This window comes from Sphingomonas sp. Leaf32 (genome assembly GCF_001421765.1).
GTDB lineage: Bacteria > Pseudomonadota > Alphaproteobacteria > Sphingomonadales > Sphingomonadaceae > Sphingomonas.
In genome coordinates, this window is sequence record NZ_LMLA01000007.1 from 171,759 (window position 1) to 227,417 (window position 55,659).

General features: G+C 68.3%; 55 protein-coding genes and 1 pseudogene (2 of these 56 running past the window's edge). 27 read left to right on the top strand and 29 right to left on the bottom strand.

Features of this window, described 5'->3' with window-relative positions:
* The 5 genes in view from fucP to ASE83_RS08570 are tightly spaced (at most 59 nt apart) and all read right to left on the bottom strand, a layout consistent with a single transcriptional unit that may run on beyond the window.
* On the bottom strand, positions 1-132 hold the start of the coding sequence (gene fucP, locus ASE83_RS08550; protein ID WP_082443378.1) for an L-fucose:H+ symporter permease. The gene continues 1,167 nt to the left of window position 1, outside the view; only the first 132 of its 1,299 coding nucleotides appear in the window; its start codon is at positions 130-132; the stop codon falls past the left edge of the window.
* Positions 129-473, bottom strand: a complete 345-nt coding sequence (locus tag ASE83_RS08555; RefSeq protein WP_055788223.1) for an L-rhamnose mutarotase — start codon at positions 471-473, stop codon at positions 129-131. The genes fucP and ASE83_RS08555 overlap by 4 nt, the downstream gene beginning before the upstream one ends.
* Entirely contained in the window at positions 470-1,201 is a 732-nt protein-coding gene (locus ASE83_RS08560; RefSeq protein WP_055788227.1) for an SDR family oxidoreductase, read from the bottom strand. The genes ASE83_RS08555 and ASE83_RS08560 overlap by 4 nt, the downstream gene beginning before the upstream one ends.
* Positions 1,198-2,205, bottom strand: a complete 1,008-nt coding sequence (locus ASE83_RS08565; protein WP_082443377.1) for an aldo/keto reductase — start codon at positions 2,203-2,205, stop codon at positions 1,198-1,200. Before ASE83_RS08565 ends, ASE83_RS08560 begins: the two co-directional genes overlap by 4 nt.
* A 59-nt stretch (positions 2,206-2,264) precedes the next feature.
* On the bottom strand, positions 2,265-3,374 hold the full coding sequence (locus ASE83_RS08570; protein WP_055788230.1) for an S-(hydroxymethyl)glutathione dehydrogenase/class III alcohol dehydrogenase: 1,110 nt from the start codon (positions 3,372-3,374) through the stop codon (positions 2,265-2,267).
* A gap of 116 nt (positions 3,375-3,490) precedes the next feature.
* Between ASE83_RS08570 and ASE83_RS08575 the strand changes: the two genes are divergently transcribed.
* Together ASE83_RS08575 and ASE83_RS08580 are read left to right on the top strand one after the other, a co-directional pair.
* Positions 3,491-3,982: a hypothetical protein gene (locus ASE83_RS08575; protein WP_156352931.1), complete on the top strand. Its 492-nt coding sequence runs from the start codon at positions 3,491-3,493 to the stop codon at positions 3,980-3,982.
* The gene (locus ASE83_RS08580; RefSeq protein ID WP_055788234.1) at positions 3,979-4,527 is read left to right on the top strand and encodes a septal ring lytic transglycosylase RlpA family protein; all 549 of its coding nucleotides are present in this window, start codon (positions 3,979-3,981) and stop codon (positions 4,525-4,527) included. Before ASE83_RS08575 ends, ASE83_RS08580 begins: the two co-directional genes overlap by 4 nt.
* A gap of 165 nt (positions 4,528-4,692) precedes the next feature.
* Here ASE83_RS08580 and ASE83_RS08585 read toward each other — a convergent pair whose 3' ends face one another.
* The 3 genes from ASE83_RS08585 to ASE83_RS08595 form a co-directional block, all read right to left on the bottom strand.
* Positions 4,693-5,247: a hypothetical protein gene (locus ASE83_RS08585; RefSeq protein WP_055788237.1), complete on the bottom strand. Its 555-nt coding sequence runs from the start codon at positions 5,245-5,247 to the stop codon at positions 4,693-4,695.
* A gap of 389 nt (positions 5,248-5,636) precedes the next feature.
* Positions 5,637-6,248, bottom strand: a complete 612-nt coding sequence (rpsD, locus tag ASE83_RS08590) for a 30S ribosomal protein S4 (RefSeq protein ID WP_055788240.1) — start codon at positions 6,246-6,248, stop codon at positions 5,637-5,639.
* A 170-nt stretch (positions 6,249-6,418) separates the two neighbouring features.
* Complete coding sequence (locus ASE83_RS08595) at positions 6,419-6,646, bottom strand: hypothetical protein (protein WP_055788243.1); 228 nt, start codon at positions 6,644-6,646, stop codon at positions 6,419-6,421.
* A gap of 102 nt (positions 6,647-6,748) precedes the next feature.
* Here ASE83_RS08595 and ASE83_RS08600 point away from each other — a divergent pair, with 102 nt between their 5' ends.
* Positions 6,749-7,054: a chorismate mutase gene (locus ASE83_RS08600; protein ID WP_055788246.1), complete on the top strand. Its 306-nt coding sequence runs from the start codon at positions 6,749-6,751 to the stop codon at positions 7,052-7,054.
* Between the two features lie 147 nt (positions 7,055-7,201).
* On the opposite strand, the gene ASE83_RS08605 is transcribed toward ASE83_RS08600, so the two are convergent.
* From ASE83_RS08605 to rpiB, 5 genes are all read right to left on the bottom strand, one after another.
* On the bottom strand, positions 7,202-8,260 hold the full coding sequence (locus ASE83_RS08605) for a TrmH family RNA methyltransferase (RefSeq protein WP_082443376.1): 1,059 nt from the start codon (positions 8,258-8,260) through the stop codon (positions 7,202-7,204).
* A 286-nt stretch (positions 8,261-8,546) separates the two neighbouring features.
* On the bottom strand, positions 8,547-9,008 hold the full coding sequence (gene nrdR / locus ASE83_RS08610) for a transcriptional regulator NrdR (RefSeq protein ID WP_055788249.1): 462 nt from the start codon (positions 9,006-9,008) through the stop codon (positions 8,547-8,549).
* A 61-nt stretch (positions 9,009-9,069) separates the two neighbouring features.
* Positions 9,070-9,222 (bottom strand): hypothetical protein, encoded by a 153-nt coding sequence (locus ASE83_RS18805; protein WP_200921870.1) that lies wholly within the window; start codon positions 9,220-9,222, stop codon positions 9,070-9,072.
* Positions 9,223-9,234: 12 nt separating this feature from the next.
* Positions 9,235-10,530, bottom strand: a complete 1,296-nt coding sequence (gene glyA, locus ASE83_RS08615) for a serine hydroxymethyltransferase (protein WP_055788252.1) — start codon at positions 10,528-10,530, stop codon at positions 9,235-9,237.
* Positions 10,531-10,804: 274 nt separating this feature from the next.
* Complete coding sequence (rpiB, locus tag ASE83_RS08620; protein WP_055788255.1) at positions 10,805-11,245, bottom strand: ribose 5-phosphate isomerase B; 441 nt, start codon at positions 11,243-11,245, stop codon at positions 10,805-10,807.
* A gap of 71 nt (positions 11,246-11,316) precedes the next feature.
* Here rpiB and ASE83_RS08625 point away from each other — a divergent pair, with 71 nt between their 5' ends.
* The 3 genes from ASE83_RS08625 (at position 11,317) to ASE83_RS08635 (ending at position 13,185) form a co-directional block, all read left to right on the top strand.
* Positions 11,317-11,793, top strand: coding sequence for a hypothetical protein (locus ASE83_RS08625; protein ID WP_055788257.1), 477 nt, complete (start codon positions 11,317-11,319; stop codon positions 11,791-11,793).
* On the top strand, positions 11,786-12,265 hold the full coding sequence (locus ASE83_RS08630) for a DUF3429 domain-containing protein (RefSeq protein ID WP_235513265.1): 480 nt from the start codon (positions 11,786-11,788) through the stop codon (positions 12,263-12,265). Before ASE83_RS08625 ends, ASE83_RS08630 begins: the two co-directional genes overlap by 8 nt.
* A 122-nt stretch (positions 12,266-12,387) precedes the next feature.
* Entirely contained in the window at positions 12,388-13,185 is a 798-nt protein-coding gene (locus tag ASE83_RS08635; RefSeq protein WP_055788260.1) for a GGDEF domain-containing protein, read from the top strand.
* 36 nt (positions 13,186-13,221) lie between these two features.
* On the opposite strand, the gene hemA is transcribed toward ASE83_RS08635, so the two are convergent.
* Positions 13,222-14,466, bottom strand: a complete 1,245-nt coding sequence (gene hemA / locus ASE83_RS08640) for a 5-aminolevulinate synthase (protein WP_055788263.1) — start codon at positions 14,464-14,466, stop codon at positions 13,222-13,224.
* Between the two features lie 97 nt (positions 14,467-14,563).
* On the bottom strand, positions 14,564-15,361 hold the full coding sequence (gene murI / locus ASE83_RS08645; protein WP_055788265.1) for a glutamate racemase: 798 nt from the start codon (positions 15,359-15,361) through the stop codon (positions 14,564-14,566).
* Between the two features lie 99 nt (positions 15,362-15,460).
* Between murI and plsY the strand changes: the two genes are divergently transcribed.
* From plsY to topA, 3 genes are all read left to right on the top strand, one after another.
* Complete coding sequence (gene plsY / locus ASE83_RS08650) at positions 15,461-16,066, top strand: glycerol-3-phosphate 1-O-acyltransferase PlsY (RefSeq protein ID WP_082443375.1); 606 nt, start codon at positions 15,461-15,463, stop codon at positions 16,064-16,066.
* On the top strand, positions 16,059-17,150 hold the full coding sequence (dprA, locus tag ASE83_RS08655) for a DNA-processing protein DprA (protein WP_055788272.1): 1,092 nt from the start codon (positions 16,059-16,061) through the stop codon (positions 17,148-17,150). The genes plsY and dprA overlap by 8 nt, the downstream gene beginning before the upstream one ends.
* 108 nt (positions 17,151-17,258) lie before the next feature.
* A complete protein-coding gene (topA, locus tag ASE83_RS08660; RefSeq protein ID WP_055788275.1) occupies positions 17,259-19,838 on the top strand; it encodes a type I DNA topoisomerase in 2,580 nt (859 codons plus the stop codon).
* Positions 19,839-20,196: 358 nt separating this feature from the next.
* Here the strand turns inward: topA and ASE83_RS08665 are convergent, their stop codons facing one another.
* From ASE83_RS08665 to ASE83_RS08690, 6 genes are all read right to left on the bottom strand, one after another.
* Positions 20,197-20,490: an SEL1-like repeat protein gene (locus tag ASE83_RS08665; protein WP_055788278.1), complete on the bottom strand. Its 294-nt coding sequence runs from the start codon at positions 20,488-20,490 to the stop codon at positions 20,197-20,199.
* 224 nt (positions 20,491-20,714) lie between these two features.
* Positions 20,715-21,143: a TIGR01244 family sulfur transferase gene (locus ASE83_RS08670; RefSeq protein WP_055788281.1), complete on the bottom strand. Its 429-nt coding sequence runs from the start codon at positions 21,141-21,143 to the stop codon at positions 20,715-20,717.
* 58 nt (positions 21,144-21,201) lie between these two features.
* Complete coding sequence (recQ, locus tag ASE83_RS08675; RefSeq protein ID WP_055788284.1) at positions 21,202-22,971, bottom strand: DNA helicase RecQ; 1,770 nt, start codon at positions 22,969-22,971, stop codon at positions 21,202-21,204.
* A gap of 244 nt (positions 22,972-23,215) precedes the next feature.
* Positions 23,216-23,998 carry a class I SAM-dependent methyltransferase gene (locus tag ASE83_RS08680; protein ID WP_055788286.1) on the bottom strand — a complete coding sequence of 261 codons (783 nt, stop codon included), beginning with the start codon at positions 23,996-23,998 and terminating at the stop codon, positions 23,216-23,218.
* The gene (locus ASE83_RS08685; RefSeq protein ID WP_235513263.1) at positions 23,995-24,927 is read right to left on the bottom strand and encodes an alpha/beta fold hydrolase; all 933 of its coding nucleotides are present in this window, start codon (positions 24,925-24,927) and stop codon (positions 23,995-23,997) included. Before ASE83_RS08685 ends, ASE83_RS08680 begins: the two co-directional genes overlap by 4 nt.
* A gap of 73 nt (positions 24,928-25,000) precedes the next feature.
* Positions 25,001-26,818, bottom strand: a complete 1,818-nt coding sequence (locus ASE83_RS08690) for an ABCB family ABC transporter ATP-binding protein/permease (protein WP_200921871.1) — start codon at positions 26,816-26,818, stop codon at positions 25,001-25,003.
* A 94-nt stretch (positions 26,819-26,912) separates the two neighbouring features.
* Here ASE83_RS08690 and ASE83_RS08695 point away from each other — a divergent pair, with 94 nt between their 5' ends.
* On the top strand, positions 26,913-27,149 hold the full coding sequence (locus ASE83_RS08695; protein WP_055788289.1) for a hypothetical protein: 237 nt from the start codon (positions 26,913-26,915) through the stop codon (positions 27,147-27,149).
* Between the two features lie 66 nt (positions 27,150-27,215).
* A complete protein-coding gene (locus tag ASE83_RS08700; RefSeq protein ID WP_055788293.1) occupies positions 27,216-27,965 on the top strand; it encodes a Coq4 family protein in 750 nt (249 codons plus the stop codon).
* A 278-nt stretch (positions 27,966-28,243) separates the two neighbouring features.
* Here ASE83_RS08700 and ASE83_RS08705 read toward each other — a convergent pair whose 3' ends face one another.
* On the bottom strand, positions 28,244-28,585 hold the full coding sequence (locus ASE83_RS08705) for a hypothetical protein (protein ID WP_055788296.1): 342 nt from the start codon (positions 28,583-28,585) through the stop codon (positions 28,244-28,246).
* 127 nt (positions 28,586-28,712) lie between these two features.
* Between ASE83_RS08705 and recF the strand changes: the two genes are divergently transcribed.
* A complete protein-coding gene (gene recF / locus ASE83_RS08710) occupies positions 28,713-29,786 on the top strand; it encodes a DNA replication/repair protein RecF (RefSeq protein WP_055788300.1) in 1,074 nt (357 codons plus the stop codon).
* On the opposite strand, the gene ASE83_RS08715 is transcribed toward recF, so the two are convergent.
* On the bottom strand, positions 29,772-30,176 hold the full coding sequence (locus tag ASE83_RS08715) for a response regulator (RefSeq protein ID WP_055788302.1): 405 nt from the start codon (positions 30,174-30,176) through the stop codon (positions 29,772-29,774). The two genes, recF and ASE83_RS08715, sit on opposite strands and share 15 nt — an antisense overlap.
* Positions 30,169-31,290 (bottom strand): histidine kinase dimerization/phosphoacceptor domain -containing protein, encoded by a 1,122-nt coding sequence (locus ASE83_RS08720; protein WP_162236628.1) that lies wholly within the window; start codon positions 31,288-31,290, stop codon positions 30,169-30,171. Before ASE83_RS08720 ends, ASE83_RS08715 begins: the two co-directional genes overlap by 8 nt.
* Positions 31,291-31,553: 263 nt before the next feature.
* On the opposite strand from ASE83_RS08720, the gene ASE83_RS08725 reads away from it, so the two are divergent.
* Positions 31,554-33,029, top strand: coding sequence for a DEAD/DEAH box helicase (locus tag ASE83_RS08725; protein ID WP_055788308.1), 1,476 nt, complete (start codon positions 31,554-31,556; stop codon positions 33,027-33,029).
* A gap of 174 nt (positions 33,030-33,203) precedes the next feature.
* On the opposite strand, the gene ASE83_RS08730 is transcribed toward ASE83_RS08725, so the two are convergent.
* Together ASE83_RS08730 and ASE83_RS08735 are read right to left on the bottom strand one after the other, a co-directional pair.
* The gene (locus ASE83_RS08730; RefSeq protein WP_055788310.1) at positions 33,204-35,696 is read right to left on the bottom strand and encodes an ABC transporter permease; all 2,493 of its coding nucleotides are present in this window, start codon (positions 35,694-35,696) and stop codon (positions 33,204-33,206) included.
* A gap of 151 nt (positions 35,697-35,847) precedes the next feature.
* Entirely contained in the window at positions 35,848-36,522 is a 675-nt protein-coding gene (locus ASE83_RS08735) for an ABC transporter ATP-binding protein (protein WP_055789209.1), read from the bottom strand.
* 35 nt (positions 36,523-36,557) lie between these two features.
* Between ASE83_RS08735 and ASE83_RS08740 the strand changes: the two genes are divergently transcribed.
* The gene (locus ASE83_RS08740; protein ID WP_055788313.1) at positions 36,558-37,289 is read left to right on the top strand and encodes an arylesterase; all 732 of its coding nucleotides are present in this window, start codon (positions 36,558-36,560) and stop codon (positions 37,287-37,289) included.
* Between the two features lie 268 nt (positions 37,290-37,557).
* The gene (locus ASE83_RS08745) at positions 37,558-37,986 is read left to right on the top strand and encodes a hypothetical protein (RefSeq protein WP_156352934.1); all 429 of its coding nucleotides are present in this window, start codon (positions 37,558-37,560) and stop codon (positions 37,984-37,986) included.
* Positions 37,987-38,102: 116 nt separating this feature from the next.
* Here ASE83_RS08745 and ASE83_RS08750 read toward each other — a convergent pair whose 3' ends face one another.
* Entirely contained in the window at positions 38,103-39,284 is a 1,182-nt protein-coding gene (locus ASE83_RS08750) for a M24 family metallopeptidase (RefSeq protein ID WP_055788319.1), read from the bottom strand.
* Positions 39,285-39,781: 497 nt separating this feature from the next.
* Here ASE83_RS08750 and ASE83_RS19105 point away from each other — a divergent pair.
* Positions 39,782-39,889: pseudogene (locus ASE83_RS19105) on the top strand (glycoside hydrolase family 125 protein); the annotation flags it as partial.
* Between the two features lie 196 nt (positions 39,890-40,085).
* Positions 40,086-41,240, top strand: coding sequence for a glycoside hydrolase family 125 protein (locus ASE83_RS08755; protein ID WP_443024312.1), 1,155 nt, complete (start codon positions 40,086-40,088; stop codon positions 41,238-41,240).
* Positions 41,241-41,253: 13 nt separating this feature from the next.
* Here ASE83_RS08755 and tagH read toward each other — a convergent pair whose 3' ends face one another.
* Both tagH and ASE83_RS08765 read right to left on the bottom strand, forming a co-directional pair.
* Positions 41,254-42,627: a type VI secretion system-associated FHA domain protein TagH gene (gene tagH / locus ASE83_RS08760; RefSeq protein WP_055788322.1), complete on the bottom strand. Its 1,374-nt coding sequence runs from the start codon at positions 42,625-42,627 to the stop codon at positions 41,254-41,256.
* On the bottom strand, positions 42,624-44,684 hold the full coding sequence (locus ASE83_RS08765; RefSeq protein WP_055788325.1) for a type VI secretion system Vgr family protein: 2,061 nt from the start codon (positions 44,682-44,684) through the stop codon (positions 42,624-42,626). The genes tagH and ASE83_RS08765 overlap by 4 nt, the downstream gene beginning before the upstream one ends.
* A gap of 204 nt (positions 44,685-44,888) precedes the next feature.
* On the opposite strand from ASE83_RS08765, the gene ASE83_RS08770 reads away from it, so the two are divergent.
* The 10 genes from ASE83_RS08770 to tssH form a co-directional block, all read left to right on the top strand.
* Positions 44,889-45,599 (top strand): OmpA family protein, encoded by a 711-nt coding sequence (locus ASE83_RS08770; RefSeq protein WP_156352937.1) that lies wholly within the window; start codon positions 44,889-44,891, stop codon positions 45,597-45,599.
* 23 nt (positions 45,600-45,622) lie between these two features.
* The gene (locus ASE83_RS08775) at positions 45,623-46,615 is read left to right on the top strand and encodes a type VI secretion system protein TssA (protein ID WP_235513213.1); all 993 of its coding nucleotides are present in this window, start codon (positions 45,623-45,625) and stop codon (positions 46,613-46,615) included.
* Positions 46,616-46,686: 71 nt separating this feature from the next.
* Positions 46,687-47,223: a type VI secretion system contractile sheath small subunit gene (gene tssB, locus ASE83_RS08780; RefSeq protein ID WP_055788336.1), complete on the top strand. Its 537-nt coding sequence runs from the start codon at positions 46,687-46,689 to the stop codon at positions 47,221-47,223.
* A 26-nt stretch (positions 47,224-47,249) separates the two neighbouring features.
* Positions 47,250-48,737 (top strand): type VI secretion system contractile sheath large subunit, encoded by a 1,488-nt coding sequence (gene tssC / locus ASE83_RS08785; RefSeq protein ID WP_055788339.1) that lies wholly within the window; start codon positions 47,250-47,252, stop codon positions 48,735-48,737.
* 50 nt (positions 48,738-48,787) lie between these two features.
* On the top strand, positions 48,788-49,282 hold the full coding sequence (locus ASE83_RS08790; protein WP_055788342.1) for an Hcp family type VI secretion system effector: 495 nt from the start codon (positions 48,788-48,790) through the stop codon (positions 49,280-49,282).
* Between the two features lie 4 nt (positions 49,283-49,286).
* A complete protein-coding gene (locus tag ASE83_RS08795; protein ID WP_055788345.1) occupies positions 49,287-50,078 on the top strand; it encodes a type VI secretion system accessory protein TagJ in 792 nt (263 codons plus the stop codon).
* Between the two features lie 4 nt (positions 50,079-50,082).
* Entirely contained in the window at positions 50,083-50,616 is a 534-nt protein-coding gene (gene tssE / locus ASE83_RS08800; protein WP_055788348.1) for a type VI secretion system baseplate subunit TssE, read from the top strand.
* Entirely contained in the window at positions 50,613-52,490 is a 1,878-nt protein-coding gene (gene tssF / locus ASE83_RS08805; RefSeq protein WP_082443249.1) for a type VI secretion system baseplate subunit TssF, read from the top strand. The genes tssE and tssF overlap by 4 nt, the downstream gene beginning before the upstream one ends.
* Positions 52,454-53,494 (top strand): type VI secretion system baseplate subunit TssG, encoded by a 1,041-nt coding sequence (gene tssG, locus ASE83_RS08810; protein ID WP_082443273.1) that lies wholly within the window; start codon positions 52,454-52,456, stop codon positions 53,492-53,494. Before tssF ends, tssG begins: the two co-directional genes overlap by 37 nt.
* A gap of 256 nt (positions 53,495-53,750) precedes the next feature.
* On the top strand, positions 53,751-55,659 hold the 5' portion of the coding sequence (tssH, locus tag ASE83_RS08820; protein ID WP_055788357.1) for a type VI secretion system ATPase TssH. Its footprint extends 713 nt past the window's final position; 1,909 of the gene's 2,622 nt are visible here — the first part of the coding sequence; the start codon lies at positions 53,751-53,753; its stop codon lies off the right edge, out of view.

Below are 55,659 nucleotides of genomic sequence, written 5' to 3' on the forward strand. Positions count from 1 at the left end.
GAAATTGTTGGCGACCGCCCAGAGGAAGAACAGGCTGACGACCACCGCGAACCCGGCGGCATAGCCCGGCGTGACGAAGCGCCGCCCGGTCCCGGTGCTGGCGGAGGCGGGCGGGGCGACGGGGGCGATCATGAATGGTCGCGCAAGGCAAAGATCGGGGTCATCGGCGTCCAGCGGCTCCCATCGGGTGCATCGGGCAGCGCGCGCTGGAATTGCCCCATGCGCGCTTCCCATTCCGCGACCTGCGGATCGGCGGCGTCGGCATCGGCCTTGGCCAGCGGGTCGAAATCCGGCGCGACGGTCATCGTCATCACCAGCCGGGTGCCGGTGCGGAAGATTTCCATCTCCGCGATCCCGGCCGCACGGATCGCGGCCAGTACGGCCAAGGGCACGTTGCCGGGCCGGTGCCAGCGTTCATATTCGGCGATCGCGCCTGCGTCGTCGACCAGGTCTAGGGTCAGGACGCGGATCATGCGTTGGACCAGCCGCCATCGATCACATGGACGCCGCCAGTGGTGTAGGACGACGCATCGGACGCGAGGTAGAGCGCCAGTTCGGCAACCTCCTCGGCGCGGCCCAGTCGCCCCATCGGCTGGCGCGCGGTGAAGGCGGCGCGGGCGGCCTCGACATCGCCGGTCGCGGCCATGCGGTCCTCCAGCGAGGGCGACTGGACCGTGCCGGGGCAGATCGCGTTGCAGCGAATGCCCTGTCCGATGAAGTCGAGCGCGACCGACTTCGTCAGGCCGATCACTGCCGCCTTCGACGCGGTATAGACGAAGCGGCCGGGCACCGCGATCACATGGCTGGCGACCGACGACATGTTGACGATCGACCCGCCGCCGTTCGCGATCATCGCCGGCAGCAGCGCACGGATCAGCCGATATTGCGACCGGACGTTCAGGTCGAAGCTGAAGTCCCAGTCGGCTTCCTCGGTCGTCAGGATCGTGCCGGCATGGACGAAGCCCGCGCAGTTGAACAGGATGTCGACCGCGCCGACGCGGGCGGCGAAATCCTTGATCGCCTGGCCGTCCATCAGGTCGACGACATGCGGTTCGCACCCCGTCAGCGTCGCCAGCGCATCGGCATTGACGTCGAGCGCGAGGACCCGCGCGCCTTCGCGGGCGAACAGTTCGGCGCTGGCCCGGCCGATGCCTTGGCCGGCGGCGGTGACGATGGCGGTCTTGCCGGACAGGCGGGTCATGCGGTCTCCATGGGAACAGGGGCGTCGGCGCGGATCAGGCCGGCATCGATCAGGTCGGTCCACAGCGCCGGCGGTAGCTTCAGGGTGGCCAGCGCCGCCGCCTGCGCCACTTCGGCCGCGTCCGCCATGCCGGGAATCACCGCCGTCACGGCGGGATGCGCCATCGGGAATTGCAGCGCGGCGGCGGCCATCGGCACGCCGTGCCGCGCACAGATCGCGGCGATGGCATCGACCCGGCGCGTCACCTCGGCCGGCGGCGCTTCGTAATTATAGCGCGCGTCCGGCCCGGTGCCCGAGGCGAGGATGCCCGAATTATAGGGGCCGCCGACGATCACCTGCACGCCGCTTGCCGCGCACCGGGGCAGCAGCGTGTCGAGCGCGGCCTGTTCGAGCAGCGTGTAGCGCCCGGCGAGCAGGATGACGTCCAGCTCGACCCGATCCAGCAGTTCCTCGCACACCGCGATCTCGTTCACGCCGATGCCGATCGCGCCGACGACGCCCGCATCGCGCAACGCCCGCATCGCCGGATAGCCGCCGTCGAGGAAGGTCGCCATCCGTGCGCCATGGTCTGCGCCATGGGTCATTTCGCCGAGGTCGTGCGCCAGCAGCAGGTCGATCCGGTCGCGCCGCAGCCGGTCGCGGCTGGCGTCGAACGACCGGAGCACGCCATCGCGCGAATAGTCGAACGCGCTTTCGACCGGTTCGGGGGAGACGAACCCTTGCCGTTCGCTGGTCAGGTCGCGGTCGGGTGCCGGGCGCAGCACCCGACCGACCTTGGTCGAGACAATGGCGTGCCGGCCGGCATCAAGATCGGACAGCGCATCGCCCAGCCGCCGTTCGGACAGGCCGAAGCCGTAGTGCGGGGCGGTGTCGAAGCGGCGGATACCCCGTTCCCACGCGGCGTCGATCGTCGCACGGGCGGCATCGTCGCCGACCGATCGATACAGATTTCCGATCGCGGCCCCGCCAAAGCCAAGCTTGGCAGGGACCAGCCCATGCATCATCGCCTATCCTCTCTTCGCTTATATCCGCGAAGAAATTTCACCTGTCAAAACGAAACCGCTCAATACACCACGACGGAGCGGATGCTCTCCCCGGCGTGCATCAGGTCGAAGCCCTTGTTGATCTCCTCGAGGCTCAGCACATGGGTAATCATCGGGTCGATCTCGATCTTGCCGTTCATGTACCAGTCGACGATCTTCGGCACGTCGGTCCGCCCCTTGGCTCCGCCGAACGCCGTGCCGCGCCAGTTGCGGCCGGTGACGAGCTGGAACGGGCGGGTGGCGATTTCCTTGCCCGCTTCGGCGACGCCGATGACGATGCTGGTGCCCCAGCCGCGATGGCACGCCTCCAGCGCCTGCCGCATCACATCGGTGTTGCCGGTGCAGTCGAACGTATAGTCCGCGCCGCCATCGGTCAGCGCGACGAGGTGCTGGACCAGGTCGCCGCCGACGTCCTTGGGATTGACGAAGTGGGTCATGCCGAAGCGGCGGCCCCATTCCTCGCGGTCGGGATTGATGTCGACGCCGACGATCATGTTGGCGCCGGCCATCTTGGCGCCCTGCAGCACGTTCAGGCCGATACCGCCGAGACCGAAGACGATGATGTTGTCGCCGACCTGCACCTTGGCGGTGTTGACCACCGCGCCGACGCCGGTGGTGACGCCGCAGCCGACATAGCAGCTGGTCTGGAACGGTGCGTCCTCACGGATCTTCGCGACGGCGATCTCGGGCAGGACGGTGAAGTTCGAGAAGGTGGAGCAGCCCATATAATGGTAGATCGGCTGGCCCTTATGGCTGAACCGGGTGGTGCCGTCGGGCATCAGCCCCTTGCCCTGCGTCGCGCGGATCGCGGTGCACAGGTTGGTCTTGCCCGACAGGCATGACTTACACTGGCGGCATTCGGGGGTGTAGAGCGGGATGACGTGATCGCCGACGGCCACGCTGGTCACGCCCGCGCCGACTTCGCGGACGATGCCGGCGCCTTCATGGCCGAGGACACTGGGGAAGATGCCTTCCGAATCCAGCCCGTCGAGCGTGTAGGCGTCGGTGTGGCAGATGCCGGTCGCCATGATTTCGATCAGCACTTCGCCGGCCTTCGGACCTTCGAGGTCGAGTTCGACGATTTCGAGGGGGCGCTTCGCTTCGAATGCGACGGCGGCGCGGGTCTTCATGGGGCGTCTCCTTTGGCGTTCGGCGTAGCGGGGGTGGGCGGGGGTCGGCAAGGGGTGGGTATCGTCGAAGGCCTGCCGGGGCTATCGTCCGAACGATGGGTCGGGAGCGAGGATCGATGCGCACAGCGTTCGTTGCAGCCATGGCGCTGCTGGCCGGATGTGCCGCCGGGGCGGGCGGCGGCGCGGCACCGATGACGGCGATCTATTCGCCACCGGTGCGGCCGGGCGGTACGGGGCAGATGATGTTCCTGCCGGCGCCCGCGCCGCTGGCGTTGCCGATCGAGGCGTTGCCGCACCGCGCCGCGTTCATCGGCGGCAAGGGGGTGTTCCAGGGCGAAGCGGTGCTGGCCGATGCGGCGGCATGCCGGGCGCGGCTGACCGCCATCGCGGCGCGGGCGGTGCGGCGCTATCTGGCGGCGAGCGGGATTACGATGATGCCGGGCGAGGACGAACTGACGATCCTCGGTCCGTGGGGCCGGCCGATGCGGGTGCTGCGCTTCCGTTGCGAGGGCGAGCGGATGGTGCGCGAGGACGGCATGACCGCGCCCGACGTTTTCGGTCCGCAGCCGCCCCTGCCGCCGATCAGCACCGCGCCGGTGGTTCGATGAGACGCATCTGGGTCGTGCTGGCGGCGGCGCTGTCCGCCTGTGCCGGGGGCGACTATCGCCCGGTCAGCGATGCGGCGGTCAGGATCGGCCCGCCGTACCGCGTGCGGGGCGCGACCTATGTCCCGGCGGCGGACCCGCGCTACGACATGCTCGGGATGGCGAGCTGGTATGGCAGCGAGTCGGGCAGGCGGACCGCCAATGGCGAGCGGTTCCGTGCCCATGGGGTGAGCGCGGCGCATACGACGCTGCCATTGCCAAGCTATGTCGAGGTGACCGCACTCGACACGGGGCGGCGCATCCTGGTGCGGGTCAACGATCGCGGGCCGTTCGCCGGGCGGGGGCGCATCCTCGACCTGTCGAGGGGTGCGGCCGAGGCGCTGGGCGTGGCGGGACGGGGCGTGGTGCCGGTGCGCGTGCGGGTGGTATCACCCAGCGAGCGCGACCGGGCACGGCTGCGCAAGGGCAAGGCGGCACGCGACCTGCCGCCGGTGGACGAGGGCACGCGGGCCAATTTGCGCGCGCAGCTCAGGGCCAGCGGGCTGTAGCGGCGGGCCAAAGTTCACGAAGTTCACACTAGTGGCGCAGTTGCGCGCGATGACCATTGCGGGCGACGCCGGATGCGGTGACGGGGGTTCGCGAGGTCAAGGAGCAGGCGGACGCAACGGGCCGCATCGGCGATCGTGGCAAGTAGGCGCGTTGTAGGAAAGCGGTTATTTCGCCTGCATGTCCGCCAGCCTTTTGTCCTGTTCGGCCTGTACCGGCACGCCGAGCGCGGTGCGGAGCGCGTCGGGGATCAGCGTGCGATCATAGGGTTCCTGGCTCATCGGTGCATCGCCCTTGCGCCCGAACTGGGTGCCGTAGATCTGCTTCTGGCCGATCGATTGCAGATAGCGGTCGAGCGTCGCGGCGGCGATCCAGCTCGCGTCCTTCCTGCCCCGCGCGGCAGCGGCCAGCGCCAGCGTATGGGCGAGCAGATAGTCTTCGGGCTTGCCGCCATGCTGGAACACGAAGGCGGCGGCGTAATAATCCTCGGCGGTTGTCAGCTTGCCTGTGTCGAGCAGGGTCCGCGTCCGTGCGCGCCGGGCGGCGTCGTCGGCGATCATCCGGCGGACGAACGCCATGTCCTTATATTGTTCGGGTTTGACGTTCTTCCGCACGGCCTGATCCTCGGCGAACAGCTTCGCCATTTCGGGATTGTCGGCGGTTTGCGCCGGGGCGGGGGTGGCGAGGAACAGGGCGACGAGGGCGATCGGCAGGCGGAGCATGGTACCTCGCGGTGGTTGGGCGAGGGCCAGTGTGGCGCGGGGGTGGGGAGGGGTAAAGAGGGTGTGGTTGCGGTGTGTGCGATGAGGTGGCGCTTTTGTAACGGGGAGATCCCGGCCTGCGCTGGGATGACGTTTGGGGCGATGGCTTTGGTGTCCGCCGTCCGCCGTATCCCGTCGCCCCAGCGTAGGCTGGGGCCTCCTGCGGCTGTGCGCGCAGGTTGTGTACGCCATTGACGCAGAAAGGGCGGCCTCTTGCGGGGCCGCCCTTCTGTTTTCTGCCAGCGCCATGGGCGAAGCCCATGACGTCGGTCGGGGCTTTGGCCCCGCCGGCCGCTCGCGCTGAGTATTGGCCTTGGTCCAGCTTTGCTGGACCTTGGCTCAGCGCGAGATCAGCGCGAGTAGAACTCGACCACCAGGTTCGGTTCCATCTTCACCGGATAGGGCACTTCGTCCAGCGTCGGAACGCGGGTGAAGGTGACCTTGGTGCCTTCGGTACCGATATATTCCGGCACGTCGCGCTCGGCGAGGGTCTGCGCTTCGAGGACCAGCGCCATTTCCTGCGCCTTGCTGCCCAGCGAGATTTCGTCGCCGACATAGCAACGACGCGACGCGATGTTGCACTTCACGCCGTTGACGCGGACGTGGCCGTGGCTGACCAGCTGGCGCGCGGCGAACACGGTCGGCGCGAACTTGGCGCGGTACACGATCATGTCGAGGCGCTGTTCGAGCAGGCCGATCAGGTTCTGGCCGGTGTCGCCCTTCATGCGCGACGCTTCTTCATAGGTGCGCTTGAACTGCTTTTCGGTGACGTCGCCGTAATAGCCCTTCAGCTTCTGCTTCGCGCGCAGCTGGATGCCGAAATCCGACATCTTGCCCTTGCGGCGCTGACCATGCTGGCCGGGGCCGTATTCGCGCTTGTTCACCGGGCTCTTGGGACGACCCCAGATATTCTCGCCAAGGCGGCGATCGAGCTTGTACTTGGCGCTGGAGCGCTTCGACATCGTAAATCCAATGCAATCTGGTATGACGTTTGACCGTCCGGGGACGATCGCGGCTCCCGGTCTTCGCCTCCGACCGAAATCGGGGCCACCGCTTCACCGGGAATGCGGGGCCGAATTGCGAAGCGGCGCGGTTAGCCGGTCACCCCCGGCGAGTCAAGGTCGGCGCAGGATCAGTTCTGTCGCGCGGTCCGGCCGCGCAGGTCGGTGAGGTCGCGATCGGCCTCCTTGTCGATCGCGGCCCATTCCTCCGCGGTGCGGCATTCGCGTACCGAACCCAGACGCGACCCGGTCGGTGCCGGCATCTTGCGGCACTGGCGCTCGGCAGGAGGCTTGCGGGCCGGCGGCGTCGGGACGGGGGCCTGCGCGGTCATCGCGGCGAGCATCAGGAGGAGCGACATGGGCAAGCTTTCCCTTTCCGGTTGGCGGGCCAGCCAATCATATCCGCACGCACGGGGCAAGCGATGGTCGACAGTCGCGTATCCGACGCTAGAACGCCGGGCATGACGATCCTTTCGGGTGCCGATTGCACCACCATGACCGAAGTCCGCGCCGGGGTGGACCATGTCGATCGCGAACTGGTGGCGCTGCTGGCGCGCCGTTTCGCCTATATGGATGCCGCTGCCCGCATCAAGCCGGGGCGCGATGCGGTGCGCGACGAGGCGCGCAAGGCACAGGTCATCGCGAACGCGCGGGCGGCGGCGGTTGCCGCGGGCGTGCCGGAGGATGTGGTCGCCGACCTGTGGGAGCGGCTGGTCGAGGCGTCGATCGGCTATGAGCTGGCAAGGTTCGACGCGACGCGGGGGTGATGCTGCCGCGGACCGTTCGTCCTGAGTAGCCGCTGAGCTTGTCGAAGGGGCGTATCGAAGGACCGTCCGAGGCAGGTGCTTCGATACGGGTCTTCGACAAGCTCAGCCCCTACTCAGCACGAACGGACATGACGGTCGGAGACGTATTCAGCGCCGCCGCTTGGCCCCATCCAGCGCCGACAGCACCCCGCGCATCGTCCGCACCTCCTGTGACGTCCACCCGGCCTTGGTCAGCAGCGTGCGCAGCGTCCGGCGCGAGGTCGCGGCGCGTTCGGGGGGATAGAAGAAACGCGCGGCCTCCAGCATGTCGTCCAACTGGCCGATCATCCCCTCCAGCTCCTCGTGCGGGGCCGGTTCGCCCAGATCGACGGTCGGTGGGCTGGCCAGCCCCTCGCCCTTCGACCATTCATAGGCGACGAGAATCACGGCCTGCGCGAGGTTCAGTGAGCCGAACTCGGGGTTGATCGGCACGGTCAGGATGGTGCGCGCAAGCGCTACGTCGTCGGTTTCGAGGCCCGAGCGTTCCGGCCCGAACAGGATCGCCGAGCGGCCGGGTTCGGCGCGGATAGCGCTTGCGGCGGCTTCGGGGGTGACGACCGGCTTGGTGACGCCGCGCTTGCGCACCGTCGTCGCGTAGACATGGGCGCAGTCGGCGACCGCCTCGGCCACGCTGTCGTAGACGGAGGCGTCGCGCAGCACCTGGTCCGCGCCGCTGGCCGCAGGACCCGCTTCCGGATTGGGCCAGCCGTCGCGCGGGGCGACGAGGCGCATTTCGACCAGCCCGAAATTCAGCATGGCGCGCGCCGCCTTGCCGATATTCTGGCCCAGTTGCGGGCGGACGAGGACGATGACGGGGGGTTTGGTCGCTATTGTTTCCTCTCCGCCGTTCGTCCTGAGTAGGGGCTGAGCCTGTCGAAGACCCGTATCGAGGGACTTGCGGGCAAGCGCGCTGACCGTCGCCCAATCGGCACCGATCAGCGCCTTCTTCTTCGCGCGCGACCAGCCTTTCAGGCGGGTTTCGGCGGCGACCGCTTCCTCACGCGTGGGGAAGTTCTCGCTCCAGACCAGTTCGATGGGGAGCCGACTGGCGGTGAAGCCCGGAAATTCGCCGGACTGATGCTGTGCGATCCGCCGCTCCAGATCGTCCGTATACCCGACATAGTATTTTCCGTCGGCGCAATGGAGCATGTACGTGGCGAAACTCATGGCGGTCCTTCGATACGCGTCTTCGACTTCGCTCAGCCGCTACTCAGGACGAACGGTGGCGGGATTGCGCGCTTCCTAATGCTTGATCCGAACGGGGGAAAGAGGGGCGCGGCGAGGGAGTCGCCGTCAACATTCCGTTCGTGCTGAGTAGGGACTGAGCGAAGTCGAAGGCCCGTATCGAAGCATCTGCAACCAACGGTCCTTCGATACGCCATTTCGACAAGCTCAATGGCTACTCAGGACGAACGGTGTGGTTGGGGCGAGGTTAGGGAGTGCGGACAGGACCCTACCCCTTCGCCGCATCCCCGACCGTTCCCGCAAATTCCTCGAAATCCTTGGCCTCGCGGAAGTCCTTGTAGACGCTGGCGAAGCGGATGTACGCGACGGGATCGAGGCCCTGCAGCCCCTCCATCACCAATTCGCCGATCCGGCCCGAGGGGACTTCGCTCTCGCCGGTGGTTTCCAACTGGCGCTGGATGCCCGATACGAGCCGTTCGACCTGCGCGGGCGTGATCGGCCGCTTGCGGCAGGCGGTGGCGACCGAGCGGAGCAGCTTGTCGCGGTCGAAGGCCTGGCGGCGGTCGCCCGACTTCACGACGGTCAGGTCGCGCAGCTGGATGCGTTCGAAGGTGGTGAAGCGTGCGCCGCAGCCCGAACATTGCCGGCGGCGGCGGATGGCGGCGCCATCGTCGCTGGGGCGGCTGTCCTTCACCTGACTGTCTTCATGGCCGCAAAAGGGACAGCGCATCGTAATTCCCGTTGGACCCGCCGCGCCGGTCCCGAAGGAACGACGCGGCCGGGGTGCCGGCTTAGTAGCGCGGCTGCTTCTTCGCCTTGAAATAGGCATAGCCCGCGCCGGCGGCGGCACCGATCAACGGGCCGACGAACGGTACCGGAATTGCGACGACTGCGCCCAGTGCGCCCCATTTCGCCATGCTCTTGCCGAGCGACTTGTCCTGCATTTCTCGAACTCCTTACAGACCCGGATAGATCGGGAACCGCTCGCACAGCGCCCGAACCCGTGCCTTAACGTCCGCCTCGACCTGCGGGTCCCCGGCTTCGCCCTTTGCCCGAAGTCCGTCGAGGACGTCGGCGACCATGTGGCCGATTTCGGCGAACTCGGCCTTGCCGAAACCGCGCGTGGTGCCGGCGGGCGATCCGACTCGGATGCCGCTGGTCTTGACCGGGGGCAGCGGGTCGAAGGGAATGCCGTTTTTGTTGCAGGTGATCGCGGCGCGCTCCAGTGCCTCGTCCGCATCCTTGCCGGTGACGCCCAGCGGGGTCAGGTCGATCAGCGCGAGATGGGTGTCGGTGCCGCCGGCGACGACATCGGCGCCGCGGTCCTTCAGCGTCGCGGCCAGTACCTGCGCGTTTTCGACGACGGCGCGGATATAGTCCTTGAACTCCGGACGCAGCGCTTCGCCGAACGCCACCGCCTTGGCGGCGATCACGTGCATCAGCGGGCCGCCCTGAAGGCCGGGGAACACCGCCGAGTTGATCTTCTTGGCGATGGCTTCGTCGTTGGTCAGCACCATGCCGCCGCGCGGCCCCCGCAGCGTCTTGTGCGTGGTGGTGGTGACGACATCGGCATGACCGAACGGGGTCGGGTGCAGACCCGCCGCGACGATGCCGGCGAAGTGCGCCATGTCGACCATGAACTTCGCACCGACTTCATCGGCGATCGCGCGGAACTTCGCGAAGTCGATGTGGCGCGGATAGGCCGAACCGCCGGCGATGATGAGCGTCGGCTTGTGCTCGCGCGCCAATGCCGCGACCTGATCGTAATCGATCAGGTGCGTTTCGCGGTCGACGCCATATTGCACGGCGTTGAACCACTTGCCCGACATCGCCGCCTTGGCACCGTGCGTCAGGTGGCCACCGGCATCGAGGCTCATGCCCATGATCGTGTCGCCGGGCTTGGTCAGCGCCAGCATCACCGCGCCGTTCGCCTGCGCCCCCGAATGCGGCTGGACGTTGACGAAGCCGCAGCCGAACAATTGCTTGGCGCGGTCGATCGCCAGCTGCTCGACCTCGTCCGAAGGGTGGCAACCCTGATAATAGCGCTTGCCGGGATAGCCCTCGGCGTACTTATTGGTGAAGACGCTGCCTTGCGCTTCCAGCACCGCTTTCGACACGATGTTTTCCGACGCGATCAGCTCGATCTGGTAGCGCTCGCGCTCCAGTTCGTGCGCCACGCCCGCGAACACGGCGGGGTCGGCATCGGCGAGGCTGGTTTCGAAGAAACCGTCGGGGCGGAACTGGTCGATCATGGGGCGCGGCTCCCGCTGAAAAAGAGGTCGCGCGCGCTTTAGTCCGGGTGTCATCGAAATGCCACCCGGGGAATCGGGTTTCGGGACCGATGGTGGTACAAGAAGGTGGTTCACGCGAAGGCGCGGAGACGCGAAGATGTCGCGCACGTGGACACCGATCGCACGGCGATCATGTACAGTCCCTTTGCCGGGTGAACAGGAAGCTCGCTGGCGCGAGAGGAGGCAGCGCACCCCCTTCGCGTCTCCGCGCCTTCGCGTGAACCCGATCTTCCGCTTAAACCGGCGGATTGCCCAGCTTGTCGACGCGGCGCTGGTGGCGGTCGCCGCCGAACGGGGTGGCGAGGAAGGCGGTGAGGCACGCCTTGGCCATTTCGCTCCCGATCATCCGCGCGCCCATCGCGATGACGTTGGCGTCGTTATGTTCGCGCGCCAGCGCCGCCGACAGCGGTTCGGACACCAGCGCACAGCGGCACGCGGCAACGCGGTTGACCGCGATCGAGATGCCGATGCCCGACCCGCACAGCGCGACGCCGAAATCGGCATCGCCCCCGCCAACCGCCTGGGCAAGTCGGTATCCATAGTCGGGATAGTCGACGCTGGCGGCGTCATGCGGGCCGAGGTCGGCGACGTCATGTCCCTGGTCATGCAACCAAGTGGCGAGTTCTGCCTTGAGCGTCAGGGCGGCGTGGTCGGATGCGAGTGCGATGCGGGCCATGACGCGCTTCTAGCGGTCGGGACGGAGCAAGGCTAGGCTTCGTCGCCGACGGGCAGGAAAGGACGAAACGGATGCGTGGAACGATCATCGTGGCGGCTTTGGTGTTGAGCGCCTGCGGAGCCAACGAGCGACGCAGCGAAGGGGCCGCGACCCAGGCCGAGATCGAGAACAGCGCCGCGACCCCGTTGCCCGCGCCGATCGCACCGCGCGCGCCCAGCCCGACGCCGACCTCCACACCGACGCCCAGCGCGACGGGTACGGCGACCCTTGGCGCCAATCACTATCTGGGCCGCTGGATCGGCGTCGAGGGCATGGTCCTGAACGTGTCCGACCCGGCGCAGGGCGAGGTCAAGCTGGATATGCAGTACGACCTCGACAACAAGGGAAGCTATACCGGTACGATCACGCCCGAGGGCATCCGCTTCCAGCGCGGTGCCGAGACGCTGCTGCTGCGGCCGAGCGACGGCGATGCCACCGGCCTGAAATGGCTGGCGGGCAAGAAGGACTGTCTGACGGTCAAGTCGGGCGAAGGCTATTGCCGTGACTGATCCGACGTCCGTGACGACGCCGGTCGGCGTGCGGCCGCCGGTGCCGGCGCTGTTGCTCGGCTATGCCGGACTGCTGCCGCCGATCATCGGTATCGCGCTGCGCCTGATCGATCCGGCACGGGGCGGCATGATGCTGGCGCTGTCGTTGCTCTACGCCGCGCTGATCCTGAGCTTTCTGGGCGGGATGTGGTGGGGCGCGGCGGCGGCACGGGTGACCGGCGCAGCGCTGACGCTATGGCTGGCCATCGCGGTCGTGCCGTCGCTGGTCGCGCTGGCGGCGGGGGCGGTGCTGTTCACGTCGGTCGTGTCGAGTGCGGCGATCGTCGCGGCCGGGCTGCTCGGATCGCTGCTGGTCGACATGGCGCTGGTGCGTGCCGGCCATGTCCCGCCCTGGTGGATGCGGCTGCGCCTGCCGCTGTCGATCGGCCTGGCGGCGCTGACGTTGCTGACCGGGTTGCTGGCGCCACACTGACCATCGCTGCCGGACCGGGACGAATGTCCGGCGACGGACGCTCCGGCGGTTAACCCATTTCCTGCCCTATATAGCGGTGGAGGGCGATTGAAAGCCCCGATCCGGCGGATTAGCGTGCGGCCATGCCGATACGGTTCGACCAAGCCCATGCCGCACTGGCGTTCCTCGAACGCCACGACCTGGAACCCAGCCCCGCGCTGTACGACCTTGCGCTGGTGCACCTGTCCGATGCCGATCCCATGTTGTCGCGGACGATCGAGCAGGAGGTCGCCGACGGGGGCAGGTTGCCGGCGGACCGGGCGGCGGCGCTGTACGCCACGTTGCGCGGCGGATCGGACCCGACCGACCCGCACGCGCTGGCGATGCGGATCGCCGGGACCGAACGCGACCTGGCGATGCTGCGCGACGAGGTGGCGACGTTGCGCGCGCTGCTGCAGGGCGGGGATGCCGATCACGACAAGCTGACCAACGCCCTGAACCAGACGGGCGCGCGACGCATCCTCGACCAGATCGGGGAGCAGGACCGCCGGTTCGTCGTGCTGATGGTCGCGATCGACCGGCTGGTCGGCATCAACCGCGAGTTCGGCCATACGGTCGGCGACAACATCCTGAACGCCTTCGCCGCCAAGCTGCAACGGACCTTTCCCGAGCAGGAGGTGATCCGGTGGGGCGGGAACGAGTTCATCGTCGTGATCCCGGGGCAGACGATCACCGCCGTCCGCGTGGCGGCCGAGGAAGTGCTGCAATTGCTGGCCGAGCGCAATTTTCGCCTGCGCGAATCGGGCGAGTCGATCGGGCGGGTCACCGCTTCGGCGGCGATCGTGCCGGACCATGTCGGCAATTTCGAGGTGATCCTGCGCGAAGCACGGGCAAGGATCGAAACCGCGGTCGCGGCGGGCGGGAACCGGGTCGAGGTGTAGGCGCGCAATCCTCCCCGGCACGGGGAGGATGGTGCGTTACGCCGCCTTCTTCAGTTCCAGCCGGCCCCAGATCTCGACCAGTGCGGCGGTGAGTTCGCGCATCATCGCTTCGTCATGCGCCGGGCCGGGGGTGAAGCGCAGCCGTTCGGTGCCGCGCGGCACGGTCGGGTAATTGATCGGCTGAACGTATACGCCATATTCGCGCAGCAGGATGTCGCTGATCCGCTTGGCCTTGACCGGGTCGCCGACCATCAGCGGCACGATATGGGTGGTGGTGTCCATCACCGGCAGCCCGGCTTGCGTGAACAGCGACTTGAGCATCGCGGCGGCGGCCTGTTGCCCCGCGCGCTCGGCGGGCGATGCCTTGAGGTGGCGGACGCTGGCCAGCGCGCCGGCGACCAGAACCGGCGACAGCGAGGTCGTGAAGATGAAGCCGGGCGCATAGGAGCGGATGACGTCGATGACGGTGCGGTCGGCGGCGATATAGCCACCCATGACGCCGAACGCCTTGCCCAGCGTGCCCTCGACGATGGTCAGCCGGTGGGCGGCGGCGTCGCGTTCGGAAATGCCGCCGCCGCGCGCACCGTACATGCCGACCGCGTGCACTTCGTCGAGATAGGTGAGCGCGTTGTATTTGTCGGCCAGGTCGCAGATCGCGTGGATCGGCGCGACGTCGCCGTCCATCGAATAGACGCTTTCGAAGGCGATCAGCTTGGGCACCGCCGGGTCCTCGGCGGCCAGCAGTTCCTCCAGATGCGCCAGGTCGTTGTGGCGGAACACCCGCTTCTCGCAGCCCGAATGGCGGATGCCGGCGATCATCGACGCGTGGTTCAGTTCGTCGGAAAAGATGACGCAACCGGGCAGGATGCGCGCCATGGTCGACAGCGTAGCCTCGTTCGAGACATAGCCCGACGTGAACAGCAGCGCCGCTTCCTTGTCGTGCAGGTCGGCCAGTTCGGTTTCGAGGTCGATATGATAATGGGTGTTGCCGCCGATATTGCGGGTGCCGCCCGAACCGGCGCCGACATCGTGCAGCGCTTCCTCCATCGCAGCGATGACCGCCGGATGCTGGCCCATCGCCAGATAGTCGTTGGAGCACCAAACGGTGATCGGCTTCGGCCCGTTATGCCCGGCGAAGCAGCGCGCATTGGGGAATTGCCCCTTGTTGCGCAGGATGTCGATGAAGACGCGGTAGCGCCCTTCCTCGTGCAGGCGGTCGATCGCCTGTGCGAAGACACGGTTGTAATCGACCGAGCGGGCCGGAACTGCGTCGATGCTCATGGGGCGCGGGTGTACCTGTTGGCCGCGCCGGTTTCCAGCGGATAAAAGCGGTTACGGTGATCGGCGGGGTTGGACATATTGTCCAAGGGGCGGGAGGCTACAGCGCCTCGACTACCGTGAACCTCTGCGACTCCAGCCCCGCCGCGATGGCGCGTTCCCTTGTCCCCAGCCGGGTGAAGACCAGCCGGCCCGGAACCGGAGTCGCGGGAAACGCCTGTCCCTGTGTCAGCGCCACGATGCGTCGCGCGATGCCGGGGCCGCCGTCGACGAAGGCGACCTGCGGTGCGACGGCGCGCATCGCGTCCTCCAGCAGCGGGAAATGGGTACAGGCGTTGACGATGACGTCGATCCGGTCGCCCCCCGGCTGGTCGAACAGCCCGGCCAGTTCGGCGGCGATAGCGTCGGGCGGGGGCGGGGTGCCGGCCAGCGCCCCTTCCGCCAGTTCGACCAGCGCCGCCGATCCGTGGCGCAGCACGGTGCAGTCGGCGGCAAAGCGTGCGGCAAGGTCGTCGACATAGGGCTGGCGCACCGTCGCCTGCGTGCCCAGCACGCCGATGACGCGCGTCCTGCTCGTTTCCGCCGCGACCTTGATCGCCGGCACGGTGCCGACGACGGGCAGGTCCAGCGCGGCGCGCACTACCGGCAGCGCGATGGTCGACGCGGTGTTGCAGGCGATGACGACGAGGCGCGGGCGATAGCGCTCCACAAGACGACCGAGCAGCGCCGGCACCCGCGCGGCGATCTCGCTTTCGCTCTTCGTGCCATAAGGAAACCCGGCCGAGTCGGCGGCATAGACGATCGGCGCGGTCGGCAGCAGCGCGCGGGTGGGGGCCACGACCGACAGGCCGCCGACACCCGAATCGAAGAACAGGATCGGTTGCGTCGCCGGGTCCATGATCGGTTCGGTACTCCCTGACATCGCCCGCCGCGTTGCAAGCCGCCGCCGAACCCCTTACCCTTCGCACCACGGACGGCAAGGTTAACGGGGGCTATTCTGTCGAGCGAAGTCATATGGTGGCCGCCGGTCGCCGCGTTGCTGATCGGCTATCTGCTCGGATCGATCCCGTGGGGCATCCTGCTGACCCGGATCGCAGGGGCGGGTGACCTGCGCACGATCGGATCGGGCAATATCGGCGCGACCAACGTGCTGCGCACCGGGCGCAAAGGGCTGGCGGCGGCGACGCTGCTGCTCGACCTGCTCAAGGGCGCGGCGGCGGTGTGGATCGTGCGGGCGCTGTTCCCCGGCGAGGAACTGGTCGCGGGCGCGGCGGCGTTCGTCGGCCACTGTTATCCGCTGTGGCTGCGGTTCCGGGGCGGCAAGGGCGTGGCGACGATGATGGGCGTCGTGGTGGCATTGAGCCCGATCGCGGGCCTGGCCTATGCGGTCGTGTGGCTGGGGCTGCTGGGGACCGTGCGCATCTCTTCGGTTGCCGGCATGGCGGCGGCGGTCGCCGCGCCGATCGCGGCGGCGGCGATCGGGCGGTTCGACCTGGTGATCCTGTTCCTCGGCCTCGCGCTGATCGTGCTGTGGAAGCACCGCGAGAATATCGAGCGGCTGGTCGCTGGTACGGAGCCGAGAATCGGCCGCAAGCGTGACTGAACCGCAAGCGGCGCGGTTCGCGGCGCTGCGGCTGATCCGGTCGGCCAATATCGGACCGGTCACGTTTCGCGCGCTGATCGAGCGGTACGGAGATGCGGTGGCGGCGATCGAGGCGCTGCCGATGCTCGCCGCGCGGGGTGGGGGCAGGGCGCCCGTGCTGGCAGACGAAGGTCTGGTGCGCCGGGAGATCGCGACCGTCCGGGGGTTAGGTGGACGATACCTGCTGCTCGGCGATCCCGACTATCCCGCCCTGCTGGCCGAGATCGATAGTGCGCCGCCCGCGCTGATCGTGCGCGGCGAGCTGTCGCTGCTGGCGCGACCGGCGGTAGCGATGGTCGGCGCGCGCAATGCGTCGGCGGCGGCCTGCCGCTTCGCGCGCGGGCTGGCCGAGGAACTGGGCGCGGCAGGCTATACCGTCGTGTCCGGGCTGGCGCGCGGGATCGACACGGCGGTGCATCTGGGGGCGATCGGCCATGCGACCATCGGCGTCATCGCCAGCGGGATCGACGTGGTGTTTCCGCCGGAAAATGCCGCCTTGCAGGAGGATGTCGCCACGCGCGGGCTGCTGGTCGCGGAACAGCCGCCAGGCACCCAGCCGCTCGCCCGCCATTTCCCGTCGCGCAACCGCATCATCGCCGGGCTGGCGCTGGGAACGGTGGTGTTGGAGGCAGCGCCGCGCTCCGGATCGCTCATCACCGCGCGGCTGGCCGGCGAGGCGGGGCGGGAGGTGATGGCGGTGCCCGGATCGCCGCTCGACCCGCGGGCGCAGGGGTGCAATTCGCTGATTCGCGAAGGCGCGACGCTGGTGCAGACGGCGGCGGACGTGGCGGAGATGCTGCGGCCGATCGACGCGCGGGCAGTACGCTCGCCGGGGGGTGTCTATCGTCCCGAACCGGCGGCAGCGGACGCGAGCGCAGCGGAACGGACGCGGATCGTGGGGCTGCTGGGACCGGTGCCGGTCGCGGTCGACGAGCTCGTGCGCCAGTCGGGATGCCCGACCCCGGTGGTGCAAACGGTGCTGCTGGAACTGGAACTGGCCGGGCGGCTGGAGCGGCACGCCGGGGGGCGGGTCAGTCTGGGTTAGGCCGTGTCGTAACATTTCCTCTCTAGCCGCATCGCAACCCCCGACTTGACGCCACCCCCCGGCGCTCCCCACTCTCGTACGCGTACGCACAAGGACCGACCGCCCATTATGCAGCTCGTCATCGTCGAATCGCCCGCCAAGGCGAAGACCATCGAAAAATATCTGGGGTCCGATTACCGCGTCCTCGCCTCCTACGGCCATGTCCGCGACCTGCCGCCCAAGGACGGGTCGGTGAACCCCGACGACGGCTTCGCGATGGATTGGGAAACGTACGCCGACAAGACGAAGCAGCTCAAAGCGATCACCGACCTGGCGAAGACCGCCGACCGCCTGATCCTCGCCACCGACCCTGATCGTGAAGGGGAGGCGATCAGCTGGCATGTGCAGGAGGTGCTGAAGAAGCGCCGCGCACTGCCCAAGGAGGTCGAGCGGGTCACGTTCAACGCGATCACCAAGCCGGCGATCCTGGCAGCTATGAAGGCCCCGCGCGAGCTGGATACCGACCTGATCGATGCGTATCGGGCGCGGCGCGCGCTCGACTATCTGGTCGGTTTCACGTTGTCGCCGGTGCTGTGGCGCAAGCTGCCCGGTGCCAAGTCGGCCGGGCGCGTACAGTCGGTGGCGCTGCGCCTGCTGGTGCAGCGCGAGCGCGAGATCGAGACGTTCATCGCGCAGGAATATTGGTCGGTCGTCGCGAAGATGGAGGCCGACGGCACGCCGTTCGACGCGCGCCTCGTCAAATTGAAGGGCAAGAAGCTCGACAAATTGTCGCTGGGCGATGCCGGGTCGGCCGAGGTCGCGAAGGCGGCGGTGGTCGATGGCCGTTTCACCGTCATCAATGTCGAGACGAAGCCCGCGACGCGCAATCCGCCGCCGCCCTTCACCACCTCGACACTGCAACAGGAAGCCGCGCGCAAGCTGGGTTTCTCCGCCAGCCACACGATGCGGATCGCACAGTCGCTCTATGAGGATGGCGCGATCACGTACATGCGGACCGATGGCGTGCAGATGGACGGATCGGCGATCGATGCCGCGCGCGGGGCGATCGCCAAGCGCTATGACGGCAGCTACGTTCCCGACAAGCCGCGCCAGTACCAGACCAAGGCCAAGAATGCGCAGGAAGCGCACGAGGCGATCCGCCCGACCGATTTTTCGAAGGACCGCGCCGGGTCGGGCGACCATGGCCGGCTGTACGACCTGATCTGGAAGCGGGCGCTCGCCAGCCAGATGGCGTCGGCGCGGATGGAGCGGACCGCCGTCGAGCTGGAGGACCAGACCGGCCAGACCGGGCTGCGTGCGACGGGTCAGGTCGTGCTGTTCCCCGGATACCTCGCGCTGTACGAGGAAGGGCGCGACGATGCGGCGGACGAGGATTCGCGCCGCCTGCCGCTGCTCCGGTCGGGCGATGCCCCGGCCAAGAAGGACGTGGTCGCCGAACAGCATTTCACCCAGCCGCCGCCGCGCTTCTCCGAAGCGTCGCTGGTCAAGCGGCTGGAGGAACTGGGGATCGGGCGGCCGTCGACCTATGCCTCGATCATCCAGGTGCTGAAGGATCGCGGCTATGTCCGCGTCGAGAAGAACCGGTTCTTCGCCGAGGAGACCGGGCGGTTGCTGACCGCGTTCCTCGAACGCTTCTTCGAGAAATATGTCGGCTACGACTTCACCGCCGAGCTGGAAGAAGAACTGGACGACGTGTCGGGCGGGCGTGCCGAATGGCAGGCGGTGCTCGAAGCCTTCTGGCGCGACTTCAAGCCGCGCACGTCGGAGGTGATGGAGCAGCAGCCGAGCGCGATCACCGCCGAGCTGGACATATTCCTCGGCAGCTATCTGTTCCCCGACAAGGCCGATGGTACCGATCCGCGCCTGTGCCCGAATTGCGGCGAGGGGCGGCTGGCGCTGCGTGGCGGCAAGTTCGGCGCGTTCATCGCCTGCTCCAACTATCCCGAATGCAAATATACCCGCCGCTTCGCGCAGCCGGGCGGCGAGGAGGGCGGCGATGCCGGTCCCGAAGGACTGGGCAAGGACCCGGCAACGGGGCTGGAGGTCGAGCGCAAGTCGGGTCGCTTCGGGCCGTACATCCAACTGGGCGATGGCAAGGATGCCAAGCGCGCGTCGATTCCGAAGGATATCGGCGAACTGAACCTTGAATGGGCGCTCAAGCTGCTCAGCCTGCCGCGCACCATCGGCAACCATCCGGAAACGGGTGAGCCGATCGAGGCGGCGATCGGGCGCTATGGCCCGTATCTCAAGCATGCCGGCAAATATGCGCGGTTGCAGACGACGGCGGACGTGTTCGAAACGGGCATGAACGCGGCGGTGGTCAAGCTGGCCGAGGCGGCGGCGGGCGGCGGACGTCCCGCGCGCGGGGCGGCGAAGGAGCCGCTGAAGGTGCTGGGCGCGCATCCGCGTACCGAGGCCGAGATCAAGCTGATGGAAGGGCGCTATGGCCCGTATGTCACCGATGGCACGACCAACGCGACGATCCCGAAGTCGATCGAACCGCAGGCGCTGACGCTGGAGGAAGCCGCGCAGCTGATCGACGACCGCGCGGCGGCGGCGCCGGCCAAGGGGAAGAAGAAGCCGGCGGCGAAGAAGGCCGCGCCGAAAAAGGCAGCGGCGAAGGATGGGGCGGTGAAGAAGGCGCCGGCCAAGAAGGCTCCCGCGAAGAAGCCGGCGGCGAAGGGATAGATTCCCCCGGTCGTCACTCCCGCGAAGGCGGGAGTCCATATGCACTGGCGTTGCGGATCCTGCCGTGGCGTTGGCGTGTATGGATTCCCGCCTTCGCGGGAAGGACGGAACTGTGGTTCAGCCGGGCCGAACCAACCGTCATCCTGGCAAAAGCGGGGATATCTCCGCTACATCGCGGAACAAGAGCGCTGAAGGCCGGATGATATCCGGTCCAACCGTTCGTCCTGAGTAGGCGCTGAGCTTGTCGAAGCGGCGTATCGAAGGACCGGGGCAGGTGCTTCGATACGGGTCTTCGACAAGCTCAGCCCCTACTCAGCACGAACGGTTTGGCTGGATGCTGTGCGCGATAGCGCCGCCGTCAGTGTGCCCGTACGCCCGTCTGCAGGAACGCCCGCGCCGCCTTCTGCGCGTCGGCGATCTGGCGCGGGGTCATGTCGCAGGCGATTTCCGCGCGCCATGCCTGTGCCTCCTCGACGCCAGACATGGCGGCGAGGTTGAACCATTTATGCGCCTCGACCAGGTCGATCATCGCCCCGCCGGTGCCGCTGGAATAGCAGATGCCGAGATCGAACCACGCCGTGCTGTTATCCGCGCTTGCGTCTTCCACCCGGCTTTCCGAGAGGAAGCGGGCGCCTTTCTGACCAATGCCCATGTTCTGAACCCCCTTTGGTACAGGCACGAAATTGCCGGTTGGGGGTTGCGATTTGGTTAACGCCGAAAACCAAAGCGGTTCAGTGCGTTAACGTACCCTGGATTAAGCATGTTGCGGTCGGTGCCGCTTATCCTTGCGTGGACTCCCCCAAGCTGGGGCCGCATCGGTGCCGGCGTATGGCATCGGGCCCCTTTTTCCCGGGGGGAGCACACGGGACGCGCGGATCAGCCCTGTGTGAGTGCGTCCAGCGTCGGGCGGATGCCCGACAGGTCGTAGCCGGCACCGCCGCCCGCCGCGACCAGTTCCGCCGGATCGCCGCCCTGCTTGGCGCTGGCGAGCGCCCACAGGTTGCACGACCGCGTACCCGAACGGCAATAGGCCAGGATCGGACCGTCGGCTTCGGTCAGGATCGCCGCCATCGCGTCGAGCTGGGGATGGCTGAACCCGGCATGGGTAATCGGAATGGCGTGATAGGCCAAGCCCGCCGCCGCGGCGGCGTCGGCGATCGCGTCGCCGGCCGGCTGGCCCGCTTCCTCGCCATCGGGACGGTTGTTGACGATGGTGGTGAACCCTTCCGCCTTCAGCGTCGCGACGTCGTCGGCGGTGATCTGCGGGCTGACCGAGATGCGGTCGTCGATACGGCGGATATGCATGGGGGGAGGATAGCGTCCGAAAGAGACGCGCGCAAATCCTCCCCGGTACGGGGAGGATCTAGTGTTGCTTGATTACCGACAGGAACGCGTCGCCATAGGCCTGCAGCTTCTTCTCGCCCACACCGGTAATGCGCCGCATTCCGCCGATCGTCTGCGGGCGGTCGCTGGCCATGTCGCGCAGCACCGAATCGTGGAAGATGACATAGGGCGGCACGCCCGCCTCCTGCGCCAGTTCGCGGCGTTTGGCGCGCAATGCCTCGAACAGCGGATCGCCGGTCGGGTTCGGGGTCGCCGACGTGCCGCCACGGCCGCGCCGTCGCTCGTGCTTGGGCGGGACGATCAGCGACAGCGTGTCGCCGCCCTTCAACAACCCGCGTGCGGCAGGACCGAATTCCAGCCCGCCATGTTCGTTGGCGCGCAACGCGTCGCGCAGTTGCAGCGCGCGGCCGACCGGTTTGAGCAGGGCCAGCTCGTCGCCCTCGACGATGTTCCACACCGACAGGTTTTCGTGGCCATTGGTCATGCTGCGCTCGGTCGACTGGCCGGTCAGCACCTGTTCGATATAGGTCGCGCCGAACATCATGCCGGTGCGGAACACGGCGGAGAGATATTTCTGCGCCACCTGCGTCGCGTCGACCGCATTGGGCGGTTGCAGGCAATTGTCGCAATTGCCGCAGAATTCGGGCGGCGTCTCGCCGAAATGCCTGAGCAGGATGGCGCGGCGGCAGCCGGCGGTCTCGACCAGCGCGCCAAGCGAATTGAGCCGCTGGCGCTCGCCCGGCTGGCGCGCGGGTTCGACCTCACCGATCCGCTGACGCGCGCGGGCGAAGTCGTCGGCGCCCCAGAACAGATGCGCGACCGCCGGGTCGCCGTCGCGGCCGGCGCGGCCGGTTTCCTGATAATAGGCCTCGATCGACTTCGGCAGCCCGGCGTGCGCGACGAAGCGGACATCGGGTTTGTCGATACCCATGCCAAAGGCGATGGTCGCGACCATCACCATGTCTTCGGACGCGACGAAGTCATGCTGGTTGCGCTGGCGCACGGCGGGGTCCAGCCCGGCATGATAGGCGCGGGTCGGCCGCCCGGTCTTCGCCAATGCCTCGGCCAGTTTCTCGGTCCCCGCACGCGACTGGACATAGACGATGCCGGGGCCGGGCGTGGCGGCGATGATGTCGGCGATCTGGCGGGTGCCCTGATCGCGCGGGGTGATGTGGTAGCGGATATTGGGCCGGTCGAAGCCGGCGACGATCAGCCCGTCCTGCGGAATGCCGAGCTGTTCGAGGATGTCGGCACGGGTATGGGCGTCGGCGGTGGCGGTGAGCGCGAGGCGGGGCACGTCCGGAAACTGGTCGAACAGCGGGCGCAGCAGGCGGTAATCGGGGCGGAAGTCGTGGCCCCATTCGCTGACGCAATGCGCCTCGTCGATCGCGAACAGCGACAGGTTGCCGCGCCCCAGCAGCTCGCGAAAATCGCTGCCCGATGCGCGTTCGGGCGCGACGTAGAGCAGGTCCAGTTCACCGTCGAGGAAGCGGCCCCGCGTTTCCGCCCGGTTGTCGTCGGCGGAGGTCAGCGTCGCGGCGCGGATGCCGACGGCGGTGGCGGCGCGCAACTGGTCGTGCATCAGCGCGATCAGCGGCGACACGACGACGCAGGTCCCCGGCAGCATCTGTGCCGGCAGCTGATAGGTCAGCGACTTGCCCGCCCCGGTCGGCATCACCGCCAGCGTGCGCTGGCCGGACAGCACCCGGTCGACCACTTGCCGCTGGACTCCGCGAAAGTCGGGAAAGCCGAAGGTGGATTGCAATACGGGGATCGGGTCGAGCGCCATCGGCTCCCACCTAGGGATGCGGGGCGGGCGCGTCGAGGGGTGGTGGGCGGATGTGCAGCCACGTACGCCCATCCCCAGCGTCACCCCAGCGCAGGCTGGGGTCTCCCGATTGGTTGGCGAGGCAGGAGCCGCAGGAAACCCCAGCCTGCGCTGGGGTGACGATTGGGGCAAGGATGACGTTCGGGGTTGTGGTGACACCGGGGTTGGAATGACGATTGGGGCAGGGGTGGCCTCATGCGGCCGCCTATTCCACTCGCACCGCGCGCCAGCCTTCGCCGGTGATCGCCGCTTCCCCCACGGTCCCGCGATAGGCGCGCCCGCCCGCCGTGAAGCGCAGCGCCGTCCCGCGCAGGACACCGGTCAGCGCCGTGCCGTCCAGCGTGCCCGTCACGTCCTGAAACCGCTGGTCGAGGGTCAGCGGCACCTGCCGACCATCGGGCAGCGTCGCGCGCCACGTGCCGCCTGCCACCGCCGGCACGATCCACAGATAGACGCGGCGGTCGCCCACCAGCCGCTCCGCATCGGCGCGCCAGTCGCCCATGTCGAAGGCGTGGGTGACGATCCGCGTGCCGGGCCTCAGTTCGGTCAGCAGGCGCGGGCGCAGCGCCATATTGATGCGCGGCAACAGGTACAGGGTCACGACGCTGGCATCGCTGAGCGGCGTGGCGAACAGGTTGGCGGTGGTGAAGCGGGCGCGGTCCTGTAGTCCTTGGAGGGCAGCGTTGCGGCGGGCGCGCTCGACCAGCGTCGCGTCGATCTCCACGCCCCGCGCCTGCGCCCCCAAACGTGCCGCGGCCAGCGGGATGCGGCCGTCGCCCGATCCCAGGTCGATCAGCGTGTCGGCCGGCCCCACCCCGGCGATCGACAGCATCGCATCGACCACCGGTTCGGGCGTGGGAACATAGGGCACGTCATAGGTCGGCTCGCGCGCGGCGATGCCTCTGCCGGCCAGGATGTCGCCCATCCCGTCGCCATAGGCGCTGCACCCGCCGAGCAGGACGGCGAGGAGCAGCGCCCGGCGCTTCACGCGGTGGCGGCCGTGCGCAGCCAGGCGGCGGTGTCGGCGGCGTGGGTGACCGGGATCATGTGCCCGCCGCCGATCATGGTCAGCGTCGCGCCGGGGATTTCGCCGGTGGTGACCTCGCCCTGCCGGACCGGATCGAGCAGTTCGTCGCCCTGACCATAAAGGATCGCGACCGGCAGCCGGATCGCGCCATAGCGCGGGACCATCGTCGCCAGCGCGCGATTGGCGTCGGTCAACTCGGCGGCGCCCGCCTGAAAGCTCGACGGGCGCAGCGCGATCAGGCCGCCGCCGCGCGTGCCGAAGTCCGCCGGCACCGGATCGGGCGCGAACACCTGTTTCGACACGACCGGGCCGGTCAGCGTGGTCAGCGGTATGCCGACCGTCCACGCGGCCAGGCCCCGTATGGCGGCGGGCGGGGCCTTGCCCCGGAACATGGGCGGCATCGCCGTCATCCGCTGCGTCAGCGGGGCGATGAGCGCGAGGCCGCGAATCTTCGACGGCTGGTTGAGCGCCATGGCCAGCGCCACCGCGCCGCCCATCGAATGCCCGACCAGCAACGGCCGGTCGAGGCCCAGCGCGTCGATCAGGTCGGCGATCATCCGCGCCTGCGTCTCGATCGTCGGATGGTCGCCCTCGACGGCCGAATGGCCCCAGCCGGGCCGGTCGACCACGATCAGCCGGTGGTCGGCCAATTGCCCGGTCAACGCATAGGTGAAGTTGCGCAACTGGCCATAGATGCCGTGGAGCAGGACGATCGGCGGACCGTCGCCGCCGGTATCGACATAGTGCAGCCGGGCGCCCGGCACGTCGACGAACTCGCCGTCCGCCGGGACCAACGCCTCCGCCGCGCTGGCCGCCAGCGCCGTCCACAGCGCGAGCGCGCCGCCGATCAGGGCGGTCGTCGTCGCCGCCTTCTTCAGATTGTCCTTCACGCGCGTTCCTCCCGCAATGCGTCGGGGATACGCCTCAGGCTGGCGGAGTGTCCATCGTCGATGACGATCGGCCCTACGCCTCGGCCAGCGCCGCCTCGCGCTCATCGGCCTGTCGCGCCCACATGTCGGCATAGGTGCCGCCCAGGCGCAGCAGGTCGGCATGCGATCCGCTTTCGGCCACGCGCCCGCCCTCCAGCACGACGATGCGGTCGGCATGGACCACGGTCGACAGGCGGTGGGCGATGACTATGGTGGTGCGGCCGCGCTCGATCGCCTCCAGCGTGTCGAGGATGTCGGCCTCGGTCCGGCTGTCGAGCGCGCTGGTCGCTTCGTCGAGGATCAGCACCGGCGGGTTTTTCAGCAGGGTGCGGGCGATCGCGACGCGCTGCTTCTCGCCGCCCGACAGCTTCAGCCCGCGTTCGCCGACGCGCGTGTCATATCCTTGCGGCAGGCTGGCGATGAACGGCGCGATCGACGCGCCGCGCGCCGCTTCGGCAATGGCGTCGGCGCCCGCATCGGCGCGGCCATAGGCGATGTTGTAGCCGATGGTGTCGTTGAACAGCACGGTATCCTGCGGCACGATGCCGATCGCGCTGCGCAGCGAGGCCTGCGCGACCTGCGCGATGTCCTGTCCGTCGATGGTGATCCGCCCGGCGGTGGGATCGTAGAAGCGGAACAGCAGCCGGGCGAGCGTCGACTTGCCCGCGCCCGACGGCCCGACGACCGCCAGCGTGGTGCCCGGCGGAATGTCGAGGTCGATGCCGTTCAGGATCTGCCGCCCGTCGCCATAGCCGAACCCGACCCCTTCGAACCGGACATGGCCACGCCTGACGGTCAGCGGCGGGGCCTGCGCCACATCGACGATTTCCGCCGGCGCATCGATCAGGTCGAACATCGCCCCCATGTCGACCACCCCCTGCCGCACGGTGCGATAGACCATGCCGAGCAGGTCGAGCGGGCGGAACAGCTGGGTCAGCAGCGTCGACACCAGCACGACGTCGCCCGGCGTGAACCGCCCGCTGCTCCACCCGAACACGATCAGCGCCATGCCGCCGCCCAGCATCAGCGCGGTGATGAGCGCCTGTCCGATATTGAGCAGCGCCAGCGAATTTTCCGACTTCACCGCCGCATCGGCATAGCCGGCGATGGCGCGGTCGTAGCGCTGCGCCTCCCGCTCCTCCGCGCCGAAATATTTGACCGTTTCGAAGTTCAGCAGCGAATCGACCGCATGGGCGACCGCGCCGGTGTCGAGGTCGTTCATCCGTTCGCGAAGCGCGGAGCGCCAGTCGGTGACCCAGCGGGTGAAGGCGATGTAGAACACCACCATCGCCATCGTGCCGCCGACCAGCCACCCGCCGAAGCGCGTGCCGAAGATCGTCAGCACCAGCGTCAGTTCGAGGATGGTCGGCGCGATGTTGAACAGCAGGAAATACAGCATCGTGTCGATGCTCTTGGTCCCGCGCTCGACCACCTTGGTCACGGCGCCGGTACGCCGTTCGAGGTGAAAGCGCAGCGACAGCGCGTGGAGGTGGCGGAACACCGACGCCGCCAGCCGCCGGGTCGCGTCCTGCCCGACCCGTTCGAACACGACGTTGCGCAGATTGTCGAACAGCGTGCCGCCGAACCGCGCCGCCGCGTAGCCGGCAACCAGCGCGACGACCAGCCACAACGCATCGCGCGATCCGGCGGCCATGGTGTCGATCGCACCCTGCAACGCAAACGGCGCACCGTAGACCTGCACCAGCTTCGACGCGACGACCAGCAGCAGCGCGGCGACGATGCGCACCTTCAGCCCCGGCGCGTCGGCGGGCCAGAGATAGGGTAGGAAGCGGCGGAGCGTCGCCAGCATCGGCCGGGTCGGACCGGAGGCGGGAAAGGTTTCTGGCGGCATGGCAAGCGCCATTTGGGGAGGCCGGCGTGGATAGGCAACGCTTCGTCGGAACAAGCGGCCTATCCATGGATTGAAACCGTCGAGGAGACGGGAAATGGCACCTTTGGTCTATGTCATGGCGATCCTGGGTTGCGGCGACGACGGCGCGACCTGCACGCGCGAACGCGTCGCCCCGGCCAGCTATGCGTCGGTCGCGGAATGCCAGGCGGCGATGCCCGCCATCCTCGCCGGCAATACCGACCTGTACTATCCCGTCATCAGCGCGTCCTGCGAACGCGGCGGACAGTTCGTCGTCGACAACGCCAGGCAGCCGACGACCAAGGCAGGCTGATCCTCCCGAGCTTGACGATCATCAGTCGCCGATCTACTTACATCATTGTAAGTAGTGGGGGCGGCGATGGCCACGCAGGGAATCGACACGATACAACCATTGCGGCGCGACTGGCGTACGGCGTGGAAGGCGCTTAAGCGCCTGCTCGCCGATGGCAACGACACGGTGCAGGTGTTCCGCATCATGCGCGCGCTCAACGCCGATACCAGCCATCGCAACTATGCCCGATTGCTGCGCGAGCCGAACGGCGGGCGGATCGCATACGACCATGTCGAACTGGCGCGGCGCTTTTCCGACCGCGCCTGGGTCGATGCCCTGCCCGACGGCAGCGTCGGCGCGCAGTATCGGGCGTTTCTCGACCGCACCGGCTTTTCGGCGCAGGGGCTGGCCGACATCAGCCATGCCGATGGCGAAGGATGGCAGGATGTCGCCCATCCCGTCGCATGGTTCGGCCGGCGGGAGCGCGACGTCCACGACATCTGGCACATCCTGACCGGCTATACCGCCGAGGAGCATCTGGGCGAGGCGTGCCTCGTCGCCTTCTCCTATGCCCAGACCGGCGGCCTCGGCTGGGCGGCGATCGGGCTGGGCGCGGCGCTCAAGTCGCTGCGGATCACCGGCGAGCGGGCATTCGCGAACGCGGTGTGGGAAGGGTATCGCCATGGGCGGCAGGCCAAGTGGCTGCACGCCGAGGATTATGAGGCGCTGCTGGCCGAACCGCTCGATGCGGCACGGCGGCGGCTGAAGATCGCGGAGCCGGTGGCCTATCATGCGGCGCAGGTGCGATTGCGCGAACAGGGGCTGGCGGGAATTTGAGGGTGACCGGACCCGCTGACGTCACCCCAGCGCAGGCTGGGGTCTCCTTGTTATAGCGTCGGACGAGAGCCGAACGAGACCCCAGCCTGCGCTGGGATGACGTGTCCGGCTAAGGGGGCTTTGGGGGGGACGGTCCTCGTCGCGATGATATTCCGCGGCTTACCCCAACAATATATGGTCACCCCAGACTTGATCCGGGGTCCCGCTTCTTCTTTCTCCCCGACCTCACGGAAAGCGTCACCCCGGAACAAGGCCGGGATGATGTGGGAGATTACGCCCTACTTCGCCAGTGCCGCGCTCGCCTGCGCCTCGCCACGATCGCGCACCGCCTTCGCCTGCGCCTCGGCCTGTTTCTCGACCAGTTTCGCCTCGTCGCGGATCGCGTCGGCGCGAACCTTCAGCCGTTCGGCGTCATAGCCGCCGGCCTGTCCGGCCTGGTTGACCAGCCCTTCCGCCTCGACCTTCATCTGCGCGGTCTGGTTGTCGGCGGCGGCCTCGATCGCATCCGCTTCCGCATCGGCCTGATCGCGCAGCTGATCCGCGCGCTGCTGCTCGGGGCTTTGCGCGCCACAGGCAGTGAGCGCGAAGGCAGCAGCGGCCATCAGGACGAAACGGGGCATTGGCGGTTCCTGTCGTAAGTCGAACCTTCCCAATCCGCGAAGTGCCGGAAAGTTGCGTTTGTATAACAAACCGGCGGCGCCCCAAGGGTTTCGCGCGGTCGCGCACGCCGCTAACGGTCGTCGGCAGATGCTGACCCGCCTGACCCTGACCGATTTTCGCAACCATGCGGGCGGCACCATCGAACCGGGTGCGGGCTTCGTCGTGCTGAGCGGTCCCAATGGCGCGGGCAAGACCAATGTTTTGGAGGCGGTGTCGCTGCTGGCGCCCGGCCGGGGGCTGCGCCGCGCGCCCCTGTCGGACATGGCGCGCGAGGGCGGGCCGGGTGGGTTCGGCGTCGCCGCCGACCTTGCGGGCGAGGTGCGGATCGGGACGGGGACGCAGGCCGGCGCACCCGAACGCCGCATCGTGCGGATCAACGGCGCGGGCGCGGCGGCGACGGCGCTGGCCGAATGGCTGTCGGTATTGTGGCTGACCCCGGCGATGGACCGGCTGTTCGTCGAACCGGCGGGCGAGCGGCGGCGCTTCCTCGACCGGATGACGCTGGCGCTGAACCCGGCCCATGCGACGCAGGCGACGCGCTACGACGCGGCGATGCGCCAGCGCAACCGGTTGCTGGCGGAGGAGGCGATGCCCGATCCCGACTGGCTGTCGGCGCTGGAGGGACGGATGGTCGAACACGGGCTGGCGCTGGGCACGGCGCGGGCCGAGTGCGTCGCGATGCTGGAGGAACGGATCGCCGCGCTGCCGACGACCGACTTTCCCCGCGCCGCCCTGTCGCTGGAGGGGTGGCATGGCGACGCGGCGCTGTTCGCGCGGGAACTGGCGGCGGGGCGCGCGCGGGATGCGGCGGCGGGGCGGGCGCTCAGCGGTCCGCACCGCGTCGACCTGATCGTCACCGATCGCGACCGGGGCATGGCGGCGGCGCGCTGTTCGACCGGTGAGCAGAAGGCGCTGTTGCTGGGGCTGGTGCTGGCCCATGCCGAACTGGTGGCGGAGCGTGCCGGGCGACGACCGATCCTGTTGCTCGACGAGGTGGCGGCGCATCTCGATCCCGCCCGGCGCGCGGCGCTGTTCGCGCGGGCGGCGGGGGCGGGGCAGGTGTGGCTTACGGGCACCGAGGCGGGACTGTTCAGCGACATCCCGGGCGATGCCACCCGCTATCACGTCGCGGACGGACGGATCGACTCAGTAGAAGCGTAGCCCTGTGGGTGCTGCGTCCGCCTCGTTGCCGCGCAATCGGGCCAGCGCCGCGTCGATCGCCCGGCCGAGCGCGGCGGTGTGGAACGGTTTGGCGACGCAGCCGAGGATCAGCGGGTGATCGGCGGAATCGGGGCAATTGCCGCTGAGGAACAGGCACGGCACGCCGCGTGTCGCCAGCGCCATCGCCACGCCGCGCCCGCAATCGCCATGCGCCAGCCGCACGTCGCACAGCGCCAGATCGGGACGGTCGCTGTCGGCCAGCGCCAGCGCGTCGGCCTGCGTATCGGCGATGCCGGTGACGACATGGCCGTGCAGGATCAGCGCGTCCTCCACCAGCATCGCCACCAGCGCCTCGTCCTCGACCAGCAGGATGCGCAGCGCCTCACCCATCGAACGATCCGGCGATGGTGATCGTCAGCGCTGTGTCCCCGTCGCGCAGCACCTCGGCACGCAACTGCCGGGCGAGGCCGCGCACCAGCCGGCCATCGTCCAATGCGGGGTGCGGCTGTCCCATCGCCGTGCCGGTCAGCGTCAGGCGCAGGCCGTCGGGCGCGGCGTCGATCGCGACCCCGGTCAGGGCATCGGGATCGGGAGCGACCAGGGCGTGGGTCAGCAGCGCGATCGCCGCCGCCTGTTCGATCGGCAGCACCGGCGTACCGCTGACCGCCATGGCAACCGGTTCGTCGTCGCTGCGTTGCGCGGTCGATTCGATCAGCGCGGCGATGTCGATCCGGCTCGGCCGGTCTGTTTCATAGAGCGGGCGGTGCGCGGCGGCCAGCACCTCCAGCCGCGCGGCGGCGGCGGCGAGCGCGGCGCGGCCGCCCGCGTCGGTCGTATCCGCCGCGCCCAGCCGGACGACGGCGACGGCGGTCTGCAGCGCGTTGCGGACGCGGTGGTTGAGTTCGGCGAGCAACCGTTCGCGTGATTTGATCCCCTCGCGCAGCTCCGCCTCGATCCGCAGCCGGTGCTTGGCGAGCGCGACATAGTGGCAGACGGTGCGGATGAAGGCGAGTTCGTCGGCGTCGAACCGGTCGGACCAGCGCCGCCCGAAGCTGAGCGTGCCGAGCAGCGTCGATCCGTGCATCAACGGCGTGCAGACATAGGCGTCGACGCCGAGGGCACGGACGAACTGCGCCATCGGGTCGTTCGACGTCTGCACGCCGAACGCCGCGATCGACCGCCGGTCGCGCGCGACGCAGCCGCACACCGCCTGGCCGATCGCCAGCCGTTCGAACGACGCGACCTCCGCCGCCGTCAGCCCGCCGTGGGTTTCCAGCACCAGCCCCTCACCGTCGAGGCGGTAGTTGAAGAAGACGTCGAGCCGCAATTCCTTGGAAATCAATGCGAAGAGTTCATCGACCATCCGCGCCGGGTCCTCGGCGGCAAGCAGCCGGTCGGCCGCCTCGCCCAGCAGATAGAGCTGGCGTCGGGGGAGGCCGTCGACCGCGGGGTCGGCGGACGATGCGTCGCCAGGGGGCGCGCCAGCCGGGGCTAGGTCGGTCATCGCCATGGTCTACGGCGTTACCGTTAATGTTTCCATAGCTTAACCTTCATCGCCTTTGGCAAGGCTTGACGATCGGCGCCTTTTCACCTATTTGCCGCAGTGCAGCGACGCTTTTCAGGCAGCGTGATCGGACCATGATGGTCTCGGCTCCGCGTCGCAGCTCCAACCGGCTTCCCTAGTCACGCGGGTCGCAATTTTTTGCCCCGCCATCCGTGCGCCCATGTGAGCGCCTACGGATGCCGGACCTGTTTATAGGAACTATCATGTCCTTCCAGTCGCTCGGCCTGTCGAAGTCGATCCTCGACGCGCTCGCCGCCAAGAATTACGAAACCCCGACCCCGATCCAGCGCGACGCCATCCCGCTGGTCCTCGAAGGGCGCGACCTGCTGGGCATCGCCCAGACCGGCACCGGCAAGACCGCCGCGTTCGTCCTCCCCTCGATCGACCTGCTGGTGAAGGCCAATGTCCGCCGCCGCCCGATGCGCTGCCGGATGCTGGTGCTCGCACCCACGCGCGAACTGGTCAGCCAAATCGCCGACAATGCCCGCGCCTATGCCAAGCACAGCAAGCTGACCGTCGCCACCGTGTTCGGCGGCGTGCCGGTGCCGCGCAACATCCGCGACGTGGCTGCAGGCGTCGACATCCTCGTCGCGACGCCGGGTCGTCTGCTCGACCTGATCGACCAGAAGTGCCTGGGGCTGGGCGAACTGGAAATCCTCGTCCTCGACGAAGCCGACCAGATGCTCGATCTGGGCTTCATCCACGCGCTGCGCCGCATCGTGTCGATGGTCCCGAAGTCGCGCCAGACGCTGTTCTTCTCGGCCACCATGCCCAAGGACATTCGCGAGCTGGCCGACAAGTATCTGACCGATCCGGCGACCGTGCAGGTCACGCCGGTGTCGTCGACCGCCGAGCGTGTCGAACAGTACGTCACCTTCGTCCAGCAGGCGGAGAAGCAGACGCTGCTGACGATGTTCTTCCGCAATACCAAGATCGACCGCGCTTTGGTGTTCACCCGCACCAAGCATGGCGCCGACCGCGTCGTGAAGCTGCTGGCGGCCAACGGCATCGCGTCGAACGCGATCCATGGTAACAAATCGCAACCACAGCGTGAAAAGGCGCTGGCCGCATTCCGCGAAGGCACGGTGCCGATCCTGGTCGCGACCGACATCGCCGCGCGCGGCATCGACGTGTCGGGGGTCAGCCATGTGGTGAACTTCGAACTGCCCAACGTGTCCGAGCAATATGTCCACCGCATCGGCCGCACCGCGCGCGCGGGTGCGTCGGGCGTGGCGTTCAGCTTCTGCGCCGATGACGAGCGGCCGTTCCTGAAGGGGATCGAGCGGCTGACCAAGCAGAAGATCGACGTCGTGCCGCTGCCGGCCGACTTCGTCGAGCAGGGCGCCAAGATCAAGGCGAGCCGCGCGCCCTATGCGCCGGATCGTCCCGAGCGCCTGCCCAGCGAGCGCGGTCCGGCGCGGCCGCGCGCGACCCATGCCCATGGTGCCAAGCCGGCGCATGGTCGCGGCGGTCCGGTCGGCAACCCGACGCGCGCTGGTCAGCCGCAGCGGGGCGAAGGCCAGGGCGGCGGCGGTCGTCCGCAGCGTGAGGCGGGTGCCGGTGGCGGCGGTCGCCTGGGTGGCGCTGGCCGTCCGGCGGGTGGTAGCGGCGGCGGTGGTCGCGGTCGCGGCGGCCGGGGTCGCGGTGGTGGCGGCGGCGCTCCGCGCGCTTCGGTGTAACGATAGGCCCCGGCAGGTAACTGCCGGGGTTTTTTCTATCAATCCTCCCCGGCACGGGGAGGGGGACCGCCGCGAAGCGGTGGTGGAGGGGGGTGTCCAACTTCACGACGGTTGCGTCTGTGGCGATCCCCCTCCACCAGCTGCGCTGGTCCCCCTCCCCGTGCCGGGGAGGATCTACAGTTCCCTGAGCGCCCGAGCCGGCCGCGCACCCAATATCGGCAACGCCCCCAACAACCCGATCCCCACCGTAACCCCGACGCCCACCGCCAGCGTCGCGACGATCGCGCCATAATCGGGCAGCCAGTCGAACGCGAACAGCTCGACCACCACATACCAGCCCCCGGCGATCCCGATCGCCGCCGCCAGCGCCGCGAGGATGACCGCGAGCAGCAGATATTCCAGCGCCTGTGCCGCCAGTATCTGTCCGCGCGTCGCGCCCAGCGTCTTGAGGATCACGCTGTCATAGGTCCGCGTTTCGCGCGCCGCCGCGATCGCGCCGACCAGCACGGCGATGCCGGCAAGGATCGCGATCCCCGCCGCCGCAGCGATCGCGGTCGCCATCTGCGACACGATGGTGCGGACCTGCCCGATCACCTCGCGCACCTCGACCACCGAGGTCGAGGGAAAGGCGGCCGACAGCGCACGGACGACGGCGCGTTCGCGCCCCGGCGGCATGGTGATCGTCGCCGCCAGATTGTGCGGCACGTCGGACAGGGCGTCGGGGCTGAACACCATCACGAAATTGAACCCCATCGTGTCCCATTCGATCTTGCGGAATGACGCGATGCGGGCGGTGCGTTCCTGCCCGGCGACGCTGATCGTCAGCGGATCGCCGAGCTTCAGGTTCAGCGCCTGTGCCATCCGTTCGTCGACCGACACCAGCGGCGGGCCGGCATAGTTCGCTGGCCACCATCTGCCCGCGACCAGCTCGCTGCCCGGCGGCAGGTCGGCGGCGAAGGTCAGGCCGCGTTCGCCGCGCAGCGCCCATGCGCCTTCGGGAATCGTCTTCAGGTCGGCGACGCGGGTGGTGCCATAGGCGGTGATCGTGCCGCGCATCAGCGGGACGGTCTGCACCTCCGCGCCGGGCTGGATCGCGGCGATCGTGTCGCGGAACGCGGCTTCGCGGGGCGGCGGCACGTCGAGCGCGAACAGCGCGGGCGCGCGCGCCGGCACGGTCCGGGCGATATTGGCGTCGAGGCTGGTGCGGATCGCCGCCAGCAGCACGAACAGGGTCAGGCCCAATCCCAGCGCGACGACCAGCGCGCCGGTCCGCGCGCCGGGGCGGTGGAGCGCGGCCACCGCCAGCCGCCACAAGGGCCTGCGCGAACGCGGCAGGCGCGCGGCCAGCCAGCGGATCAGCCAGCCCAGCGCCGACAACAGCAGCAGCAGACCGCCCGCCGCGCCAAGGAACGCTGCGCCGAACCACGGCCGTTCGCTGGTCAGCAGCACCAGCGCGACGATCCCGGCAAAGGCCGCCCCCATCCATGCCGCCGCCTTCCACCGGGGCGCCGAACGCCCGTCATGCACCCCGCGCAGCAACCCGGCGGCCGGCACCGCCCCCGCCGCCAGCAGGGGTGGCGCGGCAAAGGCCAGCGCGATCAGCAAGCCATAGGCGGCGGCCTGCAAGAGCGGCAGCGGATGGATCGCAAAGGCAGGTGCCACCGGCAAAACATCGCCCGCCAGCGCCACGATCAGCGGCACGGCGGCGATGCCGATCGCGAGGCCCACGGCAATGCCGATGGCCGACACGACCACGATCTGCAACAGATAGACCCGTGCGATCAGCCCGGAGGTCGCGCCAAGCACCTTCAGCGTAGCGATGCTGGAACGGCGGGTGGCGAGATAGCTCGACACGCCGTTGCCGACCCCGATGCCGGCGATGACCAGCGCGGTCAGGCCCACCAGCACCAGAAACTCGCCCATTCGCGTCAGGAAGCGCTCGGCCCCCGGCGACGCACGGTCGCGGGTGCGCGTGTCCCACCCCTGCGCGGGATAGCGGTCGGTGAACGCCTTGATCGCTACTGCCGGGTCGTAGCGGCTGGCGATGCGGTATTTGCTCTCGTACAGGCTGCCCGGTGCGATCAGATTGGTGCGTCGCAGCCCGTCGAGCGACACCAGCGCCACCGCGCCCAGCGTGAAGCCTTCGCTCAGCCGGTCGGGTTCGTCGGCGATGATCCCGGCGACGGTGAAGCGCGCGGTGCCATAGCGCACCTGTCCGCCGACGCGCAGCTTCAGCCGTTCGACCAGTGCCGGCCCGACATAGGTTTCGGTCGGCGACAGCGGCCGGGCGGTGCCGGTTTGCAGGGTGAGCGTGCCGTAGAGCGGATAGGGTGCGTCGACCGCCTTCAGCTCGATCGGGGCGGTCTGTCTGTCGAGACTGGCGGCCATCGACTGCATCCGAAGCGTTTCGGATACCCGGCCCAGCCGCGCCATCGCCCGGCGCTCGGCCGGATCGGCGGTCCGTTGCGATACGGAGAGTTCGAGATCGCCCCCGAGCAGGCTCTGCCCCCGCGCCGCCAGTTCGCCGGTGATCGACCGGGTAAGGCTGCCGATCGCCGCCAGCGCCCCGACGCCGAGGATCAGGCAGACCAGCAGCAGTCGCAGCCCCCGGAAGCGCGCGTCGAGTTCGCGGCGGGCGAAGGTCCACGCCAGACGCCACTCGGTCATCGGGCACCCTCGGGCAAGTGCCGCTTCGCGACATCGGGCGTACCCCTGCGCAGGCGGGGGTCCATAGCCGCGGAGAACAGCCGGTCGCGTTTGCCGCCCTTGACCCCCGCCTGCGCGGAGGTACGGCACAATGGCATCGGCAGCGCCATCCTCATCGCGCGCTGTCCCGTGCGATGCGCCCATCGGCCAGTTCGACCACCCGGTCGCAGCGTTCGGCCAGCGCCGGATCATGGGTGATGACCAGCAACGTCGCCTGCGTCGCGGCGCGGCGTTCGAACAGCAGGTCCATGACCGCATGGCCGGTCGCGCGGTCGAGATTGCCGGTCGGTTCGTCGGCGAAGACGAGGGCGGGCCGCCCGGCCAGCGCGCGGGCGATGGCGACGCGCTGCTGCTCGCCACCCGACAATTGCGTGGGATAATGGTGGAGCCGGTGGGCAAGGCCGACCGATGCCAGTTCCGCTTCCGCACGGGCGAAGGCGTCATGCTCCCCCGCCAGCTCCATCGGCACCGCGACATTTTCCAGTGCGGTCATCGTGGGGAGCAGGTGGAACGCCTGCAACACGATGCCGATCCGCCCCCGCCGGGCGCGGGCCAGATCGTCCTCGCCCATCGCACCGAAATCGGCCCCGGCGACATGGACCTGCCCCCCGCTGGCGCGTTCGAGGCCGGACAGGACGGCCATCAGCGACGACTTGCCCGATCCCGATGCGCCCAGCAGCGCGACGCTGGTCCCGGCGGGGACGGCCAGGTCGATGCCGTGCAGGATGCGGGTTGCGGCGTCGCCGGTGCCCAGCGTCAGGGTGACACCGCGCGCGTCGATGACCATATCGTTCGAAACCGAGAGCATGGAGTTTTTCGCCAGTGACGAAGCAGGGACCCACATATGCGGGCGCGATCGCGCTTCTCCAAGGTGCGTTGCTGCTGTCGGGCTGCGGCGGGCCGGATTTATCCGAAGCGAACGACGTGGCCCCGGTGAACGTCGCTGCCGCCGCGACGCCGACCTCGGCCGGGTCGCGGACGCCGGTGGCGGGGCCGGAGCGGCTGGTGGTGGCGTTCGGTGACAGCCTCTATGCCGGCTATGGTCTGGCGCGGGGCGACAGCCTGCCCGACGACCTGCAGGATGCGCTGCGGGCCGATGGCATCAACGCGCGGGTGGTGAATGCCGGGATTTCGGGCGACACCAGCGCGGCGGGGCGGCAGCGGCTGGCCTTCACCCTCGACAAGCTCGACCGCAAGCCCGACCTCGTCCTGCTGGGGCTGGGCGGCAACGACCTGCTGCGCCAGATCCCGCCGGCGGAGACGCGGGCGAACTTCGTCGCGATGCTGGACGAACTGCAACGGCGCGGCATCCCGGTGGTGCTGACCGGCATGATGGTCCCGCCGAACCTCGGGCCGGACTATGCCGCCGCGTTCAATCGCATCTGGCCCGACATGGCAAAGCGCTACGACGCGACGCTGGACCCGTTTATCCTGGCGGGCGTGATCGGCAACCGGCAGTTGATGCTGCCGGACGGCATCCACCCGAATGCGCAGGGGGTGGATCGGATCGTGGCAAGGCTGGGGACGGTGGTGGCCCAGCGGCTGCGGGGGTAGGGGGGCAGTACTTTCCCGTTTCCCCGTCGAAATCGGCAGTTTCGGGAATTGTGAATCGGGAACAGGTTTCGGGAAGCGGGAACCCGCCGACGCAGGTCCGTATGATCGGCACGGTTGCATTCTCGTCACTGGTTCGTTTGCGGGAAAACCGGGATCAACGCTGTCGGCTCGAAGCCGACCTGCGCCTTGCATAAATGATGGTGATATCGGGCAAGGTGCCATTCAGGTTTGGCGTTGTCATGATCGTGGACCACTCAGGGAGGCCATCATGCCGGTTGGAACCAGTTTCATTATGACAGTGATGGCGCTCGCCGCGCAGGGATCGCATGAGTCAGAACGAATGACACTGTTGCAGATCAGTCTTGCTATTCCGGAGACAGGGGCAGCCGAGTACGAGAAGGCGATGGAGGAGGAGACGGCGAAGATAACCTCCTGTGCAGACGGGCTCAAGTTTATCGACGGGCTGAAAGCGCGGGTACGGCACGGGTCGCTTAGCTTTACCGTCAAGACTGACGTGGCGATCGCAACGCTTCCGGTGCCCTTAAGCAGAGCCTTGCTGGCGCGCCCAATCGGCAAGGCAACCCCCGTCTTCGGCGGCGGTGAAGCGTTCCGCGTGCTAGTCCGGTGTGAACCGACTTTTGTGGCCCCCCGGCCAGCACCGTCATCGCGAGATGGTTCCGCCGTTGCGACGAGCTGAATCTAACAATCATTGCCATCGGTCTTGACACAGACGCTATCAATGCGCCGCTTTCAGTCGAGTTTTGGGAAGCCTCAAGCATTCCCATTTCTCGATCCTTTGCGGGAAAGCCGCGCCTACCCGAACGGCCGGTCGATCGACGGCTGCGGCTCCGTGAACCATGCCGCGCCGTCGTCGGTGACGTGGAAATGATCCTCCAGCCGGATGCCGAAACGGTTGGGGATGACGATCATCGGTTCGTTGGAAAAGCACATGCCGGGCCTGAGCGGGGTCTTGTCGCCGCGCACGAGATAGGCGGGTTCGTGGATCGACAGGCCGATGCCGTGGCCGGTGCGGTGCGGCAGGCCGGGGAGGCGATAGTCGGGGCCTAATCCTTCGCGGACCAGCACGGCGCGGGCGGCGGCGTCGACCTGTTCGCAGGGGATGCCGGGGGCGGCGGCGGCGAAGGCGGCGGCCTGCGCGGCGTGTTCGATGTCCCAGATCGCGCGGACCTCGTCCTCGACCGGGCCGAAGGCATAGGTGCGGGTGATGTCGCTGTGATAGCCCTCCACCCGGCAACCCGTGTCGATCAGCACCAGCTCGCCCTCGGCCAGCGCGCGGTCGCCGGGCAGGCCGTGGGGAAAGGCGGTGGCCCGGCCGAACTGGACGATGCAGAAGAACGATCCGCCGCCGCCGATGGCGCGGTGGGCGTCGTCGATGAAGCGGACGACCTCGCTGGCGAGGATGCCGGGGCGTAAGGTTCGGGCGGCGGCGGCCTGGACGTGGAGCGTCATGTCCTTCGCCTGTTGCAGCAGCGCCAGCTCGGCGGGCGATTTGACCATGCGACAGCCGTCGATGGCGGGGGCACCGTCGGTGAGCGTCAGGCCATGGCGTGCGAGCTTCCGGCCCCAGGCGAAGGGAAGCAGCGGGTCGATGGCCAGCGTCGCCCCGGCGGGCAGGGCATCGGCGACCAGTGCGGTCGGGTCCTCGTCCTCCTCCCACAGCAGCAGCTCGGCGGGGATGGTCAGGTCCGCCTCCAGCGTGCCGCGCTCGAACGCCGGGCAGATGATGCGTGGGCTGCCGGTCAGGGGCAGGAGGAGCGCCACCATCCGCTCGCTCGCGCCCCACGGCACGCCGGTGAAATATTGGAGCGAGGCACCGGTATGGACCAGCAGCGCCTGCGCGCCGGCGGCTTCGGTCAGGGCACGGGCGCGTTCGATCCGGGCGCTGCGTTCGGCGGGGGTGATCGCCGGGGCAGGGGTGGCCCAGGGGGTGATCGCCGCCAGCTGTTGCGCCGCGTTCGATCCGCCAATGGTCATGTCCGTCTCCGCCTGAAGCCGCCCGGGCGAATGGGCACGAGGTTGATCGCCGACCCCAGCCTAGCGAGGATCGGCGCGACCGTCAGCCCCGGATGCGGATGATCGATGGCGGGCAAGATCGACCGGGGCAGGTGGCATCGGCCATTGCCAGACGGTGTGCCGCTGACCTAGCGGGGGACGACACCAACGGAGACCGCCCGATGCCGACCGACCGCCGCACGTTGATGACGCAGGGTGCCTTGTTGGGCGCGGGGCTGGCGGTGGGCGGTGTCGCGCCGCTGGCGATGGCGCAGGGGAAGGGGGCGGCGTATCCGAGCAAGCGTCCCGCCCCCGCCGATCGCCGCTTCGTGAGCCAGGCGGTCGAGCAGGAAATCGCGCGGGTCGGGCGGATGATCGCCGATCCCGAACTCGCCTGGCTGTTCGCCAACGCCTATCCCAACACGCTCGACACCACGGTCAGGATGGGNGTCGAGCAGGAAATCGCGCGGGTCGGGCGGATGATCGCCGATCCCGAACTCGCCTGGCTGTTCGCCAACGCCTATCCCAACACGCTCGACACCACGGTCAGGATGGGGACGGTCGGGGGCAAGCCCGACAGCTTCGTCATCACCGGCGACATTCCGTGCCTGTGGCTGCGCGATTCGGCGGCGCAGGTGAAGTCGTACCTGCATCTGGCGAAACAGGACGCGAAGCTGCGCGAGCTGTTCCGCGGCCTGATCGCGCGCCACGCCCGCTCGGTGCTGATCGATCCTGCATCTGGCGAAACAGGACGCGAAGCTGCGCGAGCTGTTCCGCGGCCTGATCGCGCGCCACGCCCGCTCGGTGCTGATCGATCCCTACGCCAACGCCTTCATGGAGGACCCGACCGCGAAGACCAGTCTCGACTGGGCGAAGACGGACGAGACCGGGATGAAGCCCGGCGTCGCCGAGCGGAAGTGGGAGATCGATTCGCTATGCTATTCGATGCGGTTGTCGCACGGCTACTGGACCGCGACGCGCGATGCCGCGCCGTTCGATGCGACCTGGGCAGCGGCGATGCGCGCGATCATCCGCACCTTCCGCGAACAGCAGCGTAAGCAAGGCCCCGGCCCCTACAAGTTCCAGCGCGCCAGCCGCCAGCCGACCGAGACGCTGCTGGCGGGATATGGCGCGCCGACGCGCAAGGTCGGCATGATCCATTCGGGCTTCCGTCCGTCGGACGATGCCTGCCAATATCCGCTGTTCGTGCCGGCCAACCTGTTCGCGGTGACGACATTGCGCGAAATCATGATCCATTCGGGCTTCCGTCCGTCGGACGATGCCTGCCAATATCCGCTGTTCGTGCCGGCCAACCTGTTCGCGGTGACGACATTGCGCGAAATGGCGCAGGTCGCGAACGCCGCGCGCCAGGACACGGCGCTGGCCAATGACGCGACCGCGCTGGCGAACGAGGTCGCCGCCGCCGTGGCGCAGCATGGCACGATGAAGCTCGCCGATGGCAGCGAGGTCTGGGCGTACGAGGTCGACGGCTTTGGCAATGCGATCTTCATGGACGATGCCAACGTGCCCTCGCTCTCCAGCCTCGCCTGGCTCGGCTGCGTGGCCCCCGGCGATGCGCGGTGGCAGCGGACGGCGAGGGCGGCGTGGAGCGAGGCGAACCCGTGGTTCTTCAAGGGGAAGGCGGGCGAGGGCATCGGCGGCCCGCACCAGGGGATGGACTATATCTGGCCGATGTCGCTGATCGTGCGCGGCCTCACCGCCACCGACGATGCGACGATCCTAAAGTGCCTCGCGACGCTGAAGCGCACCCATGCCGGCACCGGCTTCATCCACGAGGCGTTCGAGAAGGACGATCCGGCCAGGTTCACCCGCGACTGGTTCGCCTGGGCCAACGGCCTGTTCGGCGAGTTCATCCTCCACCTCGCCGCCACCCGCCCGAAACTCCTCCAAGCACCGCTGGACCGCGTGGCGCTCTGATCGGGCACCCCGGTCAGGGTCGCTGGCCGGGGCCTTGCGCGTTATAGGCTTCGCGAAATTCCTTGGCGAACATGTCCAGAAACGCCTCGTCCGACCCCTGCGCCACGCCGCCGAATTCGCGTTCATAGGCCTGCCACAGCGCGGCGTCGCGCGCGGCGGGCAGGACCCGTTCGAGCACGCCGCCCGCCTTTGCCCGCGCCCGGATCGCGGACGGGGCAAAGCGTTCGAGCGTGGTGCGCAGCGCCCCCTGCATCGCGCGCAGCGTCGCGACCTGATGCGATTGCAGGTCGCGAAACGCATCCTCCACCGCGCGATCCGGGGCCATGAAACCGGGCTGATCGGTGCCCAGCAACATCGCCAGCGCGTCGTCGGGACTGCGGGCGAATTTCAGCGGGTTATGCCCTTCGGGGCTATAGGCGGTGGCCTCCGCGCCCAGTTGCGCCTTGGCCCGTGCGCGCGCCTCCAGCATCACGACCAGCCCCGCGACCAGCCGCCGGAACAGCAGCGCGCCACGTTCCGCCGCATCGGGGGACAGCCGCGCCGGATCGAGGCCGAGCGTGGCGACGAACGCATCGCCGGCGCGTGCGGGCGGCGGGGGCGGCGGGACAACCGCTGGCGGCGGACTCGGAGCGGGCGGCGGGGACAGGCCCAGCGGATCGCGCGGGGCCTCCACCGGCTGGCCGAAGCCGCCGCGCGCCCAATCCACGACATTGCCCTCCGCGATGCGGCCCCACAAATCGTCGGGAGTGGGCGCGGGGGGACGGTCAGGCGCGGCGCTGGACCAGCCGGAGGCGGGATCGGGCGCGGGCATCGCGCTGTCCCAGGTCGATACGACCGGCGCGGCGGGCGTGGCGGGCGCGGCCCAGCCCGATGCGCGATCGGACGGCGGTCCCCAGCCGGTCGCCGGCGCCCGATGCGCTTCGGGACGGGCGAGCGACGGACCGGTCTGCGGCTGCCAGCCGGGACTGCCGCCGCTGCTGCGCCCCGTGGCGGGGAGCGGACCCCAGCCGTCATCGGCCGACGCCGGTGCCGGCGCGGGCGGCGTGGTGTCGTTCCATCCGCTCCAGCCGCCCGCCGCCGCCGGATGGTCGATCCGGGCGAGGATGGTGAAGGGACCGGCGGTGAAGCGGTCGCCGTCGCGGATCACTTGGTCTGGGGCGACCCGCTGGCCGCTATCGGCGACGAAGGTGCCGTTGGTGCTGCGATCGGTCAGGCGATAGTCGCTGCCGTCGAACCGGATGTCGAAGTGGCGCGACGACAGGTGCCGGGTGGGATCGGCCAGCATCCAGTCGCATCCCTCCGCCCGGCCGATCGTCGCGCCGCGACGGTCGATGGCAAGGGGAGCGGCAGTGGCGGGGCCGGCGACGACCGACAGGGTCAGCGTCATTGGCCGCCGTCACCCGCCGCCGGCCCGAGCGCGGCCGGTGATCCGAACGCATCGGCGCCGACGCCATCGGGGTTGATGTCGGTCCGCGCGCCGTTCAGCAACAGCGTGGCCGCACCGTTGATCCGCGTCGTATCGCCGCTGTTGACGACCGCCGTCTGGTTCGCCTGCACCTCGACGGTCGGCGACTGGATGGTGATACGGTCGGGACCGATCGTGATCTGCGAATTCTTCACGCGGATGGTGATCGACGTCTTGGATTCGATCGACAATGCTCCGTCGACCAGCAGCGCGTCGGTGCCGACGACATGCGTCTGCCGTTTCCCCTTCACCTCGGTCGCGCTGTCACGGCCGATGGTGTTGCTGTCGTCGCGGCCGATATGGGTGCTGCGGTCCAGCCCGACGCGGCGGTTCTGGTTATGGCCGACATGGCGCGATTCGTCGAAGCGGACGCGGCTGTTCATGTCGCGTTCGGCGTGGATGAACATTTCCTCCTGTCCGCCCTTGTCCTCGAACCGGATTTCGTTGGAGGTGCGACCCTGTCCGCTGTCGAGCGCCTCGGTTTCGGGATAGTCGCCCGACGCGCCATAGGTCAGCGTCCGCCACACCGCCCGCGTCTTGTTGGCCGGCAGGTCGTAGACCGGCATGTGCGACCGGTTGAACACCCGGCCCATGACGATCGGCCGGTCGGGATCGCCGTCGAGGAAATCGACCAGTACCTCGTGCCCGACGCGCGGCAGGATGACATTGCCCAGGCCCCCGGTCTGCGACACGCGGATCCAGCAGGTCGATCGTTCGCCCGGCGTGTCGGCGCGGTCCCAGGGGAAGCGCACCTTCACCCGGCCATATTCGTCGGTGTAGATCGTCTCCCCGGTCGGCCCGGTGACCATCGCGGTTTCAAGGCCCGATGCGCGGGGGCGCGGCGTCTGCGGCGGCGACTGGAACACGGTGTCGGCCGGCACCGCCTCGAACTTGACGTTGTACGGCCGCTCGTCCTCCTGCTCGCCCGATCGATAGGCTTCGGCGGCGATCGAATGGGTCGCGGCGATCACCATGTACGACCCGTTGAGCCGGCCGGCGGGATGGTCGGCGACGTCCAGCCGCTGCCCGGTGGTGATGCCCGATGCCTGGCTGGTGCCGGTGAAGACGCGGCGGTTCGCGCGCTGTGCGTCCAGCAGCGTCTGGCCACGCTCGCGCCCGACCTGTTCCTGATCGCCGCGTCCGGTCTTCTCGCGGACATGGCGGCCGGGATAGACGAAGATTTCGCGGTCGTCGCGCGGATGGCCGCCCTGTCCGGTCGATTCGCTGGCCAGCGGCTGATCGGGCGATTCGAAGTCGAAATCGCGCACCGTCACCCGCGCCTGTCCGCTGGAGGCGACGCGTTCGACCCAGGTCTGGAGAATGTCGCGCGGCGCGTCGAAGCGGCTCTTGGAATTGGCGGTGAACACCGACATCGCATTGGCGTTGAAGCGCAGTTGCGGCGGATTGCCCGGCTGATGCGATGCCGGTCCCTCGCACAGCACCATCACATGCCGGTCGGCATCGTGACGGAAGAAATAATAGATGCCTTCCTCTTCCATCAACCGTGACACGAAGTCGAAATCGCTCTCGCGATACTGGACGGTATAGCCCCGCGTGATGCGCGGTTTGGCGAGGCGGGTATAGTCGACGTCCTGAATGCCCGCGCCCTCGATCACCGCCTGGATGATCTCGACCGCGGTCCTGTCCTGAAAGATCGCCATCTGGCGGTTCTGCGCCAGATAATAGGTCCAGGGTTCGATCGTCAGTCGATAGTGATGGCCGTCGGGCTTTTCCTCGACATATTCGCCCGCCGTGACCAGCCCGTGGAACCGGCGGAGCAGTTCGCCATCCTCCAGCACCGCGAGGCCGGCGGGCTTGCCGAGATGGGGGTACAGGTCGAGTTCGAGCGGCGAGATGATCGTCGCCTGTACCAGAAAGGGACGGCCGAGCCGTTCCTCGCTCTCGATCCGTTGCAGCACGACCTGTTCGTCGCCCACGTCGATCGACATCTGGGTAAGCCGTTGCCCTGCGTCCGCCACCGGTTACTCCTGTGTGCGACAGCCTGCGATACGCGGCTGAACTACTGCGTTCCTGACCCCGAACCTATCGGCCGGGGAACTGCCGTACAATGGCTTGCCGGATCAAACGGTCGTTTCGGGATTGTGATCCATCGCGAATCGCGGCTAGAATATGGCAACTGGGGCGGGGGCCTGATCGTATCGGAACCGGAAGGGGACGAGACTATGACGCTACGCACCGCACTGCTTTCCATGGCGGGCCTGATCGCAACGCCGGCCATCGCCGGACAGGCGCCGGCCGCCCGGACGCCGACCGTCGAGGGCTATCTCTGCACGTTCGCCGGCAAATGCGACGGCGCCACCGCCGATCGCGTGACCCGCGACGCGCCCGAAACGCGGGGGTTCCGCCTTGCCCGGCCGGGCGAGGGGGCGGATGCCGCGCCCGATACTCCCGCACCGGTCGCGCGGACCCAGCGTCGCACGACCCGCAGCGCGGTTGCCGAACGCACCCCCCGGACCGGTCGCAGCGTCGGGACGCGCGCTTATGCCGCCGCTGCCGCGCCGACCGCCAATCCCGGATCGGCCAGTCCCCAAACGGGGCGCCGCGCCGACCTGATGATCGGGTTCGAACTCAATTCCGACCGGCTGACCCCGGCGGGCGAGGCGTCGGCGCAGGTGTTCGCCCGGTCGCTGCTGATGCCCGAACTGCAGGGCAGCCGCTTTCGGATCGAGGGGCATACCGATGAGCGTGGCGGGCGCGGCATCAACGTGCCGCTGTCGGTGCGCCGGGCGCAGCGTGTCGCCGATTTCCTGATCGCGCGCGGCGTCGATCCGCGCCGGCTGGAAACGCGGGGTTTCGGATCGTCGCAGCCGCTGCCCGGCCGCAGCGTCACCAGCCCCGCGAACCGGCGGGTCGAAGCCGAGCTGATCTCCTGATCGTGCCGGCGGCGGCCGTGACCATGATCGACCGGGAAACCCTGTTGCAGTCGGTGTCGGACGACGCGCCGGCCGGCCCCGACCTGTCCTATGATTCCGCGCGCGAGACGATCGAGCAGGCATTCGCGACGCCGCCCGACGAGGTGGACTGGGACGCGACGATCCGCGCGATCGTCGACCAGATGACGCGGACCCGCGACCTGTGGCTGGCGGTCTATCTGGCGCGGGCCGGCGCGCGCGCCGGTCGGCTGGCGGTGGTCGGCGACGCGCTCGACCTGCTGGCCGGCTATGTCGAGCGCTTCTGGGACAGCGTGCATCCCACCGTCGAGGAATATGGCGTGGAGGGGCGGCGCGGGGCGTGCGAATCGCTGGTGCGGATCGGCGAGTTCCTGGCCCCGCTGCGCCGGGTCCCGCTGATCGACCATCCGCGACTGGGCAGTTTTTCGGGCGGTGATTTCGAACGCTTCGCGACCGAAGGGCCGGCGGCGGACGGCTATGGCCCGTTTCGCGCCGCGCTCGCCGATACGCCGGTCGACCGCATCGTCGGGGAGCGCGAGCAGCTGGCGCAGATCCGTGCCGCGATCCTGCGCACCGACCGCGTGCTGTCCGACCGATCGGAAGCGATCGGGCAGACCGGCACCAATTTTGCCGCGACCTATGACACGATCGATTCGATCGTCGATGCGATGCGCGGTTTCGTCGCGGTCGAGGCGTCAGGCGGCGGTTCGGAGGACGTTACGGCCGATTCGCCGGCGATCGCAACGACATCGCCCGGTTCGCCCCCCGCCCGAATCGCATCGCGCGACGACGTGGCCCGCGCAATCGATGCCATCGTCGACTATTATGCACGGTCCGAACCATCCAGCCCGATTCCGATAGCACTCGTCCGAATCAAGGGGTGGATCACAATGGACTTCGTTTCGATCCTAGATGACATTGCGCCAGGGAGCCGAAACGAGGCTCTGAGCGTATTGCGTTCCAGAAACGAAACGGACGGGGGTCCAGACCTCATGTGATGCCGGTGCGACCACAATGCGCCGGGACGGAGTTCAAAGTCCGGCCGAAACGTCAGAAGGGATGCGGATACATGGCGATCAAGAGCGGGCAGCGTTTCATTCGGGAAAACCGCAAGCCCCGGGTGCATATCGAATATGAAGTGGAGACCTATGGCGCACGCCAGAAGGTCGAACTGCCGTTCGTCATGGGCGTGATGTCCGACCTGTCCGGCAAGAGCCTGAAGGACAAGAAGGCGGCGGAATCGCGCGAATTCGTCGATTTCGACATGGATAATTTCGACCAGCGGATGGAGGCGATCGCCCCGCGCGTCGCCTTCGCCGTCGACAACACGCTGACCGGCGACGGCAAGCTGGCGGTCGACCTGACGCTCAATTCGATGAACGACTTCTCGCCGGGCCAGATCGCCAAGCGGATCGAACCGCTGGCCAAGCTGCTGGAGGCGCGGACCCAGCTCGAGGACCTGCTGTCCTATATGGATGGCAAGCACGGCGCGCAGGATCTGCTCGACAAGGTGTTGAACGACCCGGCGCTGTTGAAGGCGCTGCTCGCCGAACGCGCGGCGGCGCGGACCGAGGCCGACGGCACCTCGCCGGCCCCCCAGGCCTGAACCCCGGTAGCGAACAGGAGCGGATCATGGCCCAGGAAGCCTTCAGCCAGACCAACGACACCGCGCCCGCAACTTCGGAAGAAGTGAGCGATTTCCAGGCGCTGCTGCAAAAGGAATTCAAGCCCGCGACCGAGGAACGCCGGTCGCGCATCGAACAGGCGGTGCAGACGCTGGCCGAGCAGGCGTTGTCGAACGCGCAGATCGTCGGCGGCGACGTGTTCGCGACGGTCGACGCGATGCGCGCGGCGATCGACCGCAAGCTGACCGAACAGATCAACCAGATCATCCATCATCCCGAATTCCAGGCGATGGAATCGGCGTGGCGCGGCCTGAACTATCTGGTCATGAACACCTCGACCGGCAAAGACATGAAAATCCGCGTGATGAACATGTCGAAGGAAGAGGCGCGGCGGATGTTCCGCCAGTATCGCGACGCGGCGTGGGACCAAAGCCCGCTGTTCAAGAAAATCTACGAGAACGAGTTCGGCCAGTTGGGCGGCCAGCCCTATGGCGCGTTCGTCTGCGACTACAGCTTCGACCACAGCGCCCCCGATCTGGAGGTGATGCGCGGGCTGTCGCGGATCGGCGCGGCATCCCATGCACCGTTCATCGCCGCCGCCGCGCCGTCGCTGCTCGGCATGGACAGCTGGACCGAATTGTCGAACCCGCGCGACCTGGGCAAGCTGTTCGACGCGACCGATTATGGCGCATGGCGGTCGTTCCGCGCGTCGGAAGACAGCCGCTATCTGGCGCTGACCCTGCCGCGCTTCCTCGGACGGCCGCTTTATGGCGCCAAGACCGAACCGGTCGAGGAGTTCGATTTCGAGGAGGATGCCGGCGGCGCGCACGACCATCATCTGTGGCTCAACGCCGCCTATGCGATGGGCACGCGCATTACCGAGGCGTTCAACACCTACGGCTGGACTACCCGCATTCGCGGCGTGGAATCGGGCGGCACCGTCGAGGAGCTGCCGACCGCGGCCTTCCCGACCGACGAGGGCGGCATCGATTACAAATGCCCGACCGAGATCGCCATTTCCGACCGGCGCGAGGCGGAGCTGTCCGCCGCCGGGCTGATGGCGCTGGTCCACCGCAAGAATACCGACCAGGCGACGTTCATCGGCGCGCAGACCGTCCACCGGCCCGCCGCCTATGACAAGAAGGAAGCGACCGCCAACGCCAATCTGTCGGCGCGTCTGCCCTATATCTTCGCCAGCTGCCGCTTCGCGCATTATCTGAAATGCATGGTGCGCGACTGGGTCGGCGGATCGCGTGAGGCCGAACAGCTTCAGCGCGATCTGAACAATTGGGTCCTCCAATATGTCGACGGTTCGCCGACGACATCGAACGAGGAAACCAAGGCGCGCCTGCCACTCAAGCAGGCCAAGATCGAGGTGATCCCAGACGAGGAGAACCCGGGGTACTACAAGGGGAAGTTCATGTTCGTGCCGCACTACCAGCTCGAAGGGATGGATGTGGCGCTGAGCATGGTTTCACGCTTGCCAAAGGCCTGACGGGATCGGTTTTCGTCCGGGCTTTCACGATTTGTAACGGGAGTAAGTCAATGGCAGTCGATCTGTTTCTCAAAATTGACGGTGTCAACGGTGAGTCTTCGAAGAAGAACCATCAGGGCGAAATCGATATCATCTCGTTCGATTTCGGCGCCGTGCAGCATGGCTCGTTCCACAGCGGCGGTTCGGGCGGCGGTTCCGGCAAGGCCGAAATCTCCGACATCCGCATCCAGAAGGAAGTCGACAAGTCGTCGCCCTTGCTCTTCAAGCATTGCGCGTCGGGCAAGCACATCAAGGAAGCCGTCATCTATTCGCAGAAGGCGGGTGACGGCAACAATCCGCTGACCTATTACAAGATCAAGCTGGAAGACATCATCGTCTCTGACATCCATAACAATGGTGCGTCGGGCGGCGATGCGATCATGGAATCGGTCACGTTCAACTGTGCGAAGGTGACCTTCGACTATCAGGCGCAGAATGCGCAGGGCGGCAAGGACGGCGGCGTCGTCACCGCTTACTACGACATCCGCCAGAACGAAGCGGGCTGACGCGATGGCAGCGGTCGTCAGCGCCGGTTCGCAGGCCGACGACCTGCTGCGGGCGGGCGACTTCGACGGGGCACGCCGTGCCCTGGTCGAAGTCGTCAGGTCCGACCCCGGTCATGTCCCTACCCGGCTGTTCCTGTTTCAGTTAATGGCGGTGCAGGGCGACTGGGCCAAGGCGAAGACGCATCTGGCCGCGCTGGCGCACTTGTCGCCCGAGGCGCAGATGCTGTCGGTCGTCTATGGACAGGCGATCGATGCGGAAGCGACGCGCGGGGCGGTGATGGCCGGACGCGAGCGCGCGACCATCCACGGCGGATCGGACTGGGCCGACGGCGTTGCCGAGGCGCTGCAACTGGCCGCAACCGGTGCGACGGCGCAGGCCGAAGAGATTCGCGCGGCGGCGTTCGATGCCGCGCCCGATACCCCCGGCACGATCGATGGCGTGGGCGTAGACTGGATCGCCGATGCCGATCCGCGCTTCGGCCCGGTGATCGAGGCGATCATCGGCGGGCGCTATGGATTGCTGCCGTTCGATGCCGTGGCGAAGATCACGTCCGAAGGGCCGAAGGATTTGCGCGATATTGTCTGGTATCCGGTCGAACTGACGCTGAAGGCCGGACCGCGCATCGCGGCGCTGCTGCCGGCGCGCTACCCCGATCTGTCCGACGACCCGGCGGAGCTTGCCGCGCGGGCGACCGGGTGGCGCGAAGACGGACATGGCACGGGCCAGCGCCTGTGGATGACGTCCGATGGCGAGGATCGCGGGCTGTTGTCGATCCGCTCGGTCGAGCTGGGCTGAGCCTGTGACGGTGCAGCAACGGCTGACGCCGACGCTCTACGACAAGCTGGTCGCCGATCTCGACATTTCGGGAATGCGCGACGATGCGGACACCGCGCCTGCGGTCGCGCGGGAGAAATTCCGTTATTATTCGGTGCCGAAGCTGGAGCGGTTCAACGAAACCGCGCTGCGCGCCACGATCCGCCGCGATCTGGCGTGGCTGTTCAACACCACCAACCTCGAATCGCTGGTCGATCTCGAAGCCTATCCGCATGTGAAGGAATCGGTGCTGAACTACGGCCTGAGCGATCTTGCCGGCCGGACGCTCGATCGTCGCGCCGTGCTGGCGCGGGCGCGGGAGATACGGCGGGCGATCCGGCTGTTCGAACCGCGCCTGTCGCGCGATGGGCTGACGGTCGATCCGGTCGAGGACCCCAGCGACCCGCACGCGCTGACCTATCTGATCCAGGGGGACATCACGGCGGCGGCGCAGACGATGCCGGTCAAGTTCCGCACCGAAGTGGAAGCGGAAACCGCGTCGGTCAATGTGCGCGAATGACGACCGGCATCGATCCGCGCCTGCTGCGCTATTACAACGACGAACTCGCCTATCTGCGCGAAGAGGCACGGGCGTTCGGGATCGAGCATGAGGCGGTGGCCGGCCGGCTGGGGCTGAAGACCCCGACCGACCCGGACCCCTATGTCGAACGGCTGCTGGAGGGGGTCGCCTATCTCGGCGCGCGGGTGCAGCTGAAGATCGCGGACCAGTATCCCGAATTCACCCATCACCTGCTGCACGCGGTCCAGCCGCATTACCTCGCGCCGACACCGTCGATGTGCATCGCGGGCTTCGCGCCCAAGGACGGCGACCCGATCCTGACGAAGGGCTATGTCGTGCCGCGCGGCACGCCGCTGATGGCGACCGCGACCGAACAGAACGGCGTGCCGGTCGAGTTCCGCACGGGCCACGACGTGACGCTGTGGCCGCTGAAGATCACCCAGGCCGAATATCTGCCCAGCCGCGCGGCGGTCGCCCCCTTCGCCACCGCCGCCGATGTGCGCGCCGAGGCTGGGTTGCGGCTGCGGTTCGAGACGACCGGCGGCGCCGCGCTGCCGCAGGTGCTGCCCGATGCGCTGCCGATCTATCTGGCGGGGTCGGAGGCGGTGCCGGCCGAACTCTATCGCCAGATCGTGGGCGAGACGGTGGCGACCATCGCGCGGTCGGCCGATGCGGCGGCGGTGCCGGACGGGTGGATGCGCCTGCCTGGCCCCGGACAGGTCGGGTTCGACGACGATCAGGCGCTGTTGCCGCCCGAGCTGCGGTCGTTCCGGGGCTATCGCCTGCTGACCGAATATTTCGCCTGTCCCGAACGATTCCTGTTCGTCGACCTGAAGGGGGTGGGTCGCGCCTTCCGCGTCAGCCCGACCGCGTGCGACGTGGTGTTGCTGTTCTCGCGATCGGCGCAGATCCTGCACAATGCGATCGACCCGTCGAACTTCCGCCTGTTCGCGACGCCGGCGATCAACCTGTTCGAAAAGCAGTTGGGGCGGGTGCGCGTGTCGCGGTTCGAGCATGAGCATCACGTCGTGCCCGATCGCGCCCGGCCGCTGGATTACGAGGTGTTCCGCATCCTCGACGTGCAGGCCTATGCCGCGAACAATGTCGATGCGCGCACCGTCGCCCCGCTCTATGCGCCCGGCGCGCTGCTGTACGACTGGAACGAGGCGCTGTTCTACACCACGCAGCTGCGCCCGCGCCGGCTGTCGACCCGCGAACGGCGGCTGCGGCGGCGTGGCGAATATACCGGGACGGAGACATGGATCGCGCTGACCTCGCCGGGCGATGCGGCGCGGCTGGACGGGGTGGACGAGCTGGCGGTGCGGGCGCTGGTCACCAATCGCGAGCTGCCCGAGCTGCTGACCTTCCGCGGTGACCACCACTTCACCGTGTCGGGCGTGCCGGCGCGGACGGTCGGCGTGCTGCGCGCACCGACCAGGCCGCAGGCGCCGATGGGGCTGGGCGATGCGGCGTGGCGGCTGATCGGCCATCTGACGCCCAACTACACGACGCTGGCCCCGCAGGAGGGCAGCGACCCGGGCGTGCTGCGCGATCATCTGGCGCTCTATGGGCGGCAGGATGACGCGGCGTCGCGGCGGCAGGTCGACGGGGTCACCGCGATCCGCTCCGAACGGGTCGCGCGACGGGTGCCGGGCATGGACCGCATGTCGATCGCGCGCGGCCACCGCATCCATGTGACGCTGGACGATGCCGCGTTCGACAAGGGGCGAATGTTCCTGTTCTCCGCGGTGCTCGAACGGTTTCTGGCGGAGTTCAGCAGCATCAACAGTTTCACCGAAACATGGGTCTCCAGCACCAACGAAGGGGAATTCCAGCAATGGCCGCTGAGGATCGGTCGGCGTCCGACCATCTGACCTTCCTGGCGGAGGCTGCGGCCGATACCAAGCGGTTCGGACTGTTCGCGATCATCCGGGGGGCGGAGGCACGGGCGCGCCACCTGCCCCGCGTCGGGCGGGCGCGGCGTCCGGCGCAGAGCGTCGCCGATCTGGCGCAGGTGCCCTCGCTCGCCTTTCCCGATTCCACGCTGGCCGAGGTCGAGGTGCACGGTGGGCGGGCGCGGGTCGGCGGGTACTGGCTGGGTCTGACCGGGCCGATGGGGCCGTTGCCGCAGCATATGACCGAATTCGCGACGTTCGAGCGGCGCTATGCCCGGTCGCGGCCGTTCGGGCGGTGGCTCGACCTGCTGGCCGGGCGGATGCTCCAGTTCTTCTTTCGCGCGTGGAGCGATTCGCAGCCAGCGGCGCAGGCCGACCGGCCGGCGGACGACCGCTTCGCGATCGGGTTGGCGCGGCTGACCGGCGCCGGGGACGGGGTTTCGCCGAATGCGGCATTCCCGGCGGCGGGGCGGGTACATTATGCCGCGCTGTTCGCCGGGCGGCGCAGTGCGGGGGCGATCGAGGACGCCTTGACGCATCTGCTGGGGCAGACGGTGCAGGTCGAGGAATATCAACCGCGCTGGCGCGATGTCGACGATGACGATCGCACCCGGCTGGGGCGGCAGTTCGCGCGGCTGGGCGATGAGGTGATGCTGGGCGGTTGGGTGAAGGTCGTCAACGATGCCTTCCGCGTGGTGATCCGCGCCAGGTCCGCTGCGGATTATGCCGCGTTGCTGCCGGCCGGCGGGCGGTTTCGGGTGCTGTCGGAAGCGTTGGACGCCTTCTCGCCCAGCCACCTCGAATGGGACATCGCGCTGGAGATCGACGGATCGGCGGCAACGCCGGCGCGGCTCGACGGGGCGACGCGGCTGGGATGGAGCGGATGGCTCGGTGGTGGCGGCGCGGGAGTACGCCGCGACGCGCATCTGCGCCGGGGTGGCGGCGTCACGACCGATGCGCAGCGGAAGGAAGCGGATCGATGACGCGCACAACGCTGCAGCGGTCCGAGCTACCGGACCGCCAGGCATCGCGGGGAGACGCCCAATCCCATTCGCCGAATGCGCAGGTGTTCGAGCCAGTTGCGCTGCGGTGGGTTCGGTCGACCAATGCCCTGTCGATCGACCCGGTACGCTCGCGCCGGGCATCCCTCGCTGGGGCGCAGTCGATCGCGGCCATGCGCCGCGCCTTGCAATAACGCTTTCCAATGCCTTCCCTGCCTTTCGAACGACAGGAACGACCATGACCGACATCAGCCGTACCGCCCTGTTCGGCCGCCTCGATGCCAGCGCGTTGCAGGCGATCGAGTCCGCCACCGGCTTTGCCCGGATGCGCGGCAATCCTTATGTCGAGCTGGTCCACTGGCTGCATCTGCTGGTGCAGGATTCGACGGGCGACATCGCCGCGATCCGGGCGGCGTTCGGGATCGACGATGCGGCGCTGGCGCGCGACATCGTCGGCGCGCTCGACATATTGCCGCGCGGTGCCTCGGCCATTTCGGACTTCGCGCCGCAAGTGGAGGAGGCGATCGAGAAGGGCTGGCTTTACGCCTCGCTGCAGTTCGGCGCGAGCAAGGTGCGGACCGGGCATCTGTTGTACGGAATGCTGCGGACCCCGACGCTGCGCAACGCGCTGTTCGCGACTAGCGGCGAGTGGCGCAAGATCGCGGTCGATCGGTTGGCGGGCGAGTTCGACGCGATCGTGAAGCCTTCGGTCGAGGCGACGTCGATCGATATGCCACCCTCCGGCGCTCCGGCGGCGAGCGGCCCGGCCCCTGCGGGTGAGGCGCTGGCGCGCTATTCGACCGACCTGACGGCAAAGGCCCGCGCCGGGGAGATCGACGCGGTGGTTGGCCGCGATGCCGAAATCCGCCAGCTGGTCGATGTGCTGCTGCGGCGGCGCCAGAACAACCCGATCCTGATCGGTGAAGCGGGTGTCGGCAAGACGGCGGTGGTCGAGGGATTCGCCCGCCGCATCGCCGACGGCGACGTACCACCCGCACTGAAAGGCGTGACGCTGCGCGCGCTCGACGTGACGCTGATGCAGGCGGGCGCGGGGGTGAAGGGCGAGTTCGAAAAACGGCTGCGGCAGGTGATCGACGAGGTCGAGGGCGCGGCCAGCCCGGTGATCCTGTTCATCGACGAGGCGCATACGCTGGTCGGCGCGGGCGGACAGGCGGGGACCGGCGATGCCGCCAACCTGCTGAAACCCGCGCTGGCGCGGGGGCGGCTGCGCACCATCGCCGCCACGACCTATGCCGAATATCGCCAATATTTCGAAAAGGACCCGGCGCTGACCCGCCGGTTCCAGCCGGTCGACGTGGCCGAGCCGGAAACCGGGGTCGCGATCGACATGCTGCGGTCGGTGGTCGGGGCGATGGAGACCCATCACGGTGTCGTCGTGCTGGACGAGGCTGTGACGGCGGCGGTCACGCTGTCGCAGCGTTACGTGCCCGCGCGGCAACTGCCCGACAAGGCGGTCAGCCTGCTCGACACCGCCGCCGCGCGCGTCGCGGTATCGCAGCACGCGACCCCGGCGGCGGTCGAGGACCGGCGGCGGCGGCTGGAACTGCTGGAGGCGGAGCGCGGCGTGGTCGAGCGCGAGACGCAGCAACGCTATCGCCGCGACGACCGGCTGGCCGAACTGGACGCGGCGATCGATGAGGTGCGGGCGGCGGTCGAGACGGTCGAGGCGAAATGGACCGCCGAACGCAAGGCTCTGGAGGCGGTGCGCGCGGCGCGCGACGGGGAGGATATGACCGCGCTCGATACCACGCTGGCGGCGGCGCGCGATGCGGCGGGTGACGACCCGATGGTGTTCGGCGTGGTCGACGGGGATGCGATCGCGGCGGTGGTCGGCGACTGGACCGGCATTCCGGTCGGGCGGATGGTCAAGGACGAGATCGAGAGCGTGCTGACGATCGGCACCGCGCTGAAGGCGCGGGTGATCGGACAGGACCACGCGATGGACGCCATCGCCAAGCGCATCCAGACCAGCCGCGCCAAGCTGGACAATCCGGCCAAGCCGGTCGGCGTGTTCATGCTGTGCGGTCCGTCGGGCGTCGGCAAGACCGAGACGGCGCACGCCCTGTCCGAACTGCTGTTCTCCGGCGACGATTCGATGATCGTCATCAACATGAGCGAGTTTCAGG

Excerpts from the sequence above, each read along its gene's own strand:
- ASE83_RS08555 (WP_055788223.1), bottom strand. The coding sequence starts at position 473 with ATGATCCGCGTCCTGACCCTAGACCTGGTCGACGACGCAGGCGCGATC.
- ASE83_RS08560 (WP_055788227.1), bottom strand. The coding sequence starts at position 1,201 with ATGACCCGCCTGTCCGGCAAGACCGCCATCGTCACCGCCGCCGGCCAA.
- ASE83_RS08565 (WP_082443377.1), bottom strand. The coding sequence starts at position 2,205 with ATGATGCATGGGCTGGTCCCTGCCAAGCTTGGCTTTGGCGGGGCCGCG.
- ASE83_RS08570 (WP_055788230.1), bottom strand. The coding sequence starts at position 3,374 with ATGAAGACCCGCGCCGCCGTCGCATTCGAAGCGAAGCGCCCCCTCGAA.
- ASE83_RS08575 (WP_156352931.1), top strand. The coding sequence starts at position 3,491 with ATGCGCACAGCGTTCGTTGCAGCCATGGCGCTGCTGGCCGGATGTGCC.
- ASE83_RS08580 (WP_055788234.1), top strand. The coding sequence starts at position 3,979 with ATGAGACGCATCTGGGTCGTGCTGGCGGCGGCGCTGTCCGCCTGTGCC.
- ASE83_RS08585 (WP_055788237.1), bottom strand. The coding sequence starts at position 5,247 with ATGCTCCGCCTGCCGATCGCCCTCGTCGCCCTGTTCCTCGCCACCCCC.
- rpsD (WP_055788240.1), bottom strand. The coding sequence starts at position 6,248 with ATGTCGAAGCGCTCCAGCGCCAAGTACAAGCTCGATCGCCGCCTTGGC.
- ASE83_RS08595 (WP_055788243.1), bottom strand. The coding sequence starts at position 6,646 with ATGTCGCTCCTCCTGATGCTCGCCGCGATGACCGCGCAGGCCCCCGTC.
- ASE83_RS08600 (WP_055788246.1), top strand. The coding sequence starts at position 6,749 with ATGACGATCCTTTCGGGTGCCGATTGCACCACCATGACCGAAGTCCGC.
- ASE83_RS08605 (WP_082443376.1), bottom strand. The coding sequence starts at position 8,260 with ATGAGTTTCGCCACGTACATGCTCCATTGCGCCGACGGAAAATACTAT.
- nrdR (WP_055788249.1), bottom strand. The coding sequence starts at position 9,008 with ATGCGCTGTCCCTTTTGCGGCCATGAAGACAGTCAGGTGAAGGACAGC.
- ASE83_RS18805 (WP_200921870.1), bottom strand. The coding sequence starts at position 9,222 with ATGCAGGACAAGTCGCTCGGCAAGAGCATGGCGAAATGGGGCGCACTG.
- glyA (WP_055788252.1), bottom strand. The coding sequence starts at position 10,530 with ATGATCGACCAGTTCCGCCCCGACGGTTTCTTCGAAACCAGCCTCGCC.
- rpiB (WP_055788255.1), bottom strand. The coding sequence starts at position 11,245 with ATGGCCCGCATCGCACTCGCATCCGACCACGCCGCCCTGACGCTCAAG.
- ASE83_RS08625 (WP_055788257.1), top strand. The coding sequence starts at position 11,317 with ATGCGTGGAACGATCATCGTGGCGGCTTTGGTGTTGAGCGCCTGCGGA.
- ASE83_RS08635 (WP_055788260.1), top strand. The coding sequence starts at position 12,388 with ATGCCGATACGGTTCGACCAAGCCCATGCCGCACTGGCGTTCCTCGAA.
- hemA (WP_055788263.1), bottom strand. The coding sequence starts at position 14,466 with ATGAGCATCGACGCAGTTCCGGCCCGCTCGGTCGATTACAACCGTGTC.
- murI (WP_055788265.1), bottom strand. The coding sequence starts at position 15,361 with ATGGACCCGGCGACGCAACCGATCCTGTTCTTCGATTCGGGTGTCGGC.
- topA (WP_055788275.1), top strand. The coding sequence starts at position 17,259 with ATGCAGCTCGTCATCGTCGAATCGCCCGCCAAGGCGAAGACCATCGAA.
- ASE83_RS08665 (WP_055788278.1), bottom strand. The coding sequence starts at position 20,490 with ATGGGCATTGGTCAGAAAGGCGCCCGCTTCCTCTCGGAAAGCCGGGTG.
- ASE83_RS08670 (WP_055788281.1), bottom strand. The coding sequence starts at position 21,143 with ATGCATATCCGCCGTATCGACGACCGCATCTCGGTCAGCCCGCAGATC.
- recQ (WP_055788284.1), bottom strand. The coding sequence starts at position 22,971 with ATGGCGCTCGACCCGATCCCCGTATTGCAATCCACCTTCGGCTTTCCC.
- ASE83_RS08690 (WP_200921871.1), bottom strand. The coding sequence starts at position 26,818 with ATGCCGCCAGAAACCTTTCCCGCCTCCGGTCCGACCCGGCCGATGCTG.
- ASE83_RS08695 (WP_055788289.1), top strand. The coding sequence starts at position 26,913 with ATGGCACCTTTGGTCTATGTCATGGCGATCCTGGGTTGCGGCGACGAC.
- ASE83_RS08700 (WP_055788293.1), top strand. The coding sequence starts at position 27,216 with ATGGCCACGCAGGGAATCGACACGATACAACCATTGCGGCGCGACTGG.
- ASE83_RS08705 (WP_055788296.1), bottom strand. The coding sequence starts at position 28,585 with ATGCCCCGTTTCGTCCTGATGGCCGCTGCTGCCTTCGCGCTCACTGCC.
- recF (WP_055788300.1), top strand. The coding sequence starts at position 28,713 with ATGCTGACCCGCCTGACCCTGACCGATTTTCGCAACCATGCGGGCGGC.
- ASE83_RS08715 (WP_055788302.1), bottom strand. The coding sequence starts at position 30,176 with ATGGGTGAGGCGCTGCGCATCCTGCTGGTCGAGGACGAGGCGCTGGTG.
- ASE83_RS08720 (WP_162236628.1), bottom strand. The coding sequence starts at position 31,290 with ATGACCGACCTAGCCCCGGCTGGCGCGCCCCCTGGCGACGCATCGTCC.
- ASE83_RS08725 (WP_055788308.1), top strand. The coding sequence starts at position 31,554 with ATGTCCTTCCAGTCGCTCGGCCTGTCGAAGTCGATCCTCGACGCGCTC.
- ASE83_RS08730 (WP_055788310.1), bottom strand. The coding sequence starts at position 35,696 with ATGACCGAGTGGCGTCTGGCGTGGACCTTCGCCCGCCGCGAACTCGAC.
- ASE83_RS08735 (WP_055789209.1), bottom strand. The coding sequence starts at position 36,522 with ATGGTCATCGACGCGCGCGGTGTCACCCTGACGCTGGGCACCGGCGAC.
- ASE83_RS08745 (WP_156352934.1), top strand. The coding sequence starts at position 37,558 with ATGCCGGTTGGAACCAGTTTCATTATGACAGTGATGGCGCTCGCCGCG.
- ASE83_RS08750 (WP_055788319.1), bottom strand. The coding sequence starts at position 39,284 with ATGACCATTGGCGGATCGAACGCGGCGCAACAGCTGGCGGCGATCACC.
- tagH (WP_055788322.1), bottom strand. The coding sequence starts at position 42,627 with ATGACGCTGACCCTGTCGGTCGTCGCCGGCCCCGCCACTGCCGCTCCC.
- ASE83_RS08770 (WP_156352937.1), top strand. The coding sequence starts at position 44,889 with ATGACGCTACGCACCGCACTGCTTTCCATGGCGGGCCTGATCGCAACG.
- ASE83_RS08775 (WP_235513213.1), top strand. The coding sequence starts at position 45,623 with ATGATCGACCGGGAAACCCTGTTGCAGTCGGTGTCGGACGACGCGCCG.
- tssB (WP_055788336.1), top strand. The coding sequence starts at position 46,687 with ATGGCGATCAAGAGCGGGCAGCGTTTCATTCGGGAAAACCGCAAGCCC.
- tssC (WP_055788339.1), top strand. The coding sequence starts at position 47,250 with ATGGCCCAGGAAGCCTTCAGCCAGACCAACGACACCGCGCCCGCAACT.
- ASE83_RS08790 (WP_055788342.1), top strand. The coding sequence starts at position 48,788 with ATGGCAGTCGATCTGTTTCTCAAAATTGACGGTGTCAACGGTGAGTCT.
- ASE83_RS08795 (WP_055788345.1), top strand. The coding sequence starts at position 49,287 with ATGGCAGCGGTCGTCAGCGCCGGTTCGCAGGCCGACGACCTGCTGCGG.
- tssF (WP_082443249.1), top strand. The coding sequence starts at position 50,613 with ATGACGACCGGCATCGATCCGCGCCTGCTGCGCTATTACAACGACGAA.
- tssG (WP_082443273.1), top strand. The coding sequence starts at position 52,454 with ATGGCCGCTGAGGATCGGTCGGCGTCCGACCATCTGACCTTCCTGGCG.